The sequence below is a fragment of the Cellulomonas sp. P5_C5 genome, assembly GCF_054049655.1.
The window spans coordinates 1-56543 of sequence record NZ_JBFULY010000020.1; the positions used below are offsets into that span (position 1 = coordinate 1).

General features: G+C 72.5%; 54 protein-coding genes, 1 tRNA gene and 1 other RNA gene (1 of these 56 running past the window's edge). 22 read left to right on the plus strand and 34 right to left on the minus strand.

Features of this window, described 5'->3' with window-relative positions:
• Positions 1 to 90 precede the first annotated feature (90 nt).
• From ACXJKF_RS15375 to ACXJKF_RS15390, 4 genes are all read right to left on the minus strand, one after another.
• Complete coding sequence (locus ACXJKF_RS15375) at positions 91 to 339, minus strand: acyl carrier protein (RefSeq protein WP_456788583.1); 249 nt, start codon at positions 337 to 339, stop codon at positions 91 to 93.
• 74 nt (positions 340 to 413) lie between these two features.
• Positions 414 to 1418, minus strand: a complete 1005-nt coding sequence (locus ACXJKF_RS15380; RefSeq protein ID WP_456788584.1) for a beta-ketoacyl-ACP synthase III — start codon at positions 1416 to 1418, stop codon at positions 414 to 416.
• On the minus strand, positions 1415 to 2392 hold the full coding sequence (locus ACXJKF_RS15385) for an ACP S-malonyltransferase (protein WP_456788585.1): 978 nt from the start codon (positions 2390 to 2392) through the stop codon (positions 1415 to 1417). The genes ACXJKF_RS15380 and ACXJKF_RS15385 overlap by 4 nt, the downstream gene beginning before the upstream one ends.
• Positions 2393 to 2503: 111 nt before the next feature.
• Positions 2504 to 3805, minus strand: coding sequence for a PucR family transcriptional regulator (locus ACXJKF_RS15390; RefSeq protein ID WP_456788586.1), 1302 nt, complete (start codon positions 3803 to 3805; stop codon positions 2504 to 2506).
• Between the two features lie 134 nt (positions 3806 to 3939).
• On the opposite strand from ACXJKF_RS15390, the gene ACXJKF_RS15395 reads away from it, so the two are divergent.
• Positions 3940 to 4626 (plus strand): hypothetical protein, encoded by a 687-nt coding sequence (locus ACXJKF_RS15395; RefSeq protein WP_456788587.1) that lies wholly within the window; start codon positions 3940 to 3942, stop codon positions 4624 to 4626.
• 62 nt (positions 4627 to 4688) lie between these two features.
• Here the strand turns inward: ACXJKF_RS15395 and aceE are convergent, their stop codons facing one another.
• On the minus strand, positions 4689 to 7433 hold the full coding sequence (gene aceE / locus ACXJKF_RS15400; RefSeq protein WP_456788588.1) for a pyruvate dehydrogenase (acetyl-transferring), homodimeric type: 2745 nt from the start codon (positions 7431 to 7433) through the stop codon (positions 4689 to 4691).
• 345 nt (positions 7434 to 7778) lie between these two features.
• Between aceE and ACXJKF_RS15405 the strand changes: the two genes are divergently transcribed.
• The 7 genes from ACXJKF_RS15405 (at position 7779) to ACXJKF_RS15435 (ending at position 12548) form a co-directional block, all read left to right on the plus strand.
• Positions 7779 to 8201: a DUF3052 domain-containing protein gene (locus ACXJKF_RS15405; protein ID WP_456788589.1), complete on the plus strand. Its 423-nt coding sequence runs from the start codon at positions 7779 to 7781 to the stop codon at positions 8199 to 8201.
• A 47-nt stretch (positions 8202 to 8248) separates the two neighbouring features.
• A complete protein-coding gene (locus ACXJKF_RS15410; protein ID WP_456788590.1) occupies positions 8249 to 8728 on the plus strand; it encodes a peroxiredoxin in 480 nt (159 codons plus the stop codon).
• Between the two features lie 59 nt (positions 8729 to 8787).
• Positions 8788 to 8861: transfer RNA gene (locus tag ACXJKF_RS15415), tRNA-Val, on the plus strand.
• Positions 8862 to 8911: 50 nt separating this feature from the next.
• Positions 8912 to 9784, plus strand: a complete 873-nt coding sequence (locus ACXJKF_RS15420) for an MOSC domain-containing protein (protein ID WP_456788591.1) — start codon at positions 8912 to 8914, stop codon at positions 9782 to 9784.
• Positions 9785 to 9794: 10 nt separating this feature from the next.
• Positions 9795 to 10964: a Nif3-like dinuclear metal center hexameric protein gene (locus tag ACXJKF_RS15425; RefSeq protein ID WP_456788592.1), complete on the plus strand. Its 1170-nt coding sequence runs from the start codon at positions 9795 to 9797 to the stop codon at positions 10962 to 10964.
• 38 nt (positions 10965 to 11002) lie between these two features.
• The gene (locus ACXJKF_RS15430) at positions 11003 to 11749 is read left to right on the plus strand and encodes a zinc ribbon domain-containing protein (protein WP_456788593.1); all 747 of its coding nucleotides are present in this window, start codon (positions 11003 to 11005) and stop codon (positions 11747 to 11749) included.
• Between the two features lie 43 nt (positions 11750 to 11792).
• Entirely contained in the window at positions 11793 to 12548 is a 756-nt protein-coding gene (locus ACXJKF_RS15435) for a histidine phosphatase family protein (RefSeq protein WP_456788594.1), read from the plus strand.
• Between the two features lie 4 nt (positions 12549 to 12552).
• On the opposite strand, the gene ACXJKF_RS15440 is transcribed toward ACXJKF_RS15435, so the two are convergent.
• Both ACXJKF_RS15440 and ACXJKF_RS15445 read right to left on the minus strand, forming a co-directional pair.
• The gene (locus ACXJKF_RS15440; protein WP_456788595.1) at positions 12553 to 13722 is read right to left on the minus strand and encodes an SLC13 family permease; all 1170 of its coding nucleotides are present in this window, start codon (positions 13720 to 13722) and stop codon (positions 12553 to 12555) included.
• 1 nt (position 13723) lies between these two features.
• On the minus strand, positions 13724 to 14503 hold the full coding sequence (locus ACXJKF_RS15445; RefSeq protein WP_456788596.1) for a YaaA family protein: 780 nt from the start codon (positions 14501 to 14503) through the stop codon (positions 13724 to 13726).
• 48 nt (positions 14504 to 14551) lie between these two features.
• Here ACXJKF_RS15445 and ACXJKF_RS15450 point away from each other — a divergent pair, with 48 nt between their 5' ends.
• The gene (locus ACXJKF_RS15450; RefSeq protein ID WP_456788597.1) at positions 14552 to 14935 is read left to right on the plus strand and encodes a tautomerase family protein; all 384 of its coding nucleotides are present in this window, start codon (positions 14552 to 14554) and stop codon (positions 14933 to 14935) included.
• Here ACXJKF_RS15450 and ACXJKF_RS15455 read toward each other — a convergent pair.
• Positions 14917 to 15207, minus strand: coding sequence for a LuxR C-terminal-related transcriptional regulator (locus ACXJKF_RS15455; RefSeq protein ID WP_456788598.1), 291 nt, complete (start codon positions 15205 to 15207; stop codon positions 14917 to 14919). The genes ACXJKF_RS15450 and ACXJKF_RS15455 overlap by 19 nt on opposite strands.
• Positions 15208 to 15297: 90 nt before the next feature.
• Between ACXJKF_RS15455 and ACXJKF_RS15460 the strand changes: the two genes are divergently transcribed.
• Both ACXJKF_RS15460 and rnpB read left to right on the plus strand, forming a co-directional pair.
• A complete protein-coding gene (locus ACXJKF_RS15460; protein WP_456788599.1) occupies positions 15298 to 15729 on the plus strand; it encodes a hypothetical protein in 432 nt (143 codons plus the stop codon).
• 31 nt (positions 15730 to 15760) lie between these two features.
• Positions 15761 to 16142: RNase P RNA component class A (gene rnpB, locus ACXJKF_RS15465), an RNA gene on the plus strand.
• Positions 16143 to 16216: 74 nt separating this feature from the next.
• On the opposite strand, the gene ACXJKF_RS15470 is transcribed toward rnpB, so the two are convergent.
• Positions 16217 to 16756 (minus strand): tyrosine-type recombinase/integrase, encoded by a 540-nt coding sequence (locus ACXJKF_RS15470; protein WP_456788600.1) that lies wholly within the window; start codon positions 16754 to 16756, stop codon positions 16217 to 16219.
• 111 nt (positions 16757 to 16867) lie between these two features.
• On the opposite strand from ACXJKF_RS15470, the gene ACXJKF_RS15475 reads away from it, so the two are divergent.
• Positions 16868 to 17599, plus strand: a complete 732-nt coding sequence (locus ACXJKF_RS15475; RefSeq protein ID WP_456788601.1) for a hypothetical protein — start codon at positions 16868 to 16870, stop codon at positions 17597 to 17599.
• A 45-nt stretch (positions 17600 to 17644) separates the two neighbouring features.
• A complete protein-coding gene (locus ACXJKF_RS15480; RefSeq protein WP_456788602.1) occupies positions 17645 to 18094 on the plus strand; it encodes a GatB/YqeY domain-containing protein in 450 nt (149 codons plus the stop codon).
• Here ACXJKF_RS15480 and ACXJKF_RS15485 read toward each other — a convergent pair.
• The 6 genes from ACXJKF_RS15485 to map all read right to left on the minus strand — a co-directional run bounded on the left by ACXJKF_RS15485 (position 18087) and on the right by map (position 22210).
• Complete coding sequence (locus ACXJKF_RS15485) at positions 18087 to 18971, minus strand: hypothetical protein (protein ID WP_456788603.1); 885 nt, start codon at positions 18969 to 18971, stop codon at positions 18087 to 18089. The genes ACXJKF_RS15480 and ACXJKF_RS15485 overlap by 8 nt on opposite strands.
• Positions 18972 to 19042: 71 nt before the next feature.
• Entirely contained in the window at positions 19043 to 19453 is a 411-nt protein-coding gene (locus ACXJKF_RS15490) for a VOC family protein (RefSeq protein ID WP_456788604.1), read from the minus strand.
• Positions 19454 to 19493: 40 nt separating this feature from the next.
• Positions 19494 to 19787 (minus strand): DUF6191 domain-containing protein, encoded by a 294-nt coding sequence (locus ACXJKF_RS15495; RefSeq protein ID WP_456788605.1) that lies wholly within the window; start codon positions 19785 to 19787, stop codon positions 19494 to 19496.
• Between the two features lie 5 nt (positions 19788 to 19792).
• On the minus strand, positions 19793 to 20560 hold the full coding sequence (locus ACXJKF_RS15500) for an MBL fold metallo-hydrolase (RefSeq protein ID WP_456788657.1): 768 nt from the start codon (positions 20558 to 20560) through the stop codon (positions 19793 to 19795).
• 4 nt (positions 20561 to 20564) lie between these two features.
• Complete coding sequence (gene ppgK / locus ACXJKF_RS15505; RefSeq protein ID WP_456788606.1) at positions 20565 to 21341, minus strand: polyphosphate--glucose phosphotransferase; 777 nt, start codon at positions 21339 to 21341, stop codon at positions 20565 to 20567.
• Positions 21338 to 22210, minus strand: coding sequence for a type I methionyl aminopeptidase (gene map, locus ACXJKF_RS15510; protein ID WP_456788607.1), 873 nt, complete (start codon positions 22208 to 22210; stop codon positions 21338 to 21340). The genes ppgK and map overlap by 4 nt, the downstream gene beginning before the upstream one ends.
• Positions 22211 to 22291: 81 nt before the next feature.
• Here map and ACXJKF_RS15515 point away from each other — a divergent pair, with 81 nt between their 5' ends.
• A complete protein-coding gene (locus tag ACXJKF_RS15515; protein WP_456788608.1) occupies positions 22292 to 22465 on the plus strand; it encodes an SPOR domain-containing protein in 174 nt (57 codons plus the stop codon).
• 10 nt (positions 22466 to 22475) lie between these two features.
• Here ACXJKF_RS15515 and ACXJKF_RS15520 read toward each other — a convergent pair whose 3' ends face one another.
• From ACXJKF_RS15520 to ACXJKF_RS15530, 3 genes are read right to left on the minus strand one after another with little or no spacing between them, the layout of a single operon-like run.
• Positions 22476 to 23444, minus strand: coding sequence for an endonuclease/exonuclease/phosphatase family protein (locus tag ACXJKF_RS15520; protein WP_456788609.1), 969 nt, complete (start codon positions 23442 to 23444; stop codon positions 22476 to 22478).
• Positions 23441 to 24250: a 3-methyl-2-oxobutanoate hydroxymethyltransferase gene (gene panB, locus ACXJKF_RS15525; RefSeq protein WP_456788610.1), complete on the minus strand. Its 810-nt coding sequence runs from the start codon at positions 24248 to 24250 to the stop codon at positions 23441 to 23443. Before panB ends, ACXJKF_RS15520 begins: the two co-directional genes overlap by 4 nt.
• Positions 24251 to 24273: 23 nt before the next feature.
• Complete coding sequence (locus ACXJKF_RS15530) at positions 24274 to 25962, minus strand: NAD+ synthase (protein WP_456788611.1); 1689 nt, start codon at positions 25960 to 25962, stop codon at positions 24274 to 24276.
• 81 nt (positions 25963 to 26043) lie between these two features.
• On the opposite strand from ACXJKF_RS15530, the gene glnA (ACXJKF_RS15535) reads away from it, so the two are divergent.
• Together glnA (ACXJKF_RS15535) and ACXJKF_RS15540 are read left to right on the plus strand one after the other, a co-directional pair.
• Positions 26044 to 27381 carry a type I glutamate--ammonia ligase gene (gene glnA, locus ACXJKF_RS15535; RefSeq protein WP_456788612.1) on the plus strand — a complete coding sequence of 446 codons (1338 nt, stop codon included), beginning with the start codon at positions 26044 to 26046 and terminating at the stop codon, positions 27379 to 27381.
• Between the two features lie 110 nt (positions 27382 to 27491).
• Positions 27492 to 30473, plus strand: a complete 2982-nt coding sequence (locus ACXJKF_RS15540; protein WP_456788613.1) for a bifunctional [glutamine synthetase] adenylyltransferase/[glutamine synthetase]-adenylyl-L-tyrosine phosphorylase — start codon at positions 27492 to 27494, stop codon at positions 30471 to 30473.
• On the opposite strand, the gene ACXJKF_RS15545 is transcribed toward ACXJKF_RS15540, so the two are convergent.
• Positions 30464 to 31621, minus strand: a complete 1158-nt coding sequence (locus ACXJKF_RS15545; protein ID WP_456788614.1) for an AI-2E family transporter — start codon at positions 31619 to 31621, stop codon at positions 30464 to 30466. The two genes, ACXJKF_RS15540 and ACXJKF_RS15545, sit on opposite strands and share 10 nt — an antisense overlap.
• 228 nt (positions 31622 to 31849) lie before the next feature.
• Between ACXJKF_RS15545 and ACXJKF_RS15550 the strand changes: the two genes are divergently transcribed.
• Positions 31850 to 33490 carry a hypothetical protein gene (locus ACXJKF_RS15550; RefSeq protein ID WP_456788615.1) on the plus strand — a complete coding sequence of 547 codons (1641 nt, stop codon included), beginning with the start codon at positions 31850 to 31852 and terminating at the stop codon, positions 33488 to 33490.
• Between the two features lie 7 nt (positions 33491 to 33497).
• On the opposite strand, the gene ACXJKF_RS15555 is transcribed toward ACXJKF_RS15550, so the two are convergent.
• Together ACXJKF_RS15555 and ACXJKF_RS15560 are read right to left on the minus strand one after the other, a co-directional pair.
• Complete coding sequence (locus ACXJKF_RS15555; protein WP_456788616.1) at positions 33498 to 35042, minus strand: DUF4153 domain-containing protein; 1545 nt, start codon at positions 35040 to 35042, stop codon at positions 33498 to 33500.
• A gap of 117 nt (positions 35043 to 35159) precedes the next feature.
• A complete protein-coding gene (locus ACXJKF_RS15560; protein WP_456788617.1) occupies positions 35160 to 37145 on the minus strand; it encodes a pectate lyase family protein in 1986 nt (661 codons plus the stop codon).
• Between the two features lie 102 nt (positions 37146 to 37247).
• Between ACXJKF_RS15560 and ACXJKF_RS15565 the strand changes: the two genes are divergently transcribed.
• Complete coding sequence (locus ACXJKF_RS15565) at positions 37248 to 37790, plus strand: NUDIX domain-containing protein (RefSeq protein ID WP_456788618.1); 543 nt, start codon at positions 37248 to 37250, stop codon at positions 37788 to 37790.
• A 5-nt stretch (positions 37791 to 37795) separates the two neighbouring features.
• Here ACXJKF_RS15565 and ACXJKF_RS15570 read toward each other — a convergent pair whose 3' ends face one another.
• The 5 genes from ACXJKF_RS15570 to ACXJKF_RS15590 form a co-directional block, all read right to left on the minus strand.
• On the minus strand, positions 37796 to 38554 hold the full coding sequence (locus ACXJKF_RS15570; RefSeq protein ID WP_456788619.1) for a hypothetical protein: 759 nt from the start codon (positions 38552 to 38554) through the stop codon (positions 37796 to 37798).
• A gap of 66 nt (positions 38555 to 38620) precedes the next feature.
• Positions 38621 to 38830, minus strand: a complete 210-nt coding sequence (locus ACXJKF_RS15575; protein ID WP_456788620.1) for a chemotaxis protein CheW — start codon at positions 38828 to 38830, stop codon at positions 38621 to 38623.
• A 134-nt stretch (positions 38831 to 38964) separates the two neighbouring features.
• Positions 38965 to 40752, minus strand: coding sequence for a carboxypeptidase-like regulatory domain-containing protein (locus ACXJKF_RS15580; protein ID WP_456788621.1), 1788 nt, complete (start codon positions 40750 to 40752; stop codon positions 38965 to 38967).
• A gap of 251 nt (positions 40753 to 41003) precedes the next feature.
• Positions 41004 to 42428, minus strand: a complete 1425-nt coding sequence (glnA, locus tag ACXJKF_RS15585; RefSeq protein WP_456788622.1) for a type I glutamate--ammonia ligase — start codon at positions 42426 to 42428, stop codon at positions 41004 to 41006.
• 167 nt (positions 42429 to 42595) lie between these two features.
• On the minus strand, positions 42596 to 44770 hold the full coding sequence (locus tag ACXJKF_RS15590; RefSeq protein WP_456788623.1) for a glutamine synthetase III family protein: 2175 nt from the start codon (positions 44768 to 44770) through the stop codon (positions 42596 to 42598).
• A 119-nt stretch (positions 44771 to 44889) separates the two neighbouring features.
• Here ACXJKF_RS15590 and ACXJKF_RS15595 point away from each other — a divergent pair, with 119 nt between their 5' ends.
• Entirely contained in the window at positions 44890 to 45390 is a 501-nt protein-coding gene (locus ACXJKF_RS15595) for an RDD family protein (protein WP_456788624.1), read from the plus strand.
• Between the two features lie 4 nt (positions 45391 to 45394).
• Here the strand turns inward: ACXJKF_RS15595 and ACXJKF_RS15600 are convergent, their stop codons facing one another.
• From ACXJKF_RS15600 to ACXJKF_RS15620, 5 genes are read right to left on the minus strand one after another with little or no spacing between them, the layout of a single operon-like run.
• Positions 45395 to 45988: a class I SAM-dependent methyltransferase gene (locus ACXJKF_RS15600; protein ID WP_456788625.1), complete on the minus strand. Its 594-nt coding sequence runs from the start codon at positions 45986 to 45988 to the stop codon at positions 45395 to 45397.
• On the minus strand, positions 45989 to 46705 hold the full coding sequence (locus ACXJKF_RS15605; protein ID WP_456788626.1) for a DUF4191 domain-containing protein: 717 nt from the start codon (positions 46703 to 46705) through the stop codon (positions 45989 to 45991).
• A gap of 40 nt (positions 46706 to 46745) precedes the next feature.
• Positions 46746 to 47747, minus strand: a complete 1002-nt coding sequence (lipA, locus tag ACXJKF_RS15610; RefSeq protein ID WP_456788627.1) for a lipoyl synthase — start codon at positions 47745 to 47747, stop codon at positions 46746 to 46748.
• Positions 47748 to 47798: 51 nt separating this feature from the next.
• Positions 47799 to 48461: a lipoyl(octanoyl) transferase LipB gene (lipB, locus tag ACXJKF_RS15615; protein ID WP_456788628.1), complete on the minus strand. Its 663-nt coding sequence runs from the start codon at positions 48459 to 48461 to the stop codon at positions 47799 to 47801.
• Between the two features lie 10 nt (positions 48462 to 48471).
• Positions 48472 to 48960, minus strand: a complete 489-nt coding sequence (locus ACXJKF_RS15620; RefSeq protein WP_456788629.1) for a MarR family winged helix-turn-helix transcriptional regulator — start codon at positions 48958 to 48960, stop codon at positions 48472 to 48474.
• A gap of 50 nt (positions 48961 to 49010) precedes the next feature.
• On the opposite strand from ACXJKF_RS15620, the gene ACXJKF_RS15625 reads away from it, so the two are divergent.
• From ACXJKF_RS15625 to ACXJKF_RS15635, 3 genes are read left to right on the plus strand one after another with little or no spacing between them, the layout of a single operon-like run.
• Complete coding sequence (locus ACXJKF_RS15625; RefSeq protein WP_456788630.1) at positions 49011 to 51284, plus strand: MMPL family transporter; 2274 nt, start codon at positions 49011 to 49013, stop codon at positions 51282 to 51284.
• Between the two features lie 5 nt (positions 51285 to 51289).
• On the plus strand, positions 51290 to 52315 hold the full coding sequence (locus tag ACXJKF_RS15630; RefSeq protein WP_456788631.1) for a Gfo/Idh/MocA family protein: 1026 nt from the start codon (positions 51290 to 51292) through the stop codon (positions 52313 to 52315).
• A 54-nt stretch (positions 52316 to 52369) separates the two neighbouring features.
• Entirely contained in the window at positions 52370 to 53650 is a 1281-nt protein-coding gene (locus tag ACXJKF_RS15635; protein WP_456788632.1) for a hypothetical protein, read from the plus strand.
• Positions 53651 to 53652: 2 nt separating this feature from the next.
• On the opposite strand, the gene ACXJKF_RS15640 is transcribed toward ACXJKF_RS15635, so the two are convergent.
• The 3 genes from ACXJKF_RS15640 to lpdA all read right to left on the minus strand — a co-directional run.
• Complete coding sequence (locus tag ACXJKF_RS15640; RefSeq protein WP_456788633.1) at positions 53653 to 54543, minus strand: TIGR01777 family oxidoreductase; 891 nt, start codon at positions 54541 to 54543, stop codon at positions 53653 to 53655.
• Positions 54544 to 54653: 110 nt separating this feature from the next.
• Positions 54654 to 56486, minus strand: a complete 1833-nt coding sequence (gene sucB, locus ACXJKF_RS15645; protein ID WP_456788634.1) for a 2-oxoglutarate dehydrogenase, E2 component, dihydrolipoamide succinyltransferase — start codon at positions 56484 to 56486, stop codon at positions 54654 to 54656.
• Positions 56487 to 56516: 30 nt separating this feature from the next.
• A protein-coding gene (lpdA, locus tag ACXJKF_RS15650; protein WP_456788635.1) for a dihydrolipoyl dehydrogenase crosses the window boundary here: on the minus strand, positions 56517 to 56543 show its 3' end. The gene runs 1359 nt beyond the window's last position; 27 of the gene's 1386 nt are visible here — the last part of the coding sequence; the start codon falls outside the window, past its right edge — the gene reads right to left on this strand; the stop codon is at positions 56517 to 56519.

Consider the following 56543-nt stretch of genomic DNA (forward strand, 5'->3'; position numbering starts at 1 on the left):
TGGCTCATCGGTGCTCCAGGTCGGCGGTCGGCTGCAAGAGGGTGGTCGGTCCCCGGCGCAGGGGCCCGGGACCGACGCGGTCGCGCAGGATCAGGCCTGCGCGCCCGTGATGAACGTGACGGCGTCGCCGACGGTGGCGAGGTTCTTGACCTCGTCGTCGGGGATGCGCACGTCGAACTTMTCCTCGGCGAGCGTGACGATCGTCATCATCGACAGCGAGTCGATGTCGAGGTCGTCGGTGAAGGACTTCTCGGGCAGGACGGAGTCCGTGGGCAGACCGGTCTCCTCGCTGACGATCTCGGCCAGGCCGGCCAGGATCTCCTGCTCGCTGTACGCCATCGGTTTCTCCTCGTGTCTGTTTCTGCGGTGTGGGGTCGGACGAACGGTACAACCGGGGTCGTACCTCAGGGGTTTCAGGGCAGGACGACGACCTGCGCCGCGTAGACCAGACCGGCTCCGAAGCCGATCTGCAGGGCGAGCGCACCGCTGCTCACCTGACCCTCGCGCAGCAGCCGCTCGGTCGCCAGCKGGATCGACGCGGCCGACGTGTTGCCGGTCTCCGCGATGTCGCGGGCGACGACGACCGTGTCGGGGAGCTTGAGGGTCTTGATCATCTGGTCGATGATCCGCATGTTCGCCTGGTGGGGGATGAAGGCCTCGATCTCGTCGGCCGTCACCCCGGCGGCGTCGAGCGCCTTCTGCGCCACGGGGGCCATCTGCCAGACGGCCCACTTGTAGACGCTCTGGCCCTCCTGGCGCAGCGTGGGCCAGCCGAGACCCTCGTCCCGCGTGGCGAGCCACGAGTGCGTCTGGCGGATCGCCTGCGCCTGGCTTCCGTCGGAGCCCCAGATGGTCGGGCCGATGCCGGGGGTGTCGGAGGGGCCGATGACGACCGCTCCGGCGCCGTCGCCCAGCAGGAACGAGATCGACCGGTCGGTCGGGTCGACGAGCTCGCTCATCTTCTCGGCGCCGATCACCAGCACGTTGCGGGCGGTGCCCGCACGGACCAGCGCGTCGGCCTGCCCGATGCCGTAGCAGTACCCGGCGCACGCGGCGGAGATGTCGAACGCGGCCGCCGGGGTGGCACCGATGCGGTCAGCGATGATCGCCGCTGCGGCGGGCGTCTGGTGGAAGTAGGTGACCGTCGACAGGATCACGGCGTCGATGTCGGCGCCCGTGAGGCCGGCGTTCTCCAGCGCTGCGCGCGCAGCGCCCTCCGCGAGGTCGAGCACGTCGGTGCCCGCCTCGGCGCGGCGGCGCGTCACGATGCCGGTCCGCTGACGGATCCACTCGTCGGAGGAGTCGATGGGGCCGACCAGCTCGTCGTTGGGGACGACCCGCTCGCCGCGGACGCCCCCGATGCCCAGGATGCGGGTGTGGGCCGGGCCGGTGGCCTGCGTGAGAGTGGGACGGGTCACGACGACTTCTCCTGGTGGCTCTCGGGGGATCCGGCGTGCCGACGGACGAGGTCACGCGCGGCGTCCAGGTCGGCGGGGGTCTTGACGGCGACCGTCTCGACCCCGGGCAGCGTACGCCGGGCCAGGCCGGTGAGCACCCCTCCGGGGGCCACCTCGAGCAGCCCGGTGACCCCGAGCGCCTGCAGCGTGGACTGGCACAGGTCCCAGCGGACGGGGTTGGCCACCTGCGCGACGATGAGCTCGAGCGCCCGTGCGCCGGACGCGGTGACGGTGCCGTCGGAGTTGGTCAGCAGCGGGACCATCGGCTCGCCCGGGGTGACGTCGTCGGCCGCGGCACGCAGCTCCGCGACGGCCGGTGCCATGTGCTCGGTGTGGAACGCGCCCGCCACCTGCAGCGCGACGACCCGGGTGCGTGCCGGGGGAGCGGCGGCGAACGCGGCGAGGGCGTCGAGCGTGCCCGCCGCGACCACCTGACCGCCGCCGTTCACGTTCGCCGGCACCAGGCGGTGCTCGGCCAGTGCGGCCAGCACCTCGTCGGGGTCGCCACCGAGGACCGCGCACATGCCGGTCGGGGTCGCTGCCGCGGCACGGGCCATCGCGGCACCGCGCACCGTCACGAGGCGCAGGGCCTCGTCGTCGGTGAGGACGCCGGCGATGGCCGCCGCGGCGAGCTCGCCGACGGAGTGCCCTGCCGTCGCGCCGACCACCCGCTGCGCGGCGATGTCGAGGGCGTCGTCGGCGCTCAGGTCGAGGACGGCCCGCACGGTCGCCAGCGCGGACGCCACGAGCAGCGGCTGCGCCACGGCGGTGTCCCGGATGGTGTCGGCGTCCGAGGTGGTGCCGTGGGCGACGAGATCGAGGCCGGTCGTGCGGGAGGCCCGCGCGATCGACTCGGCGACGGACGGCAGCTCGAGCCACGGGGCGAGCATGCCGGGGGACTGGGCGCCCTGACCGGGGCAGACGACGACGAGCACCCGACCACTCTGCCTGGCCGACGGGGTCGGCCTGGCTCACGGCGTGCACCAACCTTCTCGGACGCCCTTGTGCGACTCCTACAACGCGCCGGGCGCGTCGACGTGCATCGGTCAGCGGGCGCCGACCGCGGGCGCCGGCTCGACGGCATCGAGCCGGCCGAGCGCCAGCGCCGTCTGCAGCACGTACGACTCGCGGGCGTCGAGCGGGTCCCAGCCCGTCACGTCGGCCACCCGGCGCAGGCGGTAGCGCACGGTGTTGGGGTGCACGTACAGCGTCCGTGCGGCCGCCTCGAGCGATCGCCCGGTGCCCAGGTAGGCCGACACGGTCTCCAGCAGGGACCCCGGGCTGGCCGCCAGCGGCGCGTAGGCCTGCGCGACGAGCGTCCGGCGCGCGGTGACGTCCCCGATGAGCACGCGCTCGGGCAGGAGCTCGTCCGCCTGCACCGGGCGCGGAGCCTGCTCCCATGCGGGAGCCGCGAGGAGCCCGGACAGCGCGGCCCGGGCGGAGCGTGCGGAGTCGGTCAGGTCACCGACCACCGGTCCGATCACCACGGGCCCGGGGCCGAACCGGGGCAGGAGCGTGCCGGCCGCCGCCAGCAGGTCGCCCTCGCCGCCCAGGAACACCACGAGCCGGTCGCCCTGGATGCCGACCAGGGCGTCGTCCGCCGCACGGCGGGTCGCGCGCCGGAGCTCGGCGGCGCGGACGTCGTCGAGCGCGGACGTCGTCGTCCCCACCATGACCAGCGTGGATCCCCGTCCGCTCCACCCGAGCGCGGCGATCCGGGAGCGCAGGGCGTCGTCGACGTCGCCGCGCACGAGGGCGTCGACGACGAGAGCCTCGAGCCGGGCGTCCCAGGCGCCGCGGACCTCGGCGGCGCGCGCGTAGACCTCGGCCGCGGAGAACGCGACCTCCCGGGAGTAGCGCAGGACGGCCTCGCGGACCTCGCGCTCGTCGCCCGGGGCTGCGAGGCGGTCGCTGTGGGTCTCGACCACGTCCACGACGACGCGCACCAGCTGGAGCGTGTGCTGCAGCGAGATGGACCGCGTGAGCTCCGGTGGCGCGGCGGCGAAGATGTCGCCGACCCCGTGCGGCGGGCGGGTGGGCTCGGCGAACCAGGTGACGAACGCCGTGATGCCCGCCTGGGCCACGAGACCCACCCACGAGCGGTCCTCCGCCGGCAGCGCGCGGTACCACTCGAGGTCGTCGTCGAGCCGACGCATGGCCGCAGCGGACAGCAGGCCGGCGCTGTCGCGCACCCGGCGCTGGGTCTCGGGGCCGCCGCGCGCCTCGAGCACGGGGGCGCGCAGGCGTGCCTGCGCCGAGCGCCGCGGACGCGTCGTGGTCGGCGACGGGTCCGGCTGGGGGGCCGTGGGGGCGGGGGCGGAGCCCTTCCCGCCGAGCGTGCTGGACATGGGCCGAGCATAGGGTCCGGCCTTGTGGGAAGTCGACAAAAGCAGGTCCGGGACGACCCGCGTGGCGGAGCGCGGGGAGTGTGAGGTACGTCGTCGACAAGGTGTGGTTCGTCCCCAGCGGATAGGGTCGCGTCATGGCTCTTCTGCCCCGTTTGCGTCAGCTCATGCGACGGCCGTCCTCGGCCTCGCGGGTCGGCGCGCGCCGACCGACCAAGGCTGCGCGGCGCGGTGACACGCTCCACGAGGACGCGCTGCGCTCGATGCTCAGCGACGACCCGAACAACGAGCGCGCCTTCGTGGCCCTCGCGGAGATCGTCCGTCGCCGGGCCGCCGAGGCAAGTCCGGACCACGACCCGCTCTCCGCGGAGACCACCGACACGGAGCGGCAGCGCGCCGCCGACCTGGCGGTGTGGGCGCTCGGCGAGGAGCTCGCCGGGAACCCGCGCGCCTGGTACGCGCTCATCGAGGTCGCCCGCCTGTCGGTGCACGACGACCACGAGGGCACGTTGCGACGGCTGACCACGGCCGCGGAGCGGGACCCGTCGGGCAAGGCGCTCGTCGAGGCTCTCGCCCTGCTGCGCCAGGCCGGCCTGCCGGTGGACGCCCTCGGACTCGGGGTCGGGCACTGGCGGCCCCGCGAGCACGACCCGGAGGTCGCCCGCCAGCTGGTGCTCGCCTCCATCGAGGCCGGGCGACCGCTTGAGGCCAAGCAGCACATCGCCGCCCTCGACCTCTACCCGAACCAGCGGGCGGTCGCCGACCTCAAGGGCGAGCTCGCCCGCGACGTCGCGCACGCCGAGCAGACGATCCCCGGCACCTGACGCACCGACGACGAAGGCCCGGCTCCCGAGGGAGTCCGGGCCTTCGCCGTACCTGCGTCAGATCAGCTGTCGCCGCCGGTGTTGCCGGACGTGCCGGCAGTGACGTCGTACAGGCGGTAGCGCTCGATCGCCTGCGCGGGCGCCTCGGGGGCCACCGCACCGGAGCGCGCGAGCTGCTGGAGGACGCGCACCACCGTCGACGGGCCGTCGATCTTGAAGTGCCGACGGGCCGCCGCGCGGGTGTCCGAGAAGCCGAAGCCGTCGGCGCCCAGCGTGGCGTACGTCCYGGGGATCCACGCGCGCACCTGATCGGCGACGAGGTGGTCGAAGTCCGTCGTCGCGACGAACGGGCCCTCGGCTCCCTGGAGCTTCGCCGTCAGGTACGGCACCCGCTCCTCCTCGCCGGGGTGGAGGTAGGCGTGCTGGTCCGCGGCGAGGCCGTCGCGACGCAGCTCGTTCCAGCTGGTCACCGACCACACCGCAGCCTGGACACCCCAGTCCTCGGCCAGCAGCTTCTTCGCCTCGAGCGCCCACGGCACCGCGACGCCCGACGCCAGGATCTGGGCGCGCGGCCCGTCACCCTCGGCCGGTGCGACGAGGTGGATACCGCGCAGGATGCCCTCGACGTCGACGCCCTCGGGCTCGGCGGGCTGCTGCATCGGCTCGTTGTAGACGGTGAGGTAGTAGATGACGTCGCGGTCACGGTCGTGACCCTCGCCGTACATCCGGTCGATGCCGTCCTTGACGATGTGCCGGATCTCGTACCCGTACGCCGGGTCGTAGTGCACGACGTGGGACATGGTCCCGGCCAGCAGCGGCGAGTGGCCGTCGGCGTGCTGCAGGCCCTCACCCGTGAGGGTGGTGCGGCCGGCGGTGGCACCGATGAGGAACCCGCGCGCCATCTGGTCCCCGGCGGCCCAGAACTGGTCGCCGGTGCGCTGGAACCCGAACATCGAGTAGTAGAAGTAGAACGGGATCAGCGGCTCGCCGTGCGTCGCGTAGGACGTGCCGACGGCCTGGAACGCCGAGGCGGACCCGGCCTCGTTGATGCCCGTGTGCATGATCTGGCCGGACTCGGACTCCTTGTAGGAGAGCATGAGCTCGCGGTCCACGGCCATGTAGTTCTGGCCGTTCGTGTTGAAGATCTTGGCGCTCGGGAAGATCGAGTCCAGGCCGAACGTGCGGGCCTCGTCGGGGATGATCKGCACCAGGCGGTGACCGAACTCCTTGTCCCGCACCAGGTCCTTGAACAGGCGCACGAGCGCCATCGTCGTGGCGACCTCCTGGTGCCCCGAACCCTTGGCCAGGCCGTCGTAGACCTTGTCCGCGGGCAGCGCGAGCGGCTTGTGCGTCGTGCGCCGCTCGGGCACGAAGCCACCGAGCTGGCGGCGACGCTCGAGCAGGTACTGGATGCCCTCGTCCTCGGCGCCCGGGTGGTAGTACGGCGGGACGTACGGGTTCTCGTCGATCTGCTCGTCCGTGATCGGGATGTGCAGCGAGTCGCGCAGCGTCTTCAGGTCGTCCGACTTGAGCTTCTTCATCTGGTGCGTGGCGTTGCGCCCCGCGAACCCGGAGCCCAGGCCGTAGCCCTTGATGGTGTGGGCCAGGATGACCGTCGGCTGCCCCGTGTGCTCGCGGGCGGCCTTGTAGGCGGCGTAGATCTTGCGGTAGTCGTGGCCGCCGCGCTTGAGCGCCCAGATCTCGTCGTCGGACATCTTCTCGACGAGCTGCTTGGTCCGCGGGTCGCGGCCGAAGAAGTGCTCGCGGATGAAGGCGCCGTTCTCGGCGCGGTACGTCTGGAAGTCACCGTCGGGCGTCGTGTTCATCAGGTTGACGAGCGCGCGGTCCTTGTCGGCGTTGAGCAGGGCGTCCCACTCGCGGCCCCAGATCACCTTGATGACGTTCCAGCCGGCGCCGCGGAACTGCGCCTCGAGCTCCTGGATGATCTTGCCGTTGCCGCGGACCGGGCCGTCGAGCCGCTGCAGGTTGCAGTTGACGACGAACGTCAGGTTGTCCAGACCCTGCTGGCCGGCCAGCTGCAGCATGCCGCGCGACTCGGGCTCGTCCATCTCGCCGTCGCCGAGGAACGCCCAGACGTCCTGCTGGCTGGTGTCCTTGATACCGCGCAGGTGCAGGTACCGGTTGGTCCACGCCTGGTAGATCGCACCGGCCGGGCCGAGGCCCATCGACACCGTCGGGAACTCCCACAGGTCCGGCGCGAGGCGCGGGTGCGGGTACGACGGCAGGCCGCCACCGGGGTGCGACAGCTCCTGGCGGAAGCCGTCGAGCTGGTGGGCGGACAGCCGACCCTCGAGGTAGGCGCGGGCGTAGACGCCGGGGGAGGCATGGCCCTGGAAGTAGACCTGGTCCCCGCCGCCCGGGTGGTCCTTGCCGCGGAAGAAGTGGTTGAGGCCCACCTCGGTGAGCGTCGCGACGGAGGCGTAGGAGGAGATGTGCCCCCCGACGCCGACGCCGGGCCGCTGCGCCCGCGTGACCATCACCGCGGCGTTCCAGCGGATCCAGGAGCGGTAGCGACGTTCCAGAGCCTCGTCGCCCGGGAAGTAGGGCTCGTCGTGCACCGCGATGGTGTTGACGTACGGGGTGTTGAGCGAGGCCGGGATGGCCACGTTCCGCTGTCGCGCGTGCCGCAGCATGCTCAGCAGCACGTAGCGCGCGCGAGGCCCGCCCTTCTCGTCGATGAGTCCGTCGAGGGACTCCACCCACTCGCCGGTCTCGTCCGGATCGATGTCCGGCACCTGGCTGAGCAGGCCACCGATGAGCGGTCCTGTCTCGTCGATCGAAGCCACCAGCGCTCCTTGCCTCTCGTCCGCGCGCACGAGCCCGGTCGGCATCGGCGGCGCATCTGGCCCGAACCCCAGGGCGCGCGCCGGTGTGGGCGGCGACGTCGGGTGCGGGTAGTCGACCCATTCTCTGACCCCGCAGGCCCGAAAGTCACACCGAGTACCAGGAACCGCCACGTGACGTCCATGACAGTCGCTCCCGCCGAGGGCCTGCCCGGGTCGCCCGACCGCGCGACACCATCATCCGTGCAGGTCTTGCGTGCGCCCGCCCGGGTGCGGTGGGCTAGCGTGTGCGGCAATGAGCAGGCGCTCCCCGGACGGGGTCGCCGAGACGGAGGGAGCGGTCCGGACGTGTCATCCACCGCGGACGAAGGCGCGTCGCAGACGGCCGCCCGCTTGGGATTCACCTCGGGGCAGGTGGTCCAGGAGTTCGGYTACGACGACGACGTCGACGACGAGCTGCGTACCAGCCTGGAGACGATCACCGGCACGGAGCTGGTCGACGAGGAGTACGACGACGTCACCGACGGCGCCGTCATCTGGTTCCGGGACGGCGACGGGGACCTCACCGACGCGCTGGTCGACGCCATGACCGTGCTGGACGACGGCGGTCCCATCTGGGTCCTCACGCCGAAGGCCGGCCGCTCCGGGCACGTGTCCCACAGTGACATCGAGGAGGCGGCCACGACCTCCGGGCTGCACGCGATGAGCACCTTCTCGATCGCACCGGACTGGTCCGCCACCCGGCTGGGCGCTCGCGGCCGCGGCCGCTGAGCTCTGGCACGTCGCACGGCACGGCGGTCGTTGTTACAGTCCGCGCCATGGACGCCACCGCCCGCACGACGCCCCCGATCGGCGCACCCGCCCCGGAGTTCTCGCTCCCTGACACGCACGGCACCCCCGTGACCCTGAGCGGGTTGCGCGGCGGTCCGGCGGTCATCGTCTTCGTGCCGTTCGCGTTCTCGGGCACCTGCACCGGTGAGCTGTGCGAGCTCCGGGACAACATCAAGGAGTTCGAGGAGGCCGGCGTCCACGTCGTGGTCGTCTCGTGCGACCCCGGCCACTCGCTGCGGGCGTGGGCGGCGCAGGAGGGCTTCGCCTTCGACCTGCTCTCCGACTTCTRGCCGCACGGCGAGGTGGCCCGCGCGTACGGCGTCTTCGACGAGTCCCGGGGCTTCGCCGTMCGCGGGAGCTTCCTGGTGGACGCCGAGGGCGTGCTGCGGTGGAGCCTGGTCAACCCTCCGGGGCGGGCTCGCGACTTCTCCGCGTACCGTGCCGCGCTGGCGGACCTCGCCGCCTGACGACGGCGCTCGCCGGTATCCTGGCGACCGTCGAGCCGCCCGCACGCCGGGCGGCTCTGGGGCCTGTAGCTCAGCTGGTCAGAGCGCCGCGCTTACACCGCGGAGGTCGCCGGTTCGAAACCGGCCGGGCCCACCGCGACGTCGTCCCGCTCACCTGACCACCGCGGTTGTTAGGGTCCGAGCATGTCGGAGCCAGCCCTCGTCGTCTCGGCGCTCACCGTCTTCCCGGTGAAGTCCCTCGCCGGCACCCCGACGACGTCGATGGAGCTCGAGATCGCGGGCCCGCGGGGCGACCGCCGGTGGATGGTCGTCGACGAGCACGGCTCGACGCTCACCGCTCGCAGCCACCCGCGCATGCTCGCCGCCCGGGCGACGCCGTACGACGGCGGGGTCCGGCTCGTCGCCGACGGCCTGCCGACGCTCGACGTGACCGAGCCCCCGGGGCCGCCCGACCTTCCTGTGCAGCTGAAGCGCCTCGACACCGCGACCCGTGCGGGCGACGAGGCCGACGCGTGGGTCTCGGAGCTGCTCGGGCAGCGCGCGACGCTCGTCTGGCTCGACGACCCGGCGCGCCGGGGGATGGCGGAGAAGCACGGCGGGACGCTCGCGGACCCGCTCGCCCTCACGGACACCGGACCGGTGCACGTCACGTCGACGGCGTCGCTGCGCCGCCTCGACGCGTGGGCGGCCGAGCTGCACGACGAACGGGTCGCCCGTGCCGTCGAGAAGGGCGACCCCGCGCCGCCGCCCCGCGCCGCCCTCGACATGCGCCGGTTCCGCCCCAACCTCGTGGTGGACGGCGACCTCGAGCCGTTCGTCGAGGACGGCTGGGCCACGCTCGTGGTCGGGGACGTCGAGCTGAGGTTCGCCGACCACTGCGGGCGGTGCGTCCTGACGACGATCGACCCGGACACGCAGGTCAAGGGGAAGGAACCGCTCGCGTCGTTGGCGCGGCACCGGCGGCGCGACGGCGAGGTGTGGTTCGGGATCCAGATGGTGCCGGTGCGGGGCGGCGTCGTCACGGTCGGCGACCGCGTCGAGACCACGGACCGGTAGCGTGCGGCAGGTGAGCTCACCGGTGCTGGCGGACGTCGTTCGGCTGCTCGAGCGCCGCTACCCGCCGTCCACCGCCGAGTCCTGGGACGCGGTCGGCCTGGTCACCGGCGACCCGGCACAGCCMGTCGGCCGCGTGCTGTTCGCGGTCGACCCGGTCGCTGCGGTCGTCGAGGAGGCGACCGCCTGGGGCGCGGACCTCGTCGTGACGCACCACCCGCTCCTCCTGCGGCCGGTGCACTCGATCGCGGCCACCACGTTCAAGGGCGCCCTCCTGCACCGGCTCGTGCGCTCCGGCACCGCCCTGTTCACCGCGCACACCAACGCGGACGCGGCCGCCGGCGGAGTCAACGACGCCCTGGCCGCCGCGCTCGGACTCGTCGGCACCGTGCCGCTGGACCCCGCTCCCGCGCAGGCCCTGGACAAGCACGTCGTGTTCGTCCCCGTCGCGGACGCCGAACGCCTGGTCGACGCCCTCGCGGCCGCGGGCGCGGGAGCGATCGGCGAGTACACGCGGTGCGCGTGGACCTCGACCGGCGAGGGCACGTTCACCCCGTCCGACGCGGCGTCCCCCACGGTCGGGTCCGCCGGTGAGGCGTCGCGCGTGGTCGAGGCACGGGTCGAGATGGTGGCCCCGCGCCGGCTGCGCTCGTCGGTCGTCGCCGCGATGCGGGCCGCCCACCCGTACGAGGAGCCGGCCTTCGACGTGCTCGAGCTCGCCACGTGGCCCGGCGCCACCGGAACCGGCCGCGTCGGGACGCTGGGGGAGCCGACGACATTGCGGGCGTTCGCGGACACCGTCGCAGCTGCGCTGCCCGCGACCGCGCAGGGCGTACGGTTCGCCGGCGATCCCGACGGTCGCGTCGAGCGCGTCGCCGTCGTCGGCGGGTCGGGCGACTCGTTCTTCGACGCGGTCCGAGCGTCGGGCGTCGACGCCTACGTGACTGCGGACCTGCGCCACCACCCGACGTCCGAGGTGCGCGAGCGGGCCGAGCACGAGGGCTCGGCCACCCCGTTCCTGGTCGACGTCGCGCACTTCGCCTCCGAGTGGCCGTGGCTCGCCCACGCGGCCCGTGCCCTGGAGCAGGACGCCGCCGCCGCGGGCACTACGGTGGAGACCCGCGTCAGCACGGTGAGCACCGACCCGTGGACGGGACGCGCCGCGAGCCCGGGAACCGCCTGAACCTCTCTGATACCCATAGCACCGCCGGAAGGACACCCGTGACGACTGCACCCGCAGCGGACCAGCGCCGACTGCTCGACGTCCAGGCTCTCGACACCCGCCTGGACCAGATCGCCCACAAGAAGCGCACCCTGCCGGAGCTCGCGCGGCTGGCCGAGCTGGACTCGCAGGTCACCGACCTGCACACCGCGCTGGTGACGTCGCAGACGGCCGTCAGCGACCTCCAGCGGGAGCTGCGCAAGGCGGAGGCGGACGTCGAGCAGGTGCGGGTGCGCGCCGCGCGGGACCAGGCCCGGCTGGACTCCGGTACCGGCAGCCCCAAGGACCTCCAGGCCCTGCAGAGCGAGCTGGTCACCCTCGGGCGGCGCCAGGGCGAGCTCGAGGAGGTCGAGCTCGATGTGATGGAGCGGCTCGAGGCTCACGAGACGGCGCTCGCCGAGGTCACCACCGCGCACGAGTCGCTCGCCGAGAAGCGCTCCGGGGTCGAGGCGGAGCGCGACGCGGCCTACGTGGCGCTCGACGCCGAGGCGGAGACGGTCCGTGCCGAGCGCGCGACGGCCGTCGACGGCCTGGACGGTGCGCTGGTCACGCTCTACGAGCGCCTGCGTGCCCAGCTGGGCGGCAAGGGCGCCGGAGCGCTGCGCGGGCGCCGGTGCGAGAGCTGCCGGCTCGAGCTCAACCCGCTCGACGTCGAGGCGATCGTCAAGTCGCCCGAGGACCAGGTCGCACGCTGCGAGGAGTGCGGTCGCATCCTGGTCCGCCTCCCCGAGCCCGCGAAGGGCTGAGCCGGGGTCGCGCGTCCGGCGGGACAGCGACAGACTGCGAGTCGTGAGCGACGCCGCTGAACCACGGGACACCACGGCCGCCGACCCTGCGGGCTCCCCGCCGAAGAGGGCACCGCGACCGTCCGGGGCTGGCGTCCGGTTCGACGAGGAGCAGCCCGTCACCGTGGTCCTCGTCCGGCACGGCCAGACGACGATGACCGTCTCGCGCGGGTACTCCGGGTCAGGCGAGCCCGGACCGCCCCTCGACGAGACCGGTCTGCGGCAGGCGCGCGACGCCGCCGACCTCGTCGACCGCGTCGGTCGTGACCTCTGGGGCGACATCCCGTACCCGAGCGAGATCATCGCCTCACCCATGGTCCGCACGCAGCAGACCAGCGCGATCATCGCCGAGCGGCTCGGGCTGCAGGTGCGCACGGACGACACGTTCCAGGAGGCGAACTTCGGCGAGTGGCAGGGGCTGACCGCCGAGCAGATCGAGGAGCGGTGGCCCGGCCAGCTGGAGCCGTGGCACACCAAGGCCGACGTGCGGCCGCCGGGCGGCGAGTCGATCGAGGACGTCGGGCGTCGGCTGCAGAGCGGCCTGGACCGGTTGCTGGCCGAGGGGGTGGACCGCACGGTCGTCGTCGTCAGCCACGCCGTCTCCATCCGGGCCGCGCTCGGGGTGACGATGGGCGCGCAACCGTCGTCGTGGAGCCAGCTGCGGGTCGCGCCCGCGTCGGTGAGCATCGTGCGGCTCTTCGCGGACCGTCGCGACGAGATCGCCGTGGTCGGCGTGCCGAGCGAGGGCTGGTCGACCTGACCCGTCAGCTGGTGGCGACGAGCGCGAGCGTGGCCGCCACCACCGTCAGCGGGGCGAGCAGCAGCCCCTGACGCACGATCGTGCGGGCCGGCACGTCGAGCATCACCGTGCGGCACCGGTGCCACCACAGGACGGTCGCCAGCGAGCCCCACGGCGTGACCAGCGGCCCGACGCCGGTGCCGATGAGCAGCGCGGCGAGCCGCAGCGGGTCGGTGCCGGCGGCCGGCTCGAGCGCGAGGTAGGCGGGCAGGTTGTTCATCGCGTTCGACGCGAGCGCGCCCGTCGCGGCCACCTGCAGCAGCGCACCGGGCCCGTTGCCGGTGCCGGCCGCGTGCGCGAGGAGCGTGCCGAGCCCCTGGGCGTGGGCGGTCGCGACCACGACGAACAGACCGAGGACCACGAGCAACGTCCGCCAGGGGACCAGGTCGCGTGCCGCCACGGGGAGCTTCTGGTGCCGGGCGAGCGTCACGGAGAGCAGCACGACGGCCACGACGATCGCGGTGGGTGCGGTCGGGGCGCCGACGACGAACGCGACCGCGAGCACGCCGACCGCGACTGCGCACACGACGAGCAGGGTCCGGTCGCGCACGACGTGCGGCGGACCCGGGTCGTAGGCGCCGCCCAGCGACCGACGGTCACGCACCGCCAGCACCGCCACCGTCACCAGGATCGACGCCAGCGCCGGCGCCCACATCAGGCCGAGGTAGCCGACGCCGTCCGCGCGCAGCAGGTGGTCGGCCAGCAGGTTGGTGAGGTTGGAGACCGGCAGGACCAGCGACGCCGTGTTGGCGAGCGCCAGCACCGCGAGCGCGAACGGCAGGGGCGGCGTGCGCGTGTGCCGGGCCAGGGCGATCACGACCGGGGTCAGCAGCACGGCGGTCGTGTCGAGCGACAGGACGGCCGTGCTCACGGTGGCCAGCACGACGACGAGCGCCCACAGCACCCAGCGCCGCCCGCCCGCCACCCGGGACGCCAGCCCTGCGGCGGCGTCGAACAGGCCAGCTCCCGCGCACATCTCGGCGACGACGGTCAGGGCCGCGACGAAGACCAGGACGGGCAGGGTCCGCTCGGCGAGCGCCCTGGCGTCGTCGGCGGGGAGTGCGCCCGTGACCAGCACGAGCACGGTCACGACGACCGCGACGAGCCACCACGGCACGTGCCGACGGCGCGCCACCTCAGGCCACGACGAGCTCGAGCGTCCGCGCACCTCGCGTCGGCGGACCGAGCTCGACGGCGAGCAGGGCCGAGCCGACGAGCTCACCGGCCACCCGGGCCAGCGCGTCGGCGTCCTGCGGCGCGTGACCGCGCCGGGTCAGCAGGTGGCGGGTGAGCACGCCGCGGGTGTGCTTGGCGTTGTGCGAGACGACCGACCGCTTCCCGTCGAGCTCGCGCAGGACACGGACCTGCACCCAGTCGGCCGACCGTGGCGGGTGCCACGCGGCGAGGTACGTCGCGGACCGGCAGTCGACCACCAGCTCACCGTCGGCACGCCMCCCGAGCTCGACCTCGAGCGCACCGCGCCACGCGCCAGGCAGCGACCCGATGCCCGGCAGGTGCGTGCCCATCGACAGGCGGTACGCGGGGATCAGGTCGTCCGGTGCGACGAGCCCCCAGAGCCCGGAGACGATCCGCACGCTCTCCGCCGCGCGCGCACGCCCCGTGGGGGTGAGCCGGTCCAGGCCCGCGGCGGCGTAGAGCACGCCCGAGTACACGTGCTTCGCCTCGCGCGTCGGGGCGCTGCGCAGATGCACGTTCCGCGCGATCTCGGCATCGAGGCTGGMTCCGACGCCCAGCACCCGCATGGCGTCGGTCGACGCACTGACCTCGATGAGCGCGTCCAGCACCTGCTCCCGCACGGGGAGCAGGCCGGGCGACGACAGGCTCTCGAGGTCGAGCTGGGGGCCGCGGGCGCGCGGCGGCGTCTTGCCCTCGGAGGGCGGCAGGAGCACGAGCACGCCTGAACTGTAGGCTCCCGCGCGACGGTGCAGCGCGAGGAGGACCCGATGGCGCACGTGAAGATCTACGGCCGACGCGACGTCTGGGCGGACCGTCGAGGATCGGTGTCGGACGCGGTCCACCGGGCGATCACCGGCACCTGGGGACTCCCCGAGGACAAGCGGTTCCACCGCTTCCTGCTCCTCGACGCCGACGACCTGGTGGCGCCCCGCAGCAAGGACTACCTCGTGATCGAGATCCTCTGCTTCACGGGGCGCTCGCGCGAGACCCGCCGTGCCCTGATCGCAGCGTTCTACGACGACGTCGCACCCACCCTCGGGCTCTCCGACGACGACCTCGAGATCATCATCATCGAGAGCCCACCGGAGAACTGGGGGATCCGCGGCGTCTCCGGCGACGAGCTGTCCCTGACCTACCGCGTGGACGTCTGAACGGCGGGCTGAGGCACCTCGGTCGACCGCGGTCGCGTCTGCTCGACCTCGGGCATCCCCAGGTCGGCGGGCACCAGGCCCAGGCGCCGACCGACCGACAGCGCCGACTCCCGGTCGGCGACCTCGAGCTTCAGGTAGATGGAGCGGACCTGCGACTTCACGGTGTTGCGGGTCACGAAGAGGGACCCGGCGATCTCGCTCAGGGTCAGGGGCAGGGCCAGGTGCGCGAGGATCACTCGCTCGCGCCGGGTCAGTGCGTGTGTGGTGTCCATGCCCCTGGTTCGGTGCCGCGGCCCGGGGGGATKGGTGACGTCGCGGAGTAGGGTCCCAGACATCGGATCCCGCAGTGCGAGGAGCAGGTCATGCGTCGTCTCCCGGTCGGCACTCTCGTCCTGACAGCGGTCCTCGCGACGACGCTCGCGGCATGCGGCGACAGCGGGGACGACGCCTCCGCACCGTCGGGCACGTCCTCGTCGACGGACGACGGCGGCGGCGGTCAGTTCTCGCTCACCACCGCTGACGGGAGGCTCTCCGTCACCGGCACGGCATCGACCTGCGAGAACCCGGACGACGCGAACCTGACCGTCACCTTCACGGGCGACGGCGCCACCGTGACCGTCGCGGTCGCCGGCGGCAAGGGCAGCCTCGTCGTGACCGGCGACGACGGCTTCGAGGGCACCATCTCCGACGTGCAGATCGGCGACGGCGGCGACGTGGACGCCTCCGGCTCCGGCGCCGCCGCGGACGACTCCGCCGCGGACACCCGCTTCACGCTGACCGGTCGGTGCCCCTGACCCGGCKGGGCGACTAGGCTGTCGGCGCGGATGAGTCAGTCAGGCGGCCGCGTCGAGCCCTCGGGCTCGCCGAGGAACGTCCGGGCTCCGCAGAGCAGGGTGGTGGGTAACACCCACCCGGGGTGACCCGCGGGACAGTGCCACAGAGAACAGACCGCCCGACCGGTCCGCCGGTCGGGTAAGGGTGAAACGGTGGTGTAAGAGACCACCAGCGTGCCGGGCGACCGGTGCGGCTCGGTAAACCCCACCCGGAGCAAGGTCAGACAGGGAGCGTTCGAGGGCTGCTCGCCCGAGCTCCCGGGTAGGCCGCTGGAGGCGTACGGCAACGTACGTCGTAGAGGGATGGCCGCCACTCGCGCAGTGCGGGCAACCGCGCGCGAGGACAGAACCCGGCGTATCGACTGACTCATCCGCACGTCTTTCGCTGACCCGCGAAACGCTTTGTGCCGTCGACCTCGGTCCGCAGAAGATCAGCACCAGCCAGGCCTCAGGCCGCGTCCACGGCCTCCCGCGTGCGGTCGTCCGAGTCCGGCCAGAGGTGGCCGTAGGTGTCCAGGGTCTCGGCCGCCGTGGCGTGCCCCAGCCGCTCCTGGACGACGTTGACCGACTCCTCGTGACGGATCAGCAACGAGTCGTCGTGGTGCCGCAGGCCGTGGCACGTGAAAGGCTCCACGCCCGCCCGTCCGATGGTGTCCTGCCAGACCTTCCACAGGCTGGTCCGGCGGATCGGCGCGCCCAACTCGTTGGTGAGCACCAGAGCGTCCCGGTCGGCCGGGGGAGAGGCGGCCGGGTGCGCCGCCACGTGAACCGCACTGGTGGGCGTGGGCCTGGTGTACGCCGCAAGCGTGCGCCTGGTCCACTCCCTCCCAGGCGTGGCGGGCCCAGGTCGTGGCCACGTGGTGCCCGGCAGGAGTACTGGTCGGAGAGGCACCAGCGGGTCCTCACAACGGGCGAACTCCCGGAGTGAATGACGACGACTGACTGACGACCGGAAGCGCCGTGCAGGCGATGCCCAGCGGTCCGGCATCACCGGGCATCGGCACCTGGGCCCTTGGTCCCAGCCCGAACCTCTTTTCGTCGCAGACGATGAACGCTCCGGGGCTCGCCCTCGGGACCACCGACCCCGAAGGGCACGACCATGAGCACCACCGAGCCCCAGACCACCAACCCCCGTTGCACCAGGGTGATCAAGCGCCTCGCCCGTGTCCTGCTCGTCGTCGCGTCGACCGCGGCCGTCGTCCTCCCCGGCACCGCCGCGTCCGCCGTGGACGTCGACTGCGCCGACTTCGCGTACCAGGAGGACGCGCAGGACCACCTCGACGGGCAGATCGGGGACCCGGACCGGCTCGACGCGGACGGCGACGGGATCGCCTGCGAGGCGCTGCCGCACCGCCCGGTCTCGGCGCCTCCCGCGCTCGGGTCGACCCCGGTGTACCGGTTCTGGAACCCCACGCTCAGCAACGCGCACCTCTTCACGCTGAACACGCTCGAGCGGGACAGGATCAACGCCACGGACCCGAGCTGGGTCGACGAGGGCCGGGCGTTCGCGGCGTGGCAGCCCGTCGGCGGAGACTGCCCGGGGGCGACGCCGGTGTTCCGGTTCTACTCGGCCCGGTACCTGCACCACTTCTACACGGCCAGCGCCGACGAGAAGCAGAACATCATCGCCACCGACCCCGACTGGACCTACGAGGGCGTGGCGTACTGCGCGTCCGCGGTGCCGGTGACCGGGTCCGTGCCGATGTACCGGTTCTGGAGCCCGCGGTTCGGTCAGCACCACTTCACCGCGAACGCTGCCGAGTCCCGCCAGCTGCGGACCACGGACGCGAACTGGCTGTACGAGGGCGTCGCGTACTACGTCCTGCCGTGAGCATTGCGCCTGCCTGATCCGCGGGGACACGGCACGATGGCTCCCATGAGCACCCTCGACCAGCTGACGTCCGACCTGACCACCGCCATGAAGGCGCGCGACACCGAGCGCACGGGCATCCTGCGGCAGATCATCGGGGCGGTGCGCTTCGAGGCGAAGGCGGGCTCGGTCGAGAAGGAGCTCACGGACGACGACGTGCTGAAGATCCTGGCGCGCGAGGTCAAGAAGCGTCGCGACTCGGCGCAGATCTACACGGACGCGGGCGCGCCGGAGCGTGCTGCGACGGAGACGGCCGAGGCGGACCTCATCGAGACCTACCTGCCCGCGCAGCTGTCCGACGACGAGCTGCAGGCCCTGGTCACCGCCGTGATCGCCGACGTCGGCGCCACCTCGGTGCGGGACATGGGCGCGGTGATGAAGGAGGCCAGCGCGCGCGCCGGTGCGTCGGCGGACGGCAAGAAGCTGTCGACGCTGGTGCGCGCCGCGCTCAGCTGACCGACGCGGGCAGCGACTCGTAGGTGCGGCCCGAGAGCATCGAGGCGACGTCGGAGGTCCACGGCAGGGGCGGCTCGGGCATGACGACGAGCCACGCGCCGTCCCGGTCGAAGAACCGCAGGTCGCCGTCGAACGCGTAGGTGTCGCGCACGTGCACGCCGAGGTCGGTCACCGTGAACGTCAGGTTGAACAGCCACGCGGCCGGGTCCTGGATCCGGGCGTCGCTGTCGAGGTCCCGGGACGTCCACAGCCGCATCCACGTGACGCTGCGGGACTCGCGCGCGGGCACGACGAGCGGGTGTCCCGGCAGCAGGTCCAGCTCACCGCCGGCGGGCTCGATGACGTTGACCTGGGCCACGCCGTCGGACACGTTCTCGAACCAGATCGTCAGTGCCGTACGGAACGCGTACGTCTCGTCGCGCCCGACCTGGAGCTGGCCGGTGAGCACGCGCCACCGGTCCTGCCCGCCGGAGGTCAGCTGGCAGTACTCGAGCGCCGGCCTGCCGGGGGTGCCGGAACCCTCGGGGAAGGCACGGGCGACGATCGTCGGGGCGAGCACGTCGAGCCGGGCCTCCTCGAGCATCCGGCGCATCCGGTGGGACTCGGCGCGCTGCCGGTCGGCGTCGGCGCGGGCGCTCTGCGCCTCCTGCTGCGCGAGCGCGATGGCGTCCCGGGCGATCGCGACCTGCTCGTCGAAGACCTTCGTCTGCTTGTTCGTGGCGTCAGCCAGCCGCTTGGACCGGCGGGCGGCTCTGCCCGCGACGATCCAGGCGCCGAGAGCGGCGACGAGCGTGAGGAGGGAGACGGCGAGCGGGGCCCACTGCTCCCAGTCTTGCCAGGCGACGTCGCCCAGGACCGGTAGTGCGGCTCTGATCATCCACGGAAGGTACCGACCGATTCGTCCGAATTCGACCCTGCCGCGTCACCGTCACCCGTGCGGGGGAACGATCAGGCGCCGGACGCCTGCGCGGCGAGAGCCGCGGCGAGCTGGTCGGGGGTGCTGCGCAGCAGGCAGAACTCATTCCCCTCGGGGTCCGCCAGCACGTGCCAGGGGACCTCTCCCTGCCCGATGTCGACGCGCGTGGCGCCGAGCGACAGCAGGCGGTCGAGCTCGGTGGGCTGGTCGGAGCCGTTGGGTGGGCGCAGGTCGGCGTGCAGGCGGTTCTTGGCGACCTTGGCGTCGGGGACCTTGATGAAGAGCCACCCGACCGCGTCGCCGTCGGCGGGCTGGATGGCGATCTCGTCGTCGTCCTCGGCGGGCTCCCACACGAAGGACCAGTCGAGGACGTCGCGCCACCACCGGGCGAGGGCGTGCGGGTCGGCGGCGTCGATCGTCAGGTGCGAGACCACGGGCGTCATGCATCGCACGCTAGGTGCGGGCACCGACACGCGCGACCGGTCACTTGGGCGACGGCCCCTGGTCCAGGCGGACGACGCCCGAGTCGAGGTCGAGCCGACCGTCACCCGTCTGCTTGATCTCCAGCTGCTGGCGGTCCTGCTCGGCCGTGAGGTACTCGCGGTTCGGCTGGAACACGTCGACCAGCGCACCGAACGCCCCGGACCCGCCCACGGCGCCGGTCGGGCGGCGCTCGCGTGGTCGGCGGCGGTCGAACCAGCCCCGGGCCATCATGCGGTCCACCGCGACGAGCATGAGCGCGAGCGTGACGACCGCGCCCGCGACGAGCCATCCCATGCCCGTCATCGTCCCACGGTGGTCTGGTGCGCGGCATGGGCCGCGGCGGTCCAGGGCGCGGTGCGCCGCCGGTCGGCGGTCTCCGCACCGGCGACGAGGTCCGCCAGGTAGGCGCGGTCGGCGGCCAGGCGGCGACTGAGGTCGTCCCCGACGTGCCCGTGCCCGGGGACGACGAGCGCGGCGCCGGTGGCCTCCAGCAGAGCGAGCGCGCGGACGTAGTCGTCGACGGGGTCGTCCGCGGATAGGTCCAGCAACGGGATCTCGACGTCGGAGAGCATGTCGCCCGCCACGAGGACGCCGGAGCCGGGCAGGAAGAGGGCGGTGTGCGGCCGGGCATGCGCGGCGTGGACGAGGACGTGGACGGTCGGGCCGGGCCAGTCGAGCACGCCGGGGGACTGCTCGGGGAACGCGGTGGCGGTCGCGGCGACGGGTGCGGGCGGTCCACCGTCCCGCGCGAGCTCGGGGTCGGCGTCCCGTTCCGCGGCCAGCGTCTCGCGATCCGTGGCCGGGACCCCGGCCGACCAGCGGGGCAGGTGCGCGAGGGCCGGACCGTCGAGCACGTGGTCCCAGTGCGCGTGGGTCGACCAGACGGCCACGGGGCTCCACCCGCGCGCCTGGATCGTCGCGGCGAGACCGTCGACCTCGCGGGCGGTCACTGCGGGGTCGACGACCAGGCACGACCCGTCGCTCCCGACGACGACGGTCGAGGTCGTCGTGTAGACGGCGCTCGTCGCGACGTGGACGCCCGGGGCGACCTCGACCAGGTCGCGCAGACCGTCAGTCGTGAGCCTGGGCCGCCAGGGCGGCCGCGCCCACGATGCCGGCCGCGTTGCGCAGCTCGGCCGGGACGATCTTCGTGCGGAGGTCGAGCAGCGGCAGGAAGTCCTTGTGGTGCTTGCTCACACCGCCGCCGACGACGAACAGATCCGGCCAGAACAGGTTCTCCACCACGGTGAAGTAGCGCTGCAGACGCTCCGCCCACTGCGCCCAGTCGAGGTCGTCCCGGTCGCGCACGCTCTCGGCCGCCCGCGACTCCGCGTCGTGCCCGTCGATCTCCAGGTGCCCGAGCTCGGTGTTCGGCACCAGGTGCCCGTCCACGATCAGCGCCGAGCCGATGCCGGTGCCCAGCGTCACGACGAGCACGACGCCCTGCACGCCCTTGGCGGCACCGTAGAGCACCTCGGCGAACCCGGCGGCGTCCGCGTCGTTGACGGCGAGCACCCGGCGGCCCGTCGCGTCGTGCACCGCCTTCTCGACGTCCGTGCCGATCCACGACTTGTCGACGTTCGCGGCGGACTGCGCGACGCCGTGCAGGATCACCGCGGGGAACGTGACGCCGATCGGCACGTCCTTGCCCAGGTGGAACGAGTCGACGACCTTCGCGACGGTCGCCGCGACGGCGTCGGGGGTGGACGGCTGAGGGGTCGGGATGCGCAGCCTGTCGGCGGCGAACTGCCCGTCGGCCAGCGAGACCGGGGCGCCCTTGATCCCGCTCCCGCCGATGTCGATGCCGAACGCCGTCTCTGAGGACTTGTCGTGCTTGTGGTTGCTCATGGCAGGGTCAGGATCTCCGCTCCGGTGTCGGTGACCAGCAGGGTGTGCTCGAACTGAGCGCTGCGCCGGCCGTCGGCCGTCAGCACGGTCCAGTCGTCGTCCCACATGACCCAGTCGGGGGTGCCGAGGTTCAGCATCGGCTCGATGGTGAACACCATCCCCGGCTCGATGAGGGTGTCGTAGGCGGGCGCGGCGTCGTAGTGGGGGACGACGAGACCGGTGTGGAAGGCCGGCCCGACGCCGTGCCCCGTGTAGTCGCGGACGACGCCGTACCCGAAGCGTGCCGCGTACTTCTCGATCACCCGGCCGACCACGTTGATCTCGCGCCCGGGGACGACGGCCTTGATGGCCCGGGCGAGCGCCTCCTGCGTGCGCTCGACCAGCAGCCGTGACTCCTCGTCGACGTCGCCGGCGAGGAACGTCGCGTTGTTGTCACCGTGCACGCCGCCGATGTAGGCGGTGACGTCGATGTTCACGATGTCGCCGTCCTCGACCACCGTCGAGTCCGGGATGCCGTGGCAGATGACCTCGTTGACCGACGTGCACAGCGACTTGGGGAACCCGCGGTAGCCGAGCGTCGACGGGTACGCACCGTGCTCGACCAGGAAGTCGTGCCCGATCGCGTCCAGCTCGTCCGTGGTGACCCCGGGGGCGACGTGGCGTCCGACGAGCTCGAGCGCCTGGGCGGCGAGACGGGCGGCGACGCGGACCCGCTCGATCATGTCCGCGTCGAGGACGTCACTGCCGGTCCACCGCGCGGGACCCGGCCGGCCGACGTACTCGGGACGGGCGATCTCCGACGGGACGGACCGGCGAGGGCTGAGCGTCCCCGGGACCAAGGCGGATCGTGGCGCGTGGACGGGCGGCATACCTGGCAGTCTACGGACAGGAGGGCATCGCGGCCGGTCAGCAGGCATCGGCACCCGGTGCTCCGACGAAGGGAGACCGCCGTGGCGGAGAAGTACTGGTTCAACACCGAGACCCACGAGGTCGAGGAGGGCCGGCAGAGCGACTGGACCAAGCTCATGGGCCCGTACGGGACCCGCGAGGAGGCGGCGCAGGCCCTGGAGAAGGCGCGCAGGCGCAACCAGGACTGGGAGGCGCAGGACGAGGAGAAGCCCTGAGCCCGGGCGGTCAGGTGCGCACGAGCGTCGCGACGATCGGCCGGTGATCGCTCCTGCCCGTGGGCGGGAGGACCTCGAAGCCGGTCACCCGCCAGGTGCGCGCGTCCACCAGGACGTGGTCGATCGGGGCAGCCAGCGCCGTCGGCACGGTGGCCGGCCAGGTACCGGACGAGGCGACGCCCGCGGCTCGTGCGGCGTCGACGCACGGTCCGAGCTCCTCGAGCCCCGGGTGGTCGAGCGTCGCGTTCAGGTCGCCGGAGACGATGGCGCCGGGGGTCGCCGCGCACGCGTCGGCGATCAGGCGGGTCTCGGTGCGCCAGGACGGCATCGCGGCCCGGCTGATGGGGGCCATCGGGTGCGCCGCGACGAGGACCGGCGAGCCGACCGGGTCGACCGGATCCGCGCGCAGCGAGCCCAGGTGCGTCGGGAGCGGCGTGGCGACGGGGTAGGTGCCGACGTCGGGGGAGACCAGCAGCGCCGTGCCGGCGATGAACGAGGTGTTCCCGGCCGCGGTCAGCACCTGCATCGGGTGGCCGGCGGCCACGAGCCTGTCCGCCGTGGAGCGGGCGACGGTCGCCGAGGTCTCCGGCAGGACGACGACGTCGGCGCCCTGCGCGAGGACGAGGTCCGCCAGCACCTCGGCGCCGACGGTGTCGAGCGTGTTGAAGGACAGGACCACCACCTCGTCGGCCGCCTCCGGGGGCGCCGCCTGCTGCGGGTACGAGCGCACGACGAGGACCGCACCCTGCGCACAGGCGCCGAGCGCGAAGGCGAGCGCCAGCGGGAGCAGCCGCCGGCGCGACCACGGGACCGTCACCAGCACGGCGCCCGCTGCCGCGGCGCCCACCGCTAGCAGCGCACGGAACGAGACGACCTGCGCGACGGGGTAGACGCCGGACGCGACGGGGACCGCGAGCGCCACGAGGACCCCGGCGACGCCGGCCGCGACGACCCAGACGAGGACGCGCGGTCGCGTCACTTGTCGAACTGGTGGTCCGCGTCCGGGAACGTGCCGCCGCGGACCTCGTCGGCGTAGGCGACGGCGGCCGCCTTGAGCGCCGCGCCGATCTCGCCGAACCGCTTGGCGAACCGGGGGGACCAGTCCGTCATCCCGGCCATGTCGACCCAGACCAGGACCTGGCCGTCGCACTCGGTGCCCGCGCCGATGCCGATCGTGGGGATGTGCAGGATCTCCGTGGCGCGCGCGGCCACCGGGGCGGGGACCATCTCGAGGACCACGGCGACGGCGCCGGCCTCCTGGATGGCGACGGCGTCMTCGCAGAGCAGCTCGGCCGCGAGGTCGCCGCGGCCCTGCACGCGCGGACCGCCCAGCAGGTTCTCCGACTGCGGCGTGTAGCCGAGGTGGCCGACGACGGGGATCCCGGCGTCGGTGATCGCCTTGACCTGCGCGGCGACCCGCTTGCCGCCCTCGAACTTCACGGCGGCGACGCCGGTCTCCTTCATCATGCGCACGGCGGTCGCGAGCGCCTGCTCGGGGCCCGCCTCGTAGGAGCCGAACGGCAGGTCCGCGACGACGAACGCGCGCTTGGCCGCCCCGGCGACGGCCCGCGCCGGGGGGATCAGGTCGTCGACCGTCACCGGCAGCGTCGTCGTGTGCCCGTGCATGGTGTTCCCGATGGAGTCCCCGACCAGCAGCATGTCGATGCCGGCCTCGTCGAAGATCCGCGCGGTGACGGCGTCGTAGGCCGTCAGCATGGTCAGCCGCTCGCCGCGCTCCTTCGCCTCGCGCAGGTGGTGCACGCGCACGCGCTTCGGGGTAGTCATTCGTGGAGCTCCTGTCGGGGTGGTCACGGCTCGCGCCAGCGGGTGGTGATGGGCAGCCTGCGGTCGCGGCCGAACGCCAGCGCGGTCACCTTGGTGCCCGGCGGGTACTGGCGCCGCTTCCACTCGGCACGGTCGACCAGGGCGAGGACCTTGTCGACGACGGCGGGGTCGAACCCGCGGGCGAGCAGCTCCGCCCGGCCCTCGGCGTTCTCCACGTAGGCGTCGAGGACCTCGTCGAGGATCTCGTACGGGGGCAGCGAGTCCTGGTCGACCTGACCGGGCCGCAGCTCCGCGGACGGCGGCTTGGTGATCGAGGACTCGGGGATCGGCGGGAGCTCGTCAGGACCGAACACGCCGTCGAGGGCCGCGTTGTTGCGCCAGCGGGCCAGCGCCCACACGCGGGACTTGTCGACGTCCTTGATGGGCGCGAAGCCGCCGATGCTGCCCGCGTCGTAGATCGTCGTGTACCCGACCGCGAGCTCGGTCTTGTTGCCCGGTGCGATCACCAGGTGCCCCTCGCGGTTCGAGATGGCCATGAGGATGACGCCGCGGACCCGGGCCTGCAGGTTCTCCGCGGCCACACCCTCGACGGGGACCTCCGCCTCGAACGCGTCGACCATCGCCTTGATCGGCTGGACGCGGTAGTCGGCACCGATGCGCTTGGCCAGGTCCTGGGCGTCGTCCTTGCTGTGCTCCGACGAGTACACCGACGGCATCGACACGCCGACGACGTTCTCACCGCCGAGGGCGTCGGCAGCGATGGTCGCCACGAGCGCGGAGTCGATGCCACCGGACATGCCGAGGACGACCGAGCGGAACCCGTTCTTGGTCACGTACCCGTGCAGGCCGGCGACCAGGGCGCGGTAGACCTCCTCGTCGGGTGCGAGCGGCGGTGCGACCGTGCCGGTCGCGGGGGCGTCGTCGTCGCCGAGCAGGTCCCACACCAGCAGGTGCTCGACGAACTGTGGGGCGCGCGCCAGCACCGTGCCGTCGGTGGCGATGACGAACGACCCGCCGTCGAACACGAGGTCGTCCTGCGCGCCCACCAGGTTCACGTACGCGACGGGTGCCTCGACCTCGTGCGCGCGGCGGGCGGCCAGCTCGACGCGCTGGTGCCCCTTGCCCTCCTCGTACGGCGACGCGTTGAGGACCACCAGCAGCGAGACCTCGTTCTCGTCCATCTGCGAGACGGGGCCGCCGTCCTGCCAGATGTCCTCGCAGATCACGACGCCCACCCGCCGGCCCGCGACGTCGATCACGCACACGTCGTCGCCGGCCGCGAAGATCCGGTACTCGTCGAACACGCCGTAGTTGGGCAGGTGGTGCTTGTCGTAGCGCACCTGCACCTGGCCGTGCTGGAGCAGGACCGCCTGGTTGGTCGGACGGCGCGGGCCGTCGGGCGCGCCGGGCTCGTGCACCGGCGTCACCGACTTCTCCCCGACCGTGCCGACGAGGACGGCCAGGTTGCCGAGCCCCTCGTCGGCCAGCGCGGCCGCCGTGCGCTGCAGCGCGGCCTCGGCCCCGCGGCGGAACGACGCGCGCAGCGCCAGGTCCTCGATCGGGTAGCCGGTCAGGGTCATCTCGGGGAAGACCACCAGGTCGGCGCCCGCCTGGGCGGCCGTGCGGGCCCAGTCGAGGACCGCTCGGGCGTTCGCGTCGACGTCGCCCACCCGCGTGTCGATCTGCGCGAGGGCGATGCGGGGGGAAGGCATGTGGCCGAGCCTAACCATCTCGCAAGACCCGCCCCGGACACTGGCCGTGTACCGGACCGTTCATCAGGCAGGATGTACCGCATGGACAGGCAGCAGGAGTTCGTGCTCCGCACGGTCGAGGAGCGGGACATCCGCTTCATCCGTCTCTGGTTCACCGACGTGCTCGGGATCCTGAAGTCGGTGGCGGTGGCACCCGCGGAGCTCGAGGCCGCCTTCTCCGAGGGGATCGGCTTCGACGGCAGCGCCATCGAGGGCCTGACCCGGGTGTACGAGGCGGACATGATCGCCAAGCCGGACCCGTCGACGTTCCAGATCCTGCCGTGGCGCGGCGAGCGGCACGGCACCGCGCGCATGTTCTGCGACCTGCTCACCCCGGACGGTGAGCCGTCGCTCGCGGACTCCCGCACGGTGCTCAAGCGAGCGCTGTCGAAGGCCGCCGACCAGGGGTTCACCTTCTACACGCACCCCGAGGTCGAGTTCTACCTGTTCGACGCACCGGCCGACCCGACGCTCCCGCTGGTGCCGGTCGACCAGGGCGGCTACTTCGACCACGTGCCGCGCGGCACGGCGCACGACTTCCGGCGCGCCGCGATCACGATGCTCGAGTCGATGGGCATCTCGGTGGAGTTCTCCCACCACGAGGCCGGACCGGGCCAGAACGAGATCGACCTGCGCTACGCCGACGCCCTGACCACCGCGGACAACATCATGACGTTCCGCACCGTGGTCAAGGAGGTCGCGCTCGAGCAGGGCGTCTTCGCCAGCTTCATGCCCAAGCCGCTGGCGGACCAGCCCGGCTCCGGCATGCACACGCACCTGTCGCTGTTCCAGGGGGATCGCAACGCGTTCCACGAGCCCGGTGGTCACCTGGAGCTGTCGAAGACGGCGCGCTCGTTCATCGCCGGCCTGCTCAAGCACGCCGCCGAGATCACGGCGGTCACCAACCAGTTCGTCAACTCCTACAAGCGGCTGTGGGGCGGCGCCGAGGCGCCGAGCTATGTCTGCTGGGGTCACAACAACCGCTCCGCGCTCGTCCGCGTGCCCATGTACAAGCCGGGCAAGGGCAACTCGAGCCGCATCGAGTACCGCGCGGTCGACTCCGCCACCAACCCGTACCTCGCGTACGCGCTGCTGCTCACCGCCGGTCTCAAGGGTGTCGAGGAGGGTCTCGACCTGCCCGAGGGCGCCGAGGACGACGTCTGGGAGCTCACGGACTCGGAGCGCCGCGCCCTGGGCATCGAGCCGCTGCCGACGTCGCTGGACGCGGCGATCTCCCTCATGGAGAAGTCGGAGCTCGTCGCGGAGACGCTGGGCGAGCACGTGTTCGACTACTTCCTGCGCAACAAGCGCCAGGAGTGGGAGGCCTACCGCTCGCAGGTGACGCCGTACGAGCTGCGGCGGTTCCTCCCGGTGCTGTGAGTGCTCCGGACGGCACCCGGCGGTCGCAGGACCGTGAGCCCGCCGGTGCTGTGAGCTCGACCTCGGCCGGGCGCGGGGCGACGCTGGCCGGGCGGCTGACCCGGGTCGGCGTGTCTGACGCTGGCCGCTCCGAGCGGCTGCTCGCGGACGCGGCGCTGCTGCAGGTCATCGCGGCGCCCGCAGACGTGCTCATCCCGCCGCTCGCGGACGTCGCCGACCCGGACCAGGCGCTCCTCGCGCTCGCGAAGCTCGCCGGCGCGGTCGTCGGGGATCGGGACCTGCTCGGGCTGCTGCGCGGGATCCTCGAGCAGGACGGTCCGCCGCGCGCGCGGCTGCTCGCCGTCGTCGGCGCGTCCGTGGCCCTGGGGGACACGCTCGTCGCGCACCCGGAGACGTTGCGGGTGCTCCTCGACGACACGCTGGGGACGGGCGTCCCCGTGGCCGAGGTCCGGGCCGAGCTCCTGGGCGCGGTCGGAGCGGACGCGGAGGCGGACGTCCCGGTGGCGACGCTCGTCGGCGCCGCGGGGACCGACGCGATGCGGCTCGCCTACCGGACGCGGCTGCTGCGCATCGCGGCGACCGACCTCACCAGCGCGGACCCGCTCAGCCGACTGCCGGGGGTCGCGGCGGCGCTGGCCGACCTGGCCGGTGCCGCGCTGGAGTCGGCGCTGGCCCTGGCCCGGGCCGATCTCGACGACCAGGGTCTCGGTGTCCGGCTCGCGGTCATCGGGATGGGCAAGGGCGGCGGCCGGGAGCTCAACTACGTGAGCGACGTGGACGTCATCTACGTGGCCGAGCCGGTCGACGGTGTCGACGAGGCCGAGGCCCTCGCTGCGGCGTCGCGGCTCGCGGCGGGTCTGGCGCGGGTGTGCTCGACGCCGTCGGGGGAGCCGGCGCTCTGGCCGGTCGACGCGGCGTTGCGTCCGGAGGGCAAGGACGGGCCGCTGGTCCGCACGATCGCGAGCCACAAGGCGTACTACGAGCGCTGGGCCAAGACCTGGGAGTTCCAGGCGCTGCTCAAGGCGCGGCCGCTGGCGGGCGACCAGGCGCTCGGGCGCGAGTACGTCGAGATGACGCAGCCGTTCGTGTGGAGCGCCGTGACGCGTGAGCACTTCGTCGAGGACTCGCAGGCGATGCGCCGACGGGTGGAGGGGCACGTGCCCGCCGCGGAGGCGGACCGGCAGCTCAAGCTCGGGGTCGGCGGCCTGCGGGACGTCGAGTTCACGGTGCAGCTCCTGCAGCTGGTGCATGGGCGCGCGGACGAGTCGATCCGCAGCCCCAGCACGCTGACGGCTCTCGCCGCACTGGCTGCCGGTGGGTACGTCGGCCGCAACCACGCGGCGCAGCTCGCGGTCTGCTACCGCCTGCTGCGCGTGCTGGAGCACCGGATCCAGCTGCACCGGCTGCGTCGCACGCACCTCCTGCCGACGGCGGAGCCGGACCTGCGCAGGCTCGCGCGCTCGATCGGCATGCGGGCGGAGGGTGCCGACGGGTTGCTCGAACGCTGGCGCTCCACGCGACGGGAGGTCCGTGGCCTGCACGAGGAGCTGTTCTACCGGCCGCTGCTGCCCGCGACCGCCCAGCTGTCGACCGCGGAGGCCAGCCTGGCACCGGAGGCTGCCAAGGCCCGGCTCGCCGCGATCGGCTACACCGACCCGGCAGGCGCCATGCGTCACATCGCCGCCCTCACCGAGGGGGTCTCGCGCCGCGCCTCGATCCAGCGGCAGCTGCTCCCGGTCATGCTCGGCTGGTTCGCGGACGGCGCCGACCCCGACGGGGGACTGCTGGCGTTCCGCCGGCTCTCCGACGAGCTGGGCACCACGCACTGGTACCTCAAGCTCCTCCGGGACTCGGGCACGGCGGCCCGTCGGCTCGCACAGGTGCTGTCGACCTCCCGCTACGTGGCCGACGCGCTCACGAGGTCGCCGGAGTCGGTCACATGGCTGGCCGACGACGCCGACCTGGTGCCCCGCACCTTCGAGCGGCTGACCGCGGAGGCCGACGCGATCCTCACGCGGTCCGACGAGCAGGTCACGGCGGTGACGGCACTGCGCGGGCTGCGTCGACGGGAGCTCGCCCGGACCGCCGCCGCGGACGTGCTGGGCGTCGTCACCGGCGAGCGTGCGTCGCGGAGCCTGAGCGTCGCGGCCGACGTCGTGCTCGTCGGCGCCCTGCGGGTGGCGGAGTGGGAGGCGCGCGCCGACAAGGGGCTGGAGACCAGCCCGACCCGGCTGCTCGTCGTCGCGATGGGTCGGTGGGGCGGTGCGGAGATGGGCTACTCCTCCGACGCCGACGTGCTCTTCGTGCACGACCCCGTCGAGGGGGCCGACGCGCGGTCGGCGCAGGAGTTCGCGCTCCTGGTGACGACGAAGCTGCGCACGCTGCTCGGGTCGGTCGGGCCGGAGCCGACCCTCGACGTCGACGCGGACCTGCGTCCGGAGGGCCGCAACGGCCCGCTGGTCCGCTCGTTCGACTCGTACGCCGAGTACTACGACCGCTGGTCCTCACCGTGGGAGAGCCAGGCGCTGCTGCGGGCCCGGCCGGTGGCCGGGGACGACGAGCTGGGCGAGCGGTTCCTGCGGCTGATCGACCCGCTGCGGTACCCGGTCGGTGGTGTCGACCCGTCGGTGGAGCGTGAGGTGCGCCGCATCAAGGCGCGGGTCGAGTCCGAGCGCCTGCCGCGGGGCGTCGAGCCCGCCCGGCACCTCAAGCTCGGCCGCGGTGGCATCTCCGACGTCGAGTGGACGGCCCAGCTCCTCCAGCTCCAGCACGCCCACGAGGTGCCCGGCCTGCGGACCACCGCGACGCTCGCCGCTCTCGACGCGGCCACCACGGCAGGGCTTCTCGACGAGGACGACGCGCGGGTGCTGAGCGAGGCGTGGCTCCTGGCGAGCCGGCTGCGGGACGCCAACGTGCTCTGGAGCGGTCGCGGGGGAGCGCACGCCGACGTCCTGCCGCACGACCGTCAGGCGCTCGCCGGGCTGGCTCGCGTGGTCGGGTACCCCGCCGGGTCGGGCGGCGAGCTGGAGCAGGACTACCTGCGGACCGCGCGGCGGGCGCGGGCGGTCGTGGAGCGCGTCTTCTACGGCTGAGCGTCCGGACGGCCCGATGGCTCGGTCGGCTCGTCCGGCTCGTCCTCCGGCACGTCCACCCACCCGCGCTGCCGTCGCATCGCCTGCGCGTCCTCGCGGAGCAGCTCGTCGTCGACCAGGTCGTGCCGGCGGATGTACGTCGACGAGACCGCCTGGATCGTTGCCGCGACGGGCAGTGCGAGGAAGGCGCCGATCGGGCCGAAGACCGCGCCGAAGGCGATCACCGCGAGGAACGAGATCGCCGGGTTGATCTCGAGCGACCGCGAGGACACCTTGGGCGAGAAGATCAGGTTCTCCACCTGCTGGTACCCGACGATGAACGCCAGCGTGAGGAGGCCCTTGACGGGGTCGACGGCCAGCGCCACCGCGATGGGCAGGGCGCCACCGATGTACGTGCCGATGGTCGGGACGAACTGCGAGACCACGCCCGTGAACGCCGCGAGCGGCAGGGCGTACGGGATGCTCAGCACCGACAGGAAGATGAACGTGAAGAACGTCGACAGGGCCGCCAGCACGATGCGCGAGTTGATGAAGTCCGCGACCTTCTCCTGGGAGACCTCCCACAGCCGCAGCACCTCGCGCTGCCGGGCGGGGGCGAGCATCCGGCAGATTGCCGCCCGCAGCTTCGGGCCGGCGCTCGCCATGTAGTAGACGACGAGCAGGACGGCGCTGGCGGTGAACAGCCCGCCGACGATGGACGAGCCGAGCCCGATGAGACCCGGGGCGAGCTGCTGCCAGTTCTCGCTGAGGCCGATCAGCAGGTCGTCGGCCTCGGGCATCTCGACGGGGAACCGCTGCGTCACCCAGTCGGCGAACTGCGCGTAGTACTCCGGCAGCGACTGGACGAGCTCGATGACCTGCGTGACGAACAGGCCGCCGAACAGCGCGATCACCGCGAGGATCCCCACCAGCGAGGCGACCATCACCAGGCCGGTGGCGCGCGTGCGCCGCAGACCGCGGGCCACCAGCCAGCGGATCAGCGGCTCCATGGCGAGGGCCAGGAACCACGAGATCACCACGATGAAGATGACGTTGCCCAGCAGGGACAGCGCCCGCCACGTCGCGAGCCCGAGGAAGACCGCGATCCCGGTCATGAGGAGCGCGCGGGGCAACCACGCCGGTGGCTTGCGGGGATCGGGGCGGCTCACGCTCGTCAGGCGGGTCGCAGGGCTGTTCGGCATCGGGTCCCCCGTGCGGGCAGGCGAGCGGGCTCGCGGGCGGCGTTCGTCTTCGGGCACCGTACCGGTCCGGGCGGGCTGGTTGGCGGTCCCGCGCCACGCGGTCGAGCCGGTGCGGGTCCGCCTCTCGCGCTCTGAGCAGCGCAACTGCCATGCTCGGGAGGTCGCACCAGGTCCGACATATCGGGAGGGCACTTCGTGGTCGAGAACAAGCCGTCGCCCCGCAAGCCGCGCGGAACCGGCGCGAAGCCGCCAGCCGCGGACCCGTCGGTCGGCACGCCGGCCGCCGAGGACGTGGCCGCCACCCCGGACACCACGTCGCCGTACGTGACGCCGGACGAGGAGACCCCGGACGACACCGGTCCGTCGGACGCCGTCGCGCCGTCGGACGACCCGGACCAGAACGACACTGTCGTGATCCCGACCGGCTCCCCGCACGACACCGCGGAGATCCCGACGAGCATCGACGTCGAGGTCCCGGCGTCCTCCCCGTCGGAGGACCGCGCCGTGCTGCTGGCACGGCTGCAGCTCCTGGAGACCGAGAACGCGCGCCTGCGGGCGACGGCCACCGTCCCGCCACCCGCTGCGGTGGTGCCTCGTCCGCGGCGCAAGGTGGGTCGCTCGACGGCCGCGGTCGTCCTGATCCTCATCGGTGCGCTGCTCGCCCCGATCGCGGTCGTGGGCAGCTGGGCGCGTGGGCTCGTCGTCGACACCGACCGCTACGTCGACACGGTGGCACCGATCGCCGAGGACCCGCTGGTCCAGTCGGCGGTGGCGAACCGGATCACGGTCGCGGTCGTGGACGCGCTGAACGTCGAGGAGCTGACCACGCAGGCGACCGACGCGGTGGCGGGCCTGGACCTGCCGCCGCTGGTCGGCCAGGCGGTCACCTCGTTGCAGGCGCCGCTGCAGGAGGCGATCACCGGGTTCATCCGCAAGAACGTCACCAAGATCGTCAGCTCGGACCAGTTCGAGAACGTCTGGGAAGAGGCCAACCGGGCCGCGCACGAGCAGATCGTCGCGACGCTGCGCGGCGACCCGGACGCGCTCGCGCAGATCAGCGACAGCGGTCAGCTCACGCTGGACATCACCCCGATCATCGAGCAGGTCAAGACGTCGCTGGAGCAGGCCGGCTTCACGCTGGTGAGCCGGATCCCGACGATCAACGTGACGTTCCCCATCGCGTCGAGCGCCGACCTGGTGCGGCTGCAGAGCGCGTACCGGCTGATCGACATCGTCGGCGGGCTGCTGCCGTACCTGTCCCTGGCCCTGCTCGCCGCGGGCGTGCTCGCCGCGCAGCACCGGTCCCGGGCCCTGGTCGTGGCGGGTCTGTCCCTGGCGGGCGCGATGCTGCTCCTGGGCATCGCGTTGACCCTCGGGAGATCGCTGTACGCCAACGCACTGCCCCCGGAGGTGCAACGCGTCGACACCGCGGTCGCGATCTACGACCAGTTCGTCTCCCTGCTGCGCATCGAGCTGCGGGTCGGACTGGTCCTCGGGTTGCTGCTGGCCATCATCGCGTTCGTCGCGGGCGGTACCACGGCGGCCCGGCAGCTGCGTGCGTCGTCGTCCCACGCCTCCGCGTGGGTGCGCTCCGCCGGCGACCGCCGCGGGATCAGCACGGGACCTGTCGGCGTCTGGCTCGACCAGCAGCGCACCCTCGTGCGCGTGGTGATCATCGCCCTGGCCGCCCTCGCGCTCGTCCTGGCCGACCGGCTCACCCCCGCGTACGTGGTCGGCGTGTTCGTCATCGCCCTCCTCGTCCTCGGCCTGGTGACGCTGGCCGCACGACCACGTGGCGCCGCGCCCGTCGAGGAGGAGGAACCGGTCCTCGTCTGACCACGGGTCACCGGTCCGACAGGCACCACCGGTCGCTGTCGGGCTGCTCGGCGGCGAGCACCTGTGCCGCGCGCTCCCGGCCGAGGTTCCAGTCGCCGACGCCCGTGGAGGGTGCGACGCTCGCGGTCGCGAGCAGGCACCGGCGCAGCGCGGGCTCGCCCTCGATCTGGTCGAACGCCGGGACCGCGTCGGCGGACAGCCCGGCGAGGTAGCCGGCGTCGAGGGTGGTCTCGAGATCGGCCGTGGTGTTGTGGCGGACGATCTGCGCGTCGGGGTTGATGAGCGCCAKACCGAGCATCGCCACGCCGACCGCCTGGACGGCCGCCCGCGGCAGCCACCCGCCGCGCCACCGGATCCCCGCGACGAGCAGCATCACGAAGATCGCGGCGAGGGTGATCTCGGTGACGGTCACGAAGACGCGCAGCCGCGTGAGCCCGAAGGCGTCGACGTACAGGTCCATCCGCCGCAGCGCCGACGCCACGACACCGAGGGTGCCCAGGCACAGCGCACCGAGGGCGAGGCGGGACAGCAGCCTGTCCGTCGGGGTCTCTCGGGGCGCGCGTCGGGCGGCGACCGCCACGACGACGAGGGCGAGGGCGGTGACCACGACCAGCTGGGCGAATCCCTCGCGTGCGTACTCGGCGTACGTCAGGCCCTCGGTCTCCAGCACGTGCCGGTGACCGCCGAGCAGCGCGCCGACCTGGACCGTCACGAACAGCAGGACCAGCGCGGCGAGAGCGACCACCGGGAGCAGCCACTCGCCGCGCTTCGCGGGGCTACGTGGCGCGAGCCGGGCGTCCGACCAGCTGGGCGGAGCGAGCGCGAGGTGCGCGAGGGTCGCGACCACGACGGCCACGAGCACGCCGACGACGATCTGGCCCGGCAGCAGGTCCGCGTCCACGCGCGGCATCAGCCGGGCGAAGACGCGGTCGGAGCTGGCGAACAGGAGACCGAACACGAGCAGCAGGCCGACGGTGATCCCGACGCTGCGCAGCGCGACCAGCAGCTGTCCACGCCGCGACCCGGTGTGGGTCTCGAGGCCCTTCGCCACCCACGGCAGCGCGCGGACGGTGCCTGCCGCCCACGTCAGCGGCGCGAGCACGGCGGCCGGTGCCGACCGGGAGGACGTCACGGCGACCACGCCCGTCCAGGCGGCGACGAGCGCGCAGAGCACCACGACCCAGCCGGCGTCGCGGACGGCGACGACGGCGAACAGGGTGATCGAGAGGGCGGCCGTGATCAGGTCGTTCACGTTGCGCCGGCGGACGAGCGCCGGGGCCGCCGCGGCCCACACGAGCAGACCGACGATCGCGGCACCGAGTCCCGGCTGGTTGTCGACGAGCAGGACGCCGCCGAGCACCCCGACCACGGCGCACCCGACCAGGGTGCTCACGGCGACCGGACGCCGTCGCTCCGCCCAGAACGCGACGAGGACCCGGGCGAGCCGGCCGGCCTCGCGCGGGACGGGCACGCCCCGGCYCGCCACCCAGGAGGGTGGCGGGCCGGGGAGAGCAGGGGGAGTCGGGGGCGTCGGTGCTCCGGTGTCGCTCATGGACGACACGCTAAGACCGCGTGTTCCCGCACGTCAGAGACTTGCGCGGGGGTCCCGTGCACGTTGTGTGCACCAGTGCCCGGTCCCTCCACAACCAACTCCCAGCCCGCGCACAGGTCACCGCCGCACGGTCACCACCCGCTCGGCCGTCGACGTGCTGCCGGCGTCGTTGCTCAGCACGGCCACGAACCGGTAGGTGCCCTGTGCGAGGCCGGTCACTGCGGTCTGCACCGTCTGGCGCCGGGGCGTCGCGGCCGTGAGCTCCTGCTCGTCGACCAGCACGCCGTCCTGGTACAGCGCGTAGTGCGTCGCGTTGGTGCCCCACCAGAGGTTGGTCGTCACGGTGAACGCGCCGTCACCGTCGCGGTTGTCGTCGGACAGGACGGCGACGGCAGGCGACGCGTCCTTGACGATGACGGTGTGCGGGCGCGACGTGCTGGTGCCGTACGGGTTGAGCAGCTCGACCACGTACGTGTAGGTCCCGTTCACCCGGCCGGTGATCGGGAACGCCACCGTCTGGCGGCGGGGCGTCGTTCCGGTGAGCCACTCGGCGTCGACGAGCACGCCGTTCTCGTAGAGCTTGGCGACCGTGGCGTTCTGGCCCCAGTAGAGGTTCGCCGTCACCTTGTACGCACCGTCGAACAGGCCCGTGCCCTGGCCGTTGTCGTCGGAGAGGACGGCGACGGCGGGTGCGGCTGTGGCCACCGGGGTGCCGGAGGCGAGCACGCCCGCACCTGCCTGCGCACGGACGATCGCGGGAACGTCCTCGACCGGGTCGAGCGTGTAGGCGTACACGTCAGCCGGGTTCCAGCGTGCCGTCGGTGCCAGCGGGACGGGCGCGGTCGCGTTGAAGGCGGCGAGGATGTCGGTCGGCGCACCGTTCACGGTCGAGCCGGTCTCGAACAGCTGCGTGCCCGCCCAGCGCGTGATGATGCGTGCCGGGTCGACCCCGGGTGCCAGCTCGAACGCGTTGTTCTCCGCGTAGATGCTCGACTCGATGCCCGCGCCCCAGTAGTACTGGAACAGGCCCTCGGTGGTCTGCGTGTAGAGGTTGTCGTAGAGGTGCACGTCACCGAACCGCACGCGCGGTGCCCTCTGGCCGATGTCGACCCAGTGGTTGTGGTGCAGCGTCACGCGGTGCTGACCGCGGTCCTGGGGCCGCGAGTCCGACGAGCCGATGAGCTCGGTCTTGTCGTGCTCCTCGAACTCGTTGTAGCTGACGGTCACCAGGTCGGAGCCGTGCGTGATGTCGAGCAGCCCGTCGTGCGTCTCGAACGGCCGGCCGAAGACGACCGGGAGCGCGGAGTGCGGGTGCGCGCCGTCGTTGAACGTGTTGTGGTCCACCCAGACGCTCGTCGAGGTCCACACGGACACGTTGTCGTACGCCGAGTTCCAGTTGCCGACGGCGGTGTCGGTCGGGTCCCAGACGGGGAAGCAGTCGTACGCGTCGGCCACCGTCAGGTTCCGGACGATGACGTTGTGCGCGTCGCGGATCCGGACGCTGGCGCCGACGATCTGCGCGTCGTCACCGACCCCGACGAGGGTGACGTTCGAGCCGACGTGCTGCAGCGTCTTCGTGGCCTGGATCGCCKCGGCGGCGATGCGGGCGTTCTCCAGCGGACCGCTCGGCTTGACCTTGCCCCACGGACCGGTGGGGTCGTAGTAGGCGATGTAGTCGGCCATGCTGAACGGCTTGCCGGTGTCGGACACCGTGACCTGCGAGGCGTACTCGTCACAGGCGGTCGCCGGGTCGAAGGCGGTGATGGTTCCCGTGACGTAGATGATCCTCGGGACGGTGTTGGTGCGGGCGTCCGTCTGGCTGCCGCCCGCCTTGCCGGCGAGGGCGTCGCGCAGCTCCTGCCAGGTGTCGACCACGTACACCTGGGCGGGGTCGGCGGCAGAGCCGCCGGTGGTCCCGGTGGCGACCGTGGGCTTGCCGTCGGGAACCGTCGGGCCCTCGAAGGAGGCCCAGCCGTCGCCCGGGGGGAGGACCTCGCGGCCGAGGTCGACGGCGGGGGGAGGGGGAGTGGCACTCGCGGTCGTCGTGGGGAGCAGGAGGGCTCCTGCGGCGAGGGTGACGACGAGGGTGTGACGAGCTCGCATGAGACGTCCTTGTCTCCGACAGGGGTGAGAAACCGGTTTCCGTAAGGTGCCACAGAATGTCCGGTAAGCGCAATCCCTCGGATCGTCTGAAAGGGTTCTCTCATGACGCTCTGGCGCACGCGCAGCTCGACCACCGTGTACGAGAACCCCTGGATCCGGGTGCGGGAGGACGCCGTCGACCGCCCGGACGGCAGCGCGGGGATCTACGGGGTGGTGGAGGTCCGCAACCCGGCGGTCTTCGTCGTGCCGGTGACCGCCGACGACGAGGTGGTGCTCGTCGAGGTGGACCGCTACACGACGGGCGTCTCGCTCGAGGTCCCCGCCGGCGGTTCCGACGGCGAGGATCTGCTGGTCGCCGCGCAGCGGGAGCTGCAGGAGGAGACCGGACTCGTCGCGGGATCCTGGGAGCGCCTGGGCTCCATGTTCGCGCTCAACGGGATCTGCAACGCGCCGGAGCACGTCTTCCTCGCCCGCGACCTGCGCCCCTCGGGGGAGGACACCGACCACGCCGTCGAAGGCATCACCGCCGTCCGGACCGTTCCGTGGACCGACGTCATCACCATGGTCGCGGACGGCACGATCACCGACGGCGAGACCGTCGCGGCACTGATGTACGCCGCGATCGCCCTGCGCCGGATCACCTGACAGCGTCAGGTCTGCGGTGTCACGGTCCAAGCGCCGTGCGTGCGGATGGCGAAGATGCCCGGCATCGGCAGCTCCACCACCTCCGTGAACGCCTCGTCGTTGCCGAACAGCTGCTGGTCGCCGTTGCCGAAGAAACGGCCGGAGAAGACGTCGTCCGGCCCGGCCGGGGTCCAGGTCACCTCGGCGTGGGTGCCCTGGTCCGACACGCGCACCACGGTGGATCCGGTACCGCTCTGCGGCCCGGTCGCGCTCGGGAGGTCGTTCCAGCTCTGGAACCGGATCGACCAGGGGCCGTCGGCCTGCAACCACACGGACTGCTCGGGTGCGCTGCCGACGAACACGTCCATGAGGTACGACCCAGCGAGGGGGCCMGCACCCTCGTCGTACGGGGTCATCCTGTCCGGGCCCGTCAGCACCGTGGGCAATGCGCCCGCCGCGCACGCGGTGCAGTCGAGGACGATGACGACTGCGAACTCACCGCCCCGGGTGTAGGTCACCGCCGCGCTGCCGACACCCGACACCTGCGCCGGCGCGCCTTCCACGACCGCCCCGGCCGCGACCAGCTGAGCGGGCGCGGCGGTCGGGCGACCCGAGGCGACCGTGACCGACGGGGTCGGCGTGGCGACCTCGGACGTCGGGGTCGGAGGTGCGCTCGTCGGCCCGGTGGTCGGCTCCTCAGGTTTGCCACCCGACCCGCAGGCGGCGACGAGGAGCAGGACGGTGACGAGCGCCGCCGCCGGACGGATGGTGCGCGAGGAAGCCATACCCACACCCTGCCGGTCGGTCCGCGGTGCGCGCGCCGCAGGTCGCTGTGACGTGCGGCACCCCGGTCAGACGACGAGACCGAGCGCCGTCCCGATGAGTGCGGCCATCACCAGACCGGCCACGGCCCAGGCGAGCATGCTCCCCGCCAGGTACACCGAGAAGCGCGTGTGCTCGCCGGCCGACTCGCCCCACACGGGTGCGGGTGCCCACCGGACGGTGTCGACGAGGCGTCGGACACGGTCGCGCGGGGAAGGTGACGGGTGGATGGCGGACATGAGCGCTCCTGGTGGGTGCACACGGACAGGGCCGGGGTTGCCGGCACGTCCATCGTCCACCGCCCGGGCCGCGCGCGGACGGGCCTTTGGTCCTGCTCGGGGCGCCCGGTGCACCCGGACGCCCCGAGCCGGTGTCAGTGGCAGTACAGCCTCTGCAGCGTCTGGCCCGTGTCGAGGTACCGACGCGTCACCCAGCCCAGGTTGACGGCGTAGGCGCACGCAGGGTCGAGGGCCACGTCGATCGGGACGCCTCCCGTGTTCGTTCCATTGTGCGGGCCCGAGGCGCCGCCCCGGAACGAGTAGCTCCCCGGGGTGAATGCAGCCGACGGCGTCTCCGGCGGCAGGTGGGACGCAGGACCGTTGCTGGTGATCGACACGGAGAATTTCCGCAGGTGCGGGTGGTCCACCGTGTAGAGCAGGTGGATCAGGGTCGCGCTGGACAGGGGGTTGCAGGCGTTGAGCCGCAGCTCCTCGAGGTCCAGCGTGGCGATGACCGGCGAGTTGTCGAAGATGATCGCGTCGAGCTGGTCGGAGTGGGTCGGGGCGTTGGTGACCGCGTCGCGCACCTCGAAGCCCACCCGGTAGCGGCGGACGGGCTCCTGCTCGGCTGTCGGCAGCGTCTCGCCCGCCTGCGCGATCGGCAGACCGCCGGGCTTCTTCGGCGGGTGCAGCGCTGTGAACGCCGCCGTGTTCAGCTCCAGCAGGTCGAACGTGCGCAGGAAGTTCGACCCGCTCACGTTGACCACCGCGGTCGACCCCGGCGGGTTGAACATCGGCACGGTGACCGGCAGGCCGGCGACCTGCACGAAACCGTCCGCGTCGAGGTGGGCCGCCGTCACGACCACGGCCGTCGACTGCGCCTGTCCGTTGCCGTCGGTGTAGAACACGTACCCGACGTGCGTGCCGACGACCTGCGTCGTCACCGGCGTCAGGCTCACCGGGGCGACCGTCGGCGGGTTCGCGGGATCCTCCGTGCCGCCGGTCCAGGTGTACTCGCCTACCAGGAACCGGTACTTCAGCGGATGCCCGGTGCCGAGGTCGGTGAGCGGGCAGTTGCCCCGCAGCGTCACGGAGCCCCCGAACACGTAGGCGCCACCCGACGGGTCGGCGTAGCCGAGCGTGTCGAACGACGAGCCCGGCAGACCGTTGCCGGGGTGGATGTCGAACGCCTCGACCTGCTGCCAGTGCGGCACGGTCTCGGGACCGCCGACCTCCAGGTCGGAGCACAGGTCCAGGCAGAAGCAGTGCCCCACGTTCTGCCGGCCCGGCTTGCGACCGTCCGCCTGCGTCTCGCTGATGATCGGCTGCCCGCCGAGCTCGACCTTCGCGTAGACGTCCGGACCTTCGGTGAGCTCGACGTTCACGTACGGCGAGAACGGCGTGCGCCGGAAGTCCGACGCGAGGTACGTCAGGACGTAGTGACCGGTCCCGTCCGTCGTCGCGGTGCCGAGCGGGTCGTCCTGCAGCCAGTCGGCGTCGAACACCGTGATGACGGCACCCGGGATCGCGGTCTTGGTGCTGCAGGTCGTGATCCGGCCGCTGATCGTCCAGATGCCGAACAGCGCCAGGATGTGACACCAGAACCGGTTCGGGACCGCGTACTCCCACACCGCGATGATGCGGTCCTCGGTCTGGCGCCAGCGCGGCTGGAGCGTGGTGACCGCGAACTGCCGCGGCTTCGCGGTCGGGTCGTGCCGTGGCCGTGGCGGCTTCTCGACGTACAGGTCGAGGTCCAGCGGACCGCCGTCGTACTCCTTGTCATCGATCGTCAGGACGTACGCCCCCGAGTCGTCGATGCGTGCGACAGCGAGCGGTGCTCCTGTGCGCTCGCCCTCGGCGACCTCGTGGAACGTCTCCTTGTCGGCCGCGACCGCCTGCTCCGTCGCCCGGTCGCCCCTCGACCGGTACGCGCGCAGCTCCACGCCGGCGAGCGGCTCTCGAACGTCGTGACACAGCGTTCCCCACAGGGATCCGCGGATCTCGTATGCCATGGTCTTCTGCCMCCTGATGAGTGCAGGCACGTCGGTGTGCCTGCTCGAACAAAAGGAGCAGCCCCGTCGGCGGGGAGATACGTCACGCGCCCGAACGCACGGCACCCCCGCCGCCACGAGGGCGACGGGGGTGCCGTCACTGCAGGTCACCGCCTCACGGGAGCAGCCGCGAGGCGGGACGATCACACGTCGTAGTAGAGCTCGAACTCGTGCGGGTGCGGCCGCAGACGGATCGGGTCGACCTCGGCGTTGCGCTTGTAGTCGATCCACGTCGCGATCAGGTCGGGCGTGAAGACGTTGCCCGCCGTGAGGAAGTCGTGGTCGGCCTCGAGGCGGTCGAGCACCTCGCCGAGCGAGCCCGGGACCTGCTGGATGGCAGCGTGCTCCTCGGGGGGAAGCTCGTACAGGTCCTTGTCCACCGGGTCCGGCGGCTCGATCCGGTTCTGGATGCCGTCGATGCCGGCCATGAGCATGGCAGCGAACGCCAGGTACGGGTTCGACGACGGGTCCGGCACGCGGAACTCGATGCGCTTGGCCTTCGGGTTCGAACCGGTGACCGGGATGCGGATGCACGCGGAGCGGTTGCGGGCCGAGTAGACCAGGTTGACGGGGGCCTCGAAGCCGGGCACCAGGCGGTGGTAGGAGTTCACCGTCGGGTTGGTGAACGCGAGCAGCGACGGCGCGTGCTTGAGCAGGCCACCGATGTACCAGCGCGCCAGGTCGGACAGGCCGCCGTAGCCCTTCTCGTCGAAGAACAGCGGCTCGCCGTCCTTCCAGAGCGACTGGTGGACGTGCATGCCCGAGCCGTTGTCGCCGAAGAGCGGCTTCGGCATGAAGGTCGCSGTCTTGCCGTTCTCGTGCGCCACGTTCTTCACGACGTACTTGAACAGCATGACCTTGTCGCCGGAGATGGCGAGCTTGTCGAAGCGGTAGTTGATCTCCTGCTGGCCGGCGGTGCCGACCTCGTGGTGGGCGCGCTCGACACCGAGGCCGAGGGCGTCCAGCTGCAGGCTGATCTGGTCGCGGATGTCCGAGAACCCGTCGACCGGGGGCACGGGGAAGTAGCCGCCCTTGTAGGGGATCTTGTGGCCGAGGTTGCCACCCTCCTCCTCKCGGCCGGTGTTCCAGGCCGCCTCGAAGGAGTCGATGGAGTAGAACGACTCGTTCTGCTTCGTGTGGAAGCGGACGTCGTCGAAGATGTAGAACTCGGCCTCGGGGGCGAAGAAGGCCGTGTCGGCGATGCCGGTCGACTTCAGGTACGCCTCAGCCTTCGCGGCGACCTGACGCGGGTCACGGCTGTAGGGCTCGTCGGTGTACGGGTCCACGATGTGGAAGTTGATGTTCAGCGTCTTCTCGACCCGGAACGGGTCCAGGTACGCGGTGCTGATGTCGGGGATGAGCTTCATGTCCGACTCGTGGATCGCCTGGAAGCCGCGGATCGAGGACCCGTCGAACATCTGGCCCTCGGTGAAGAAGTCCAGCTCCAGGGAGTACGCGGGGACGTTGAAGTGCTGCATCGTGCCGGGCAGGTCACAGAACCGGACGTCGACGAACTTCACGTCCTCGCTCTTGATGAACGCCAGGACTTCCTCTGGCTTGCTGAACATCCGCTGCTCCTCGGTCGGTGGTACCCGTGGGGTCGGGCAAGGCGAGGTTACGAGCGCCCCGTTTCTCTGTCGTGTACCAAGTGTTTCGACAGCGTTACGGGGCCGCCCCTCGTGTAACGAATGTTGACCCTATGCCCTGGGCGTGGGTGTCGGTCATGCCCGTCTCATCACAGGATGAAGAGCATCTCCTGGTACGTCGGCAGCGGCCACAGGTCGTCGGCGACGAGCTCCTCCAGCGCGTCGGCCGCGGCCCGGACGTCCGCCATCGCCGGAAGCAGCACGTCCCGGGCGTGCTCGGCCTCGGCCAGCGCCGAGTGGCCCACGTCGGCCTTGAGCGCGGCACGCAACGAGGCCAGCCCGGTCCGGAGCGCCGCGATCGGCGTGCTCACCTCGTCGAGCGGCGCGGTGTCCGCCTCGACGCCGGCGGCCTTCAGGGCGCCGATGTTCAGGGCGATCTCCGTCTGGTGCTTGACGGCTGCCGGCAGGATCGCGGTGGTGCCGATCTCCAGGGAGAGGCGGGCCTCCACGCCGATGGTGAGCGCGTACTGCTCCAGACCGATCTCGTACCGGCTGTGCATCTCGCGGTGGTTGAAGACTCCGTACCGCTCGAACAGCTCCATCGCGGACTCCGTGACGAGCTCGGGCAGGGCGTCCAGCGTGGTCTTCAGGTTCGCCAGACCCCGCTGCTCGGCCTCGATGGGCCACTCCGCGGAGTAGCCGTCGCCGTTGAACACGACGTTGCCGTGGTCCGTGATGATCTGCGTGAGCAGGTCCTGCACGGCCGTGTCGAAGTCGGTGCCGGCGGCGACCGCGGTCTCGAGGACCCCGGCGGCGTAGTCGAGGGAGTCGGCCATGATCGTGTTGATCGTGGTCATCGGGCCGGCGACCGTCTGCATGGAGCCAGGGGCGCGGAACTCGAAGCGGTTGCCGGTGAACGCGAACGGGCTCGTGCGGTTGCGGTCGCCCGGGTCGGTGGGCAGCACCGGCAGCGTGTCGACGCCGATGTGCATGACGCCCTTGCCCTTCGACGACGAGGCGGCGCCCTTGGCGATCTGCTCGAACACGTCGGCCAGCTGGTCGCCCAGGAAGATCGAGATGATCGCCGGGGGAGCCTCGTTGGCGCCGAGCCGGTGGTCGTTGGTGGCGGACGCGACGGACGCCCGCAGCAGCCCGGCGTACTTGTGCACGGCGCGGATCACGGCCGCGCAGAAGACGAGGAACTGCGCGTTGTCGTGCGGGGTGTCGCCCGGCACCAGCAACGAGCCCAGGTCGGCGTTGCCCAGCGAGAAGTTCACGTGCTTGCCGGAGCCGTTGACGCCGGCGAACGGCTTCTCGTGGAACAGGCACTCCATGCCGTGCTTCTTGGCGATCGCCTTGAACGTCGTCATCAGCAGCTGCTGGTGGTCGGCCGCCAGGTTGCCGCGCTCGAACATCGGCGCGATCTCGAACTGGCCGGGGGCGACCTCGTTGTGCCGGGTCTTGGCGGGGATGCCGAGCTTGAACAGCTCCCGCTCGGTGTCCATCATGAAGCCGAGCACGCGGTCAGGGATGGCGCCGAAGTAGTGGTCGTCGAACTCCTGACCCTTCGGCGGCTTGGTGCCGAACAGGGTGCGGCCCGCGTTGAGCAGGTCCGGGCGGGCCAGGAAGAAGTGCCGGTCCACCAGGAAGTACTCCTGCTCCGGACCGCAGAACGCCACGACCTTCTGGTTCTCGTGCCCGAAGAGGGTCAGGATGCGGGCGGCGTGCTCGCCCATCGCCTGCTGCGAGCGCAGCAGCGGGGTCTTGTGGTCGAGCGCCTCACCGGTCATCGAGACGAACACCGTGGGGATGCACAGGGTGTTCCCGTTGGGGTTCTCCAGGATGTACGCCGGGCTCGTCACGTCCCAGCCGGTGTACCCGCGCGCCTCGAACGTGTTGCGCAGGCCACCGTTCGGGAAGCTCGACGCGTCGGGCTCGCCCTGCACGAGCGTCTTGCCGGCGAACTCCGCCAGCGACGACCCGTCGCCGACCGGCTCGAAGAAGCTGTCGTGCTTCTCGGCGGTCAGGCCGGTGAGCGGGTAGAAGACGTGCGCGTAGTGCGTCGCGCCCTTCTCCAGGGCCCAGTCCTTCATGGCGGACGCGACGGCGTCGGCGACGTCCGGGTCCAGCATGGCGCCGTGCTCGATCGTGGCGATCACGGACTTGTAGACCGACTTGGGCAGCCGCTTCTGCATCACCGTCTTGCTGAAGACGTTGAGGCCGAAGATCTCGCCCGGCGCCTCGGCCACGTTGAAGCTGATGGCGGGCGGCACGTAGGCCTCGACGTTCCAGATCGCCTCGCGACGGACGGCGTTTCCGCTCATGAAGACCCCTCAGGCAGGACTCGACGCCCCGGTGTGGTCAGCGGGACAGGTGGGGTCACCGTACGAACGTCKGGTACCGCGGATGTTTCCGGGACGTTGCTGTCACCTACCCTTCTGAGGTGGCAGATCGAGGCGACCTCAGCTCCTGGCTCGGCGGCGGACCGGCACCGGATCCTGGACCCGGCCGCGGGGTACGGCTGGGCCTGCCCGACGCCGGACCCGGGTCGCTCGCGCCGCTCGGGCGACGGGTCGTGGCGCTGGTCATCGACTGGGTGGCGTGCCTGGCCATCTCGGGTGCGTTCTTCGCGAGCGTGCCGGACGCGTTCCTGCTGAGCCGCGGCAACCCGCTGGCGACGCTCGGGATCTTCGCCCTGGAGAACGTGCTCCTCGTCGGCTCGATCGGGCACACGCTCGGGCACCGGCTCGTGGGACTGCGGGTGCGCCGCGTGTTCCCGGGGCAGACCCGGGACGACGCGGCGTGGGCGACGATGGCGCCCGGGTTCCTCAGCGCCCTGGCGCGGACGCTGCTGCTCTGCCTCGTGGTCCCGGCCGTCGTCTGGGACTCGGACGGTCGGGGGCTGCACGACCGGGTGGCCGGCACCGCGATCGTCCGGCGCTGACCCCTCAGGCGGGGGCCTGCCAGACCAGGCTGTACCGCCAGTAGAGACGTCGCCGCCACTGCACCCCCTGCAGGATCGACCGTGCGGCCGTCCGCACGTCGCCGTAGCTGTGCTCGGGGTCCCGCACGGGCGCGCCGTGCTCCCAGTGCCCGCGCGCACGGTCGGCAACCATTGCGGCGGGGACGGCAGCCAGGCTGAGCGCAGCGTCCGTGGGCGTACGCACCCGCGCGAGCCCCACGACGACCAGGTGCCCACCGGGGGAGACGAGAGCACGGAGCCGCCGCAGGCCCTCGTCGAGGTCGAGGTGGTGCAACGTCGCGAAGCACGTCACGAGGTCGAACTGCTTGTCCTGCGGGAGCTCGAGGACGTCACCGACGAGGTACGTGAGTCCGTCGTCACCCCGCGCCAGCGACCGCGCTCGCGAGACCTGGTCCGCGTCCAGGTCCAGGCCGGTGACCGCTGCGACACCGGCGGAGCGCAGCTCGCGGGTGAGCAGCCCCTCGCCACAGCCCACGTCGAGCGCGCTGCGGGCGCCCGCAGCGAGACGCAGGGCGAGGCGGTGGTAGTGCGTGTTGTGGTTCCACCGCCGGTCGCTCATCTAGCGGCCGCGCATGCCCTTGCGGTCGGGACGGGCGCGCATCGGGTCGACGCCCTTCGGCACGGAGAGCTTCACGCCGCCGAGTGCGGTGAGCCGCTTGCTCACCTCGGCGACCTCCTGCTTGCTCAGCTTCGGGCGGAGCTTCTGGACGGCGCGCGGCAGCTTGCGGAGCGCGACCTGGCCCTCGCCGTCGCCGACCTGGATGAGCGTGATCGGCGCACCGGAGATGACGCGGGCGGTGCGCTTGCGCTCCGACTCCAGGAGCTTGGCGATGCGGGGCGCGGGACCCTCACCGACGAGGACGACGCCCGGGCGGCCGACGCCGCGGAAGACGAGGTCCTGCGTGCGGGGGTCGACGGCGACGGGCTCCTGCGTGAACGTCCAACCGCGCCGGATCGTCCCCAGCGCGGCGAAGGCGGCGCCCGGCTGACCCTCGATCTGCGTGTACGCGGCGGTCTCCGCGCGGCGCGCGAGGACGAACATCGCGGCGAGCAGCGCGAACGGGATGCTGAGCAGCAGGACGTAGACGACCGCGTTCACCAGGAACCCGATGACGAGCCCGAGGGCGATGACGCCGACGAACACCGCGAGGATGATCCAGGTGACCGCGGGGTCGTTCTTGCGGGTCATCTGGTACGCCTGCCACACCTGGTGGTACCAGCKGGTCTTCTTCACCTTGGGCGTCGGTGCAGCGTCGGGGGTCTTGTCGCGGGCCATGGGCCCGAAGTCTACCGACGGATCGGCCCGCTCCTGACCCTCAGCGGGCGAGCAGGCTCCGTGCCTCCTGGCGCGACGTCGTCGGCTCCGAGAGGTGCGCGAGCGCCTCGGGGATCGGACGCCCGTAGCGGCGCATCGCCTGGCCCCAGAGCCGTCCGGCGCGGTACGACGAGCGGACCAGAGGACCGGACATGACCCCGAGGAACCCGAGGCGCTCGGCCTCGGCCGACAGCTCGACGAACTCCTCCGGACGCACCCAGCGCGAGACCGGGTGGTGGCGCACGGACGGGCGCAGGTACTGCGTGATCGTGATGAGGTCGCAGCCGGCCTCGTGCAGCTCGGCCAGCGCCTCGACGACCTCCTCGGTGGTCTCGCCCATGCCGAGGATGAGGTTCGACTTGGTCACGAGCCCCTGCTCGTGGGCGCGGGTGATCACCGAGAGCGACCGGTCGTAGCGGAAGCCGGGGCGGATCGTCTTGAAGATGCGCGGGACCGTCTCGAGGTTGTGCGCCAGGACCTCGGGCTGCGACGAGAAGACCTCGTCGAGCAGCTCGGGCGTCGCGTTGAAGTCCGGGATGAGCAGCTCGACGCCGGTGCCCGGGTTGACCGCGTGGATCTGGCGGACGGTCTCGGCGTAGAGCCAGGCGCCGCCGTCGGGCAGGTCGTCGCGGGCGACACCGGTCACGGTCGAGTACTTCAGGCCCATCGCCTGCACGGAGGCGGCGACGCGGCGGGGCTCGTCGGCGTCGAAGGCGGCCGGCCTGCCCGTGTCGATCTGGCAGAAGTCGCAGCGCCGGGTGCACTGGTCGCCGCCGATGAGGAACGTGGCCTCGCGGTCCTCCCAGCACTCGAAGATGTTGGGGCAGCCGGCTTCCTCGCACACCGTGTTCAGGCCCTCGCGCTTCACCAGGCCCTTGAGCTCGGTGTACTCGGGGCCCATCGTCGCGCGCGTGCGGATCCACTCCGGCTTGCGCTCGATGGGCGTCTCGGCGTTGCGCGCCTCGATGCGGAGCATGCGTCGGCCATCGGCTGCGATCGTCACGCCGGTCAGACTAACCCGCCGCCGCGCCGTCGGCTGCGGGGGAGTCGCGCGTCACACCGCGACGGCGGTGCGCGCGTCGAGGATCGGGACCAGGGTGTCCACCAGGTGGCCGCGGACCAGCGGCAGGACCTCGGCGATCGTGACGCGCCGGCCCGTCTCCACCGAGAGAGACGTCACGTCGGCGTCCTCGATCCCGCACGGCACGATGCGGTCGAACGCCGTGAGGTCGGGCTCGCAGTTGAGTGCGAACCCGTGCATCGTGACGCCGCGGGAGACGCGCACGCCGATCGCGGCGACCTTGCGCTCCCGGCGGTCGCCGTCGGCCGCGAACCACACCCCGCTGCGCCCGTCCACCCGGACGGCGGTCAGTCCCAGGTCCGCGCACGTCCGGATGAGCGCCTCCTCGAGCACGCGCACGTAGCGGACGACGTCGATCGGCGTGGCCAGCTTCACGATGGGGTAGCCGACGAGCTGGCCGGGGCCGTGCCACGTGATGCGGCCGCCGCGGTCCACGTCGACGACGGGCGTGCCGTCGACCGGGCGGTCCCACGTCGCGGTGCGCTTGCCGGCCGTGTACACGTCCTCGTGCTCGCAGAGCAGGACGGTGTCCTCACGGGACCCGTCGGCGACCGCTGCGTGCACCTCGCGCTGCAGCTGCCAGGTGGGCTCGTAGGGGAGCAGGCGCGCACCGAGGTCGAGCTCGTCGAACAGCATGCCCGTCAGGCTAACCCTGCGACGCGGAAGAGTCGCCCGTGTGCGGGTCGCCCGCGACGACGGCGAGCAGCCGCCGCAGCTCCTCGGCCTCCGCGAGCGTGAGCCCGCGGGTGACCATCGTCTCGGCGAGCTCACGGTCGGACGCGACGACGAAGGTCGAGCGTCCCGCGTCCGTGATGGTGATCACGTGCCGGCGCCGGTCGTCGTCGTGGGGCGTCCGCGTGACGTAACCGCTGCGCTCCATGCGGGCGAGGACGCGACTCATCGTCTGCTCGGTGACATCGCTGGCGGCGGCCAGCTCGCGCTGCGACATGGGCGTGCGCAGGAGGTGGGCGAGGACCGCCTGGCTGGCATGGTTGAGGTCCCACGCGGCGAGGTGCGCGTTCCAGTCGCGTTCGACGCGGCGCGCGGCCGACGACAGGAGCCGCCCGACGGGCCACTGTGCGGGGTCGGGAGAGGCGGGGTCGAGGGTGCTGCCCGACCGGCTCTCCTGGTCCACGCTCCCGCCTCCGTTTGCTGTTTCGGCGAACACCGCGAATGATACTCAGCATGCTGAGTAATCGCCGGTCCACCCTTCTCCGCGCCGTGCTCGTCGCCGGCGCCCTGATCGTATGGCTCGGCATCGCGTCGGTCGGCGGGATGGCGCAGGGCAAGCTGTCGCAGGTCCAGACGAACGACGCCTCCGCGTTCCTGCCGTCGTCGGCCGAGTCCACGCGGGCCGCCGAGGAGAGCAAGGGCTTCGTCGACACCGAGACACTACCGGCGCTCGTCGTGCTGCAGCCCGCCGACGGCAGCGACGTCACCCCCGACCAGCTGGCAGCCGTGCAGGACTGGGCCGAGGCGTTCCCGGACCAGGCGCTGCCGCCGGGCAACGAGGGGACCTGGTCCGACTACCTCGTCGGCGAGGTGGCCGTCGTGCCCTCCGAGGACGGCGAGGCCGTGCTCGTCGCGTACTCGCTCGACGGTGCGACGGCGGACGAGCTCCTGGCCGGCGACGAGGGCGTGACCGAGTCGTTCGTGACGGCCCTGCGCGCGTCCCTGGAGTCCGAGCTCGGCGCGACCGCCACGTCCGCCGGCGACCTCGGGCTGCAGGCCTGGGTGACGGGTCCTGCCGGGTTCGTCGCGGACCTCGTCACCGCGTTCGGGGGCATCGACGGCGTGCTGCTGCTCGTCGCGCTCGGCGCCGTGCTGCTGATCCTCGTGCTGGTCTACCGCTCCCCGTTCCTGCCGTTCGTCGTGATCTTCACCGCGGTGTTCGCGCTCTGCCTGGCCGGTCTGGTGGTCTACCACCTCGCCGCCAACGGCACCCTGGTCCTCAACGGGCAGTCGCAAGGGATCCTGTCGATCCTCGTGGTCGGCGCCTCGGTGGACTACGCGTTGCTGCTCGTCGCGCGGTACCGGGAGGAGCTCGCGCACGTGGAGCACCCGGCAGAGGCCATGAAGCGCGCGCTGCGGGCCTGCGTCGAGCCGATCGCCGCCAGTGCGGGCACCGTCATCGCCGGTGTGCTGTGCCTCCTCCTGTCCGACCTCGGCTCCAACCGCAGCCTCGGCCCGGTCGCCGCGATCGGCATCGCCTCTGCTCTGCTCGGAGCGCTCACCCTGCTGCCCGCGCTCCTGCTCGTCTTCGGCAAGCACTCGCGCGTCCTGTTCTGGCCGCGCGCTCCGCGCCCCGTGGCCGTCGTCGCCCACGAGACCGAGCACGCGCACCTCGACACCACGGCCGAGCCCGACCCCGCCGACGGCCCGGGCCTCTGGCCCCGGCTCGCCCGGTTCGTGGGCCGCAAGGCGAGGCCCGTGTGGGTCGTGACGGCGCTCGCGCTGGCCGTCGGAGCGGCCTTCCTGCCCACCCTGAACGCGTCCGGCACCAACCAGGTCGACATCTTCCTCACGGACGTTGACGCGGTCGCCGGCGAGGAGGTGCTCGCCGAGCACTTCCCGGCCGGGTCCGTGCAGCCGGCGATCGTGATCGTCGACGAGGCGGACGTGGACGCGGTCACCACCGCGGCCGAGGGCGTCGACGGCGTCGAGTCGGTGACGCCGTACACGGGTGCACCGGCCGGCCCGGCCGCCGGTGACGCCGAGCCGATCGTGGTCGACGGGCGCGTGCGCCTCGACGTCGCGACGACGGCCTCGGCCGACACGCAGGACGCCGTCGACACCGTCGAGGACCTGCGCGCAGCCGTCAGCGAGGTGAGCCCGACCGCGGTCGTCGGTGGCGCCGCGKCCGAGACGCTGGACACCAACCTGGCCAGCGAGCGAGACCTGCGCGTCATCGTCCCGGTCGTGCTGCTGGTCATCGGGGTGATCCTGATGTTCCTGCTGCGCTCCGTCGTCGCGGCCGCGCTCCTGCTCGCCGCCAACGTGCTCTCGTTCGCCGCCGCGCTCGGTGTCTCGGCGATCGTCTTCAACCACGTCTTCGGGTTCGCCGGAGCCGATCCCGTGGTCCCGCTGTTCGCGTTCGTGTTCCTCGTCGCCCTCGGGGTCGACTACTCGATCTTCCTCATGACGCGCGTCCGCGAGGAGTCGCTCGAGGTCGGGACGCGCCCGGGCGTGGTCCGCGGGCTGGCCGTGACGGGCGGCGTGATCACCTCGGCGGGCGTCGTCCTGGCCACCACGTTCGCCGCGCTGGGGGTCATCCCGCTGCTGTTCCTCGCGCAGATCGCGTTCATCGTCGCGTTCGGCGTGCTGCTGGACACGCTCGTCGTCCGGAGCCTGCTCGTCCCGGCGCTCGTGCACGACCTAGGCCGCCGGACGTGGTGGCCCAGCGCCCTGTCCCGGCACCAGGAGCACGGGCTGCACAAGGTCCCGGCCGACCTAGAGTGAGGCGCATGAGGGCGCTGCGGGTCGGGCTGGTCGGGTACGGGGGAGCGGGTCGCGGGATCCACGCCCGGTTGCTGCGGGAGGCCGGCCAGCAGGTGACCTGCGTGGTCACCCGCAGCCGGGCGCAGCAGGTCGAGGCGGACTGGCTGGGAGCGCTCGTCGTGCCCGACGTCGACGGTCTCCTCGCGCACGCCGACGAGCTCGACCTCGTCGTGGTCGCGAGCCCGACCGGCGAGCACGTGGCGCACGTGCTCGCCTCGCTCGACGCAGGCCTGCACGTGCTCGTCGACAAGCCGCTGGCCACCACCGCCGACGACGCCGAGCTGCTCGCAGCGCGGGCCGACGGGCGGCTCACCGTGTTCCAGAACCGCCGCTGGGACACCGAGCAGCTGACGCTGCTCGGTGTGCTCGCGAGCGGGGAGCTGGGCACGGTGCACCGGTTCGAGCGGCGGTGGGAGAGGTTCCGTCCCGTGCCGCAGGACCGCTGGAAGGAGAACGACCMCGACTCGGGTGGGCTGCTGCTCGACCTCGGTGCCCACCTCGTCGACTCCGCCGTCCAGCTGTTCGGGCCGGTCGCCCAGGTGTACGCCGAGCTGCACGCCCGCAGCACGCCGGCCGTCGACGACGTCTTCCTCGCCCTCGTGCACGCCGGCAACGGCGTCGTGAGCCACCTGCAGGCCGGCGCCGTCGTCGGTGCGCCCGGTCCGCGCACGCGCGTGCTCGGCGACGGAGGCGCGTACCTCGTGACCAGCTTCGAGGGCGAGCCGACCCCGTTCGGCGCGCTGGACGACGCGTACGAGGAGACCCGGCGCCCCGGCGAACCCGTGCACGAGGGCTGGCTCGTCCGGGGGGCGGACCGGCAGCCCGTGCCCCAGGCCGCCGGAGGTCACGTCGACCTGTACCGCGCGGTCGTGCGGTGGGTCGTCGACGGAGGGCCGCCGCCGGTCGACCCGGCCGACGCGGCCCGCACGGCGCGGGTCCTCGACGCGGCGTTGCTGTCGGCGGCCGAGCACCGGGTGGTCCAGCTGCCCTGACGGGGCTGTGGACGACCGGCGACGGGGTCGCGGCCGGCGGGCTTGGATGACCCGATGGACAGGTTCGTCGTACCGACCGATGTCGAGGACGCCCTCGTGGGGGCCGGGTTCCGTCCCGTCGAGGCCGCCGGGTCCGGGTGGCTGGCCGTGGCGCTCGACGGCTCCGACCGACGGCTCGAGCTGCACGTGGTCGCCGCTGTCGCCGACGCGACGACGGCCGACCGTGCCGCGCGGCTGTGCGCGGTGCGGCACGAGCACCTGGCGCAGGTGCTGGACGTCGTCGAGCTGTCGTCCGGCCGGCTCGGGCTCGTCGTGGAGCACGTCGACGGACTGTCCCTGGTACAGATCCGCGCCGCGCGGGCGCCGCTGGCCGACGGCGAGGCCGCCACGGTCGCGATCCCGGTCGCCGGTGCCCTCGCCGCGCTGCACGGGGCCGGCCTCTCGCACGGGGCCGTGGGCGACTCGACGATCGTGGTCGGGCCCGACGGGCGCCCGGTACTGACCGACCTGCGGGCAGCCCTGACCGGCGCCGCCGACGGTGAGGCGGACGTGCGGCGCCTCGTCGCGACGGTGCTCGACCAGATGCCCGGCGCGGACGTGCACCTGGTCTCCGACCAGCCGGTCGGGGAGAGCCTGCGGGACGCCTTCGCCGGGCTCCTGATGGTGCCCGGCCTCGACGCCGAGCAGGTGGTTGACGCGTGCTACGACACGACGGATCCCGAACCCGTCCGGCTCCCGGACGCCGGCGCGCGGGCCTCCTCGGCCCTGACGGCCATGGCCCGCGAGGGCGATTCCGCGCGTGCGCAGGGCGCGACCCGCCGGCAGGACCGGGAGCGGCGCCGACGACGTGCAACCCGAGCGGGCGTGGTCCTGGTGGCGGCAGCGGTCGTGCTGGCGGTCGCCGTCGGGGGGTGGCGTCTCCTGGACCACCGGCCGGACCCGGTGCCCGTGGCGGACGACCCGGTGCAGGCCGCGATCACCCTCAGCCGGGTGCGGGCACAGGTCATCGGGTCGGGCGACGTGACGCGTCTCGCGGCGGTCGACGTCGTCGACAGCCCGGCGTACGTGGCGGACGCGCGGCTGCTCGCAGGCCTCGACGGCTCCCACGTCGACGGTCTCACCGTCGACGTGCAGGACGCGAGGCTCGTCGAGGAGGACGGCAGCCGCGGTGACACGACGGACGTCGCCGTGACGACCGCGATGTCCGCGCACTCCCGGGTCCCCGCGGGAGACGGAGCGGCGGTCCCGGTGGCTGCCTCCGAGGCGCGCACCGTGGTGCTGGGCCTGCGGTGGACCGTCGAGGGCTGGCGGGTCTGGGACGTCGTCGAGCCGTGAGGTCAGTCGCGGTGCGCCACCCACGCCGCGGCGGCGTCGAGGTCGGCGTGGACGGGGACGAAGCCGCTGGCGTCGAGCACCGCAGGGATCGCGCGGATCGACCCGAGCACCTCCGACGAGAAGTCACCGAGCACGGCGCGCAGGGCGAACGCCGGCACGGGGATGACCGCGGGGCGGTGCATCGCACGAGCCAGTGCGGCGACCACGTCGGCGTTGCGCGCCGGGGCGGTCACCAGGTTGACCGGACCGTGCACCGGCGCGGTCAGGAGGTGCTCGACGGCGCGGACGTGGTCGAGCAGCGTGATCCACGGCCAGAACTGCCGGCCGGAACCGAGCCGACCCCCGACGCCCAGCCGGATGAGTGGCAGCAGCCGCCCGAGGGCGCCGCCGCCCTGGCCCAGCACGATACCCGTCCGCAGGTGGGCCACCCGCAGGCCCGCGTCCTGCGCGGGTGCGGTCGCCGCCTCCCAGTCCCGCACGACGTGCGCGAAGAACGTGCGGCCGAGCGGCTCGTCCTCGTCCAGCACGTCCTCTCCGCGCGAGCCGTAGGCGCCGATCCCCGACGCCTGCAGCAGCACCTGCGGCCCGTCGTCCAGCGCGGCGAGGGTCCGCGCGAGCAGTCCGGTGGTGTTCAGGCGGGACGAGAGGACCTCGCGCTTGCGGGCCGTCGTGAGCGGCCGGGAGCCGGGGTTGACTCCTGCGAGGTTGATGACGGCGTCCGCGCCGGCAACGGCACCGGGGTCGAGACGCCCGGCGTCCGGGTCCCAGGTGATCTGGTCCGGACCGTGCGCGGGACCGCGGACCAGCAGGCGGACGTCATGACCTCCGCGTCGCAGGTGGGGGACGAGCGCRGACCCGATGAAGCCGTGCGATCCGGCGATGACGACCTGCATGGCGCTCACCCTACGGTCGGTCCGGGCGGTCGGCCCGGCGGCGGGGGACGCACGACGGCCCGGTCCCCGCGCGGGGGACCGGGCCGTCGTGGTGCGTCAGGTGCTGCTGGTCAGAGACCGACCTCGGACTCGAACGAGCCCTCCTCGATGCGGTTCTTGACCGCGGTGAGGTAGCGCGACGCGTCGGCACCGTCGACCAGGCGGTGGTCGTAGGACAGCGACAGGTAGCACATCGACCGGATCGCGATGACCTCGGCGCCGTCGGCGTCCTGGATGACGACGGGGCGCTTCACGATCGCGCCCGTGCCGAGGATCGCGGACGTGCCACCGGGGACGATCGGGGTGTCGATGATCGCGCCGCCGGACCCCGTGTTGGTCACGGTGAATGTCGCACCGCTGAGCTCGTCCGGCGTGACCTTGTTCTGCCGCGTGCGGCCGGCAAGGTCGACGATCTTGCGCGAGATGCCGGCGAGGTTCAGGTCACCCGCGTCGCGGATCACCGGGACGAGGAGGCCCTTCTCGGTGTCGACGGCGATGCCGACGTTCTCCTGCGCGTGGTACGTGATCTGGTTGCCCTCGAGCACGCCGTTGATCTTCGGGAACGCCTTGAGGCCCTCGATCGCGGCCAGCACGAAGAACGGCAGGAACGTGAGGTTGACGCCCTCGCGCGCCTTGAAGTCCTCCTTGGCCTTCGCGCGCAACCGCGCGACCCGCGTCACGTCGACCTCGACGACGGTGGTCAGCTGCGCCTGCGAGTGCAGGGCGTCGACCATGCGCTCGGCGATGATCTGCCGCAGCCTGCTGGCCTTCTCCGTGGTGCCCCGCAGCGGCGAGACCGCCGGGACGGCGGCGGCCGGCTTGGCGGGAGCGGCGGGTGCTGCGGCCGCGGGTGCGGCCTTCGCGGCCTCGGCTGCAGCCTTCTCCGCCTCGGCCTTCGCCGCGGCGTCGAGGACGTCCTCCTTGCGGATCCGACCGCCCACACCGGTACCGACCAGCGACGCGACGTCGACGCCCTTCTCGGCCGCGAGCTTGCGGACGAGGGGAGTGAGGTACGTGCCCGAGACCGAGGGAGCTGCAGGCGGAGCTGCGGGCGTGGCGGGGACCGGTGCCGGGGTCGGGGTCGCCGGGACCGGTGCGGGGGTGGCCGCGGCCGACTCCTGCTCGGCCGACGGCTCCGGCGCGGTCTGCGGCTCAGGCGTGGTCTCCGGTGCGGGCTCGGGGGCCTTCTCCTCGACCTTCTCCTCGGCCGGTGCCGACTCCTGCGGTGCGGCGGCGGGGGCGGAGCCGGACCCGATGACGGCGAGCACCGCACCGACCTCGACGGTCTCGTCCTCCTGGACCAGGATCTGCTGCAGCGTGCCGGCGATCGGCGACGGGATCTCGGTGTCGACCTTGTCCGTGGAGATCTCGAGCAGCGGCTCGTCGACGGCGACCTCGTCACCGACGGCCTTGAGCCAGCGCGTGACGGTGCCCTCGGTCACGGACTCGCCCAGCGCGGGGAGGGTCACGTTCTCGCCGGTGCCGCCACCCTGCTCGGCGGCAGCGGGTGCAGCGGCGGGCTCCTCGTGCTCCTCGACCGGCTGCTCCGCGGGAGCGGCCTCGGCGGCGGGCTCCTCGGCGGGCGCGTCCTCGGCCGGCGCCTCCTCGGCGGCGGCCTCCGGAGCCGACTCCTCCGCGGGGGCGGCGTCCTGCGAGGACGACCCCTCGCCGGAGCCGATGACGGCGAGGGTGGCGCCGACCTCGACGGTCTCGTCCTCCTGGACCAGGATCTGCTCCAGCACGCCGGCGAACGGCGACGGGATCTCGGTGTCGACCTTGTCGGTCGAGATCTCGAGCAGCGGCTCGTCGACCTCCACCGTGTCGCCCACGTTCTTCAGCCAGCGGGTGACGGTCCCCTCGGTGACGGACTCACCGAGTGCKGGCAGCTGCACGTTGTCGGACATGACCGCTCGTGTCTCCTTCGAATCGTGAGGTCAGTTGTGGGCGTGCAGCGGCTTGCC

Bases quoted from the DNA above. Each gene is read 5' to 3' on its own strand.
- ACXJKF_RS15390 (WP_456788586.1), bottom strand. From the start codon at position 3,805: ATGTCCAGCACGCTCGGCGGGAAGGGCTCCGCCCCCGCCCCCACGGCC.
- ACXJKF_RS15395 (WP_456788587.1), top strand. From the start codon at position 3,940: ATGGCTCTTCTGCCCCGTTTGCGTCAGCTCATGCGACGGCCGTCCTCG.
- ACXJKF_RS15420 (WP_456788591.1), top strand. From the start codon at position 8,912: ATGTCGGAGCCAGCCCTCGTCGTCTCGGCGCTCACCGTCTTCCCGGTG.
- ACXJKF_RS15450 (WP_456788597.1), top strand. From the start codon at position 14,552: ATGGCGCACGTGAAGATCTACGGCCGACGCGACGTCTGGGCGGACCGT.
- ACXJKF_RS15455 (WP_456788598.1), bottom strand. From the start codon at position 15,207: ATGGACACCACACACGCACTGACCCGGCGCGAGCGAGTGATCCTCGCG.
- ACXJKF_RS15460 (WP_456788599.1), top strand. From the start codon at position 15,298: ATGCGTCGTCTCCCGGTCGGCACTCTCGTCCTGACAGCGGTCCTCGCG.
- ACXJKF_RS15470 (WP_456788600.1), bottom strand. From the start codon at position 16,756: ATGCCGGACCGCTGGGCATCGCCTGCACGGCGCTTCCGGTCGTCAGTC.
- ACXJKF_RS15475 (WP_456788601.1), top strand. From the start codon at position 16,868: ATGAGCACCACCGAGCCCCAGACCACCAACCCCCGTTGCACCAGGGTG.
- ACXJKF_RS15480 (WP_456788602.1), top strand. From the start codon at position 17,645: ATGAGCACCCTCGACCAGCTGACGTCCGACCTGACCACCGCCATGAAG.
- ACXJKF_RS15485 (WP_456788603.1), bottom strand. From the start codon at position 18,971: ATGATCAGAGCCGCACTACCGGTCCTGGGCGACGTCGCCTGGCAAGAC.
- ACXJKF_RS15490 (WP_456788604.1), bottom strand. From the start codon at position 19,453: ATGACGCCCGTGGTCTCGCACCTGACGATCGACGCCGCCGACCCGCAC.
- ACXJKF_RS15495 (WP_456788605.1), bottom strand. From the start codon at position 19,787: ATGGGATGGCTCGTCGCGGGCGCGGTCGTCACGCTCGCGCTCATGCTC.
- ppgK (WP_456788606.1), bottom strand. From the start codon at position 21,341: ATGAGCAACCACAAGCACGACAAGTCCTCAGAGACGGCGTTCGGCATC.
- map (WP_456788607.1), bottom strand. From the start codon at position 22,210: ATGCCGCCCGTCCACGCGCCACGATCCGCCTTGGTCCCGGGGACGCTC.
- ACXJKF_RS15530 (WP_456788611.1), bottom strand. From the start codon at position 25,962: ATGCCTTCCCCCCGCATCGCCCTCGCGCAGATCGACACGCGGGTGGGC.
- glnA (WP_456788612.1), top strand. From the start codon at position 26,044: ATGGACAGGCAGCAGGAGTTCGTGCTCCGCACGGTCGAGGAGCGGGAC.
- ACXJKF_RS15565 (WP_456788618.1), top strand. From the start codon at position 37,248: ATGACGCTCTGGCGCACGCGCAGCTCGACCACCGTGTACGAGAACCCC.
- ACXJKF_RS15575 (WP_456788620.1), bottom strand. From the start codon at position 38,830: ATGTCCGCCATCCACCCGTCACCTTCCCCGCGCGACCGTGTCCGACGC.
- ACXJKF_RS15590 (WP_456788623.1), bottom strand. From the start codon at position 44,770: ATGAGCGGAAACGCCGTCCGTCGCGAGGCGATCTGGAACGTCGAGGCC.
- ACXJKF_RS15600 (WP_456788625.1), bottom strand. From the start codon at position 45,988: ATGAGCGACCGGCGGTGGAACCACAACACGCACTACCACCGCCTCGCC.
- lipB (WP_456788628.1), bottom strand. From the start codon at position 48,461: ATGCTGTTCGACGAGCTCGACCTCGGTGCGCGCCTGCTCCCCTACGAG.
- ACXJKF_RS15635 (WP_456788632.1), top strand. From the start codon at position 52,370: ATGGACAGGTTCGTCGTACCGACCGATGTCGAGGACGCCCTCGTGGGG.